Annotated in this window: 46 protein-coding genes, 3 tRNA genes and 3 pseudogenes (1 of these 52 cut by a window edge); 21 read left to right on the forward strand and 31 right to left on the reverse strand. The window is 64.8% G+C overall.

Annotated elements, in window-relative coordinates; translation table 11 throughout:
- Positions 1-40: 40 nt before the first annotated feature.
- Positions 41-235: a hypothetical protein gene (locus tag VXM69_RS29715; protein WP_156810492.1), complete on the reverse strand. Its 195-nt coding sequence runs from the start codon at positions 233-235 to the stop codon at positions 41-43.
- Between the two features lie 417 nt (positions 236-652).
- Here VXM69_RS29715 and VXM69_RS29720 point away from each other — a divergent pair, with 417 nt between their 5' ends.
- Positions 653-2,794, forward strand: coding sequence for a hypothetical protein (locus tag VXM69_RS29720; protein ID WP_367189678.1), 2,142 nt, complete (start codon positions 653-655; stop codon positions 2,792-2,794).
- Positions 2,795-2,865: 71 nt separating this feature from the next.
- Here VXM69_RS29720 and VXM69_RS29725 read toward each other — a convergent pair whose 3' ends face one another.
- The 5 genes from VXM69_RS29725 to VXM69_RS29745 all read right to left on the reverse strand — a co-directional run bounded on the left by VXM69_RS29725 (position 2,866) and on the right by VXM69_RS29745 (position 10,344).
- Positions 2,866-4,266, reverse strand: coding sequence for a GGDEF domain-containing protein (locus VXM69_RS29725; RefSeq protein WP_034188751.1), 1,401 nt, complete (start codon positions 4,264-4,266; stop codon positions 2,866-2,868).
- 261 nt (positions 4,267-4,527) lie between these two features.
- Positions 4,528-5,706, reverse strand: coding sequence for an acetyl-CoA C-acyltransferase (locus tag VXM69_RS29730; RefSeq protein WP_034188752.1), 1,179 nt, complete (start codon positions 5,704-5,706; stop codon positions 4,528-4,530).
- Between the two features lie 43 nt (positions 5,707-5,749).
- Positions 5,750-6,382: a bifunctional nicotinamidase/pyrazinamidase gene (gene pncA, locus VXM69_RS29735; RefSeq protein WP_034188753.1), complete on the reverse strand. Its 633-nt coding sequence runs from the start codon at positions 6,380-6,382 to the stop codon at positions 5,750-5,752.
- 44 nt (positions 6,383-6,426) lie between these two features.
- Positions 6,427-8,511, reverse strand: coding sequence for a 3-hydroxyacyl-CoA dehydrogenase NAD-binding domain-containing protein (locus tag VXM69_RS29740; protein WP_367189679.1), 2,085 nt, complete (start codon positions 8,509-8,511; stop codon positions 6,427-6,429).
- 189 nt (positions 8,512-8,700) lie between these two features.
- The gene (locus VXM69_RS29745) at positions 8,701-10,344 is read right to left on the reverse strand and encodes a 3-(methylthio)propionyl-CoA ligase (RefSeq protein WP_367189681.1); all 1,644 of its coding nucleotides are present in this window, start codon (positions 10,342-10,344) and stop codon (positions 8,701-8,703) included.
- Between the two features lie 151 nt (positions 10,345-10,495).
- Here VXM69_RS29745 and VXM69_RS29750 point away from each other — a divergent pair, with 151 nt between their 5' ends.
- From VXM69_RS29750 to VXM69_RS29770, 5 genes are all read left to right on the forward strand, one after another.
- A complete protein-coding gene (locus VXM69_RS29750) occupies positions 10,496-12,064 on the forward strand; it encodes a YdiU family protein (RefSeq protein ID WP_367189682.1) in 1,569 nt (522 codons plus the stop codon).
- Positions 12,065-12,109: 45 nt separating this feature from the next.
- Positions 12,110-12,541: a peptide-methionine (R)-S-oxide reductase MsrB gene (msrB, locus tag VXM69_RS29755; protein ID WP_034188757.1), complete on the forward strand. Its 432-nt coding sequence runs from the start codon at positions 12,110-12,112 to the stop codon at positions 12,539-12,541.
- Between the two features lie 144 nt (positions 12,542-12,685).
- Positions 12,686-13,216 carry a septation protein A gene (locus tag VXM69_RS29760; RefSeq protein WP_034188758.1) on the forward strand — a complete coding sequence of 177 codons (531 nt, stop codon included), beginning with the start codon at positions 12,686-12,688 and terminating at the stop codon, positions 13,214-13,216.
- 1 nt (position 13,217) lies between these two features.
- Positions 13,218-13,526, forward strand: a complete 309-nt coding sequence (locus VXM69_RS29765; RefSeq protein WP_034188759.1) for a BolA family transcriptional regulator — start codon at positions 13,218-13,220, stop codon at positions 13,524-13,526.
- Between the two features lie 18 nt (positions 13,527-13,544).
- Entirely contained in the window at positions 13,545-14,327 is a 783-nt protein-coding gene (locus VXM69_RS29770) for a peptidylprolyl isomerase (protein WP_034188760.1), read from the forward strand.
- A 132-nt stretch (positions 14,328-14,459) separates the two neighbouring features.
- Here VXM69_RS29770 and VXM69_RS29775 read toward each other — a convergent pair whose 3' ends face one another.
- Positions 14,460-15,005: a GNAT family N-acetyltransferase gene (locus VXM69_RS29775; protein WP_034188980.1), complete on the reverse strand. Its 546-nt coding sequence runs from the start codon at positions 15,003-15,005 to the stop codon at positions 14,460-14,462.
- Positions 15,006-15,010: 5 nt separating this feature from the next.
- Positions 15,011-19,075 (reverse strand): phosphoribosylformylglycinamidine synthase, encoded by a 4,065-nt coding sequence (gene purL / locus VXM69_RS29780; protein WP_124608912.1) that lies wholly within the window; start codon positions 19,073-19,075, stop codon positions 15,011-15,013.
- Positions 19,076-19,405: 330 nt separating this feature from the next.
- Here purL and VXM69_RS29785 point away from each other — a divergent pair, with 330 nt between their 5' ends.
- The 3 genes from VXM69_RS29785 to pgi all read left to right on the forward strand — a co-directional run bounded on the left by VXM69_RS29785 (position 19,406) and on the right by pgi (position 24,041).
- Positions 19,406-20,707, forward strand: coding sequence for an FAD-dependent oxidoreductase (locus VXM69_RS29785; RefSeq protein WP_367189683.1), 1,302 nt, complete (start codon positions 19,406-19,408; stop codon positions 20,705-20,707).
- A 55-nt stretch (positions 20,708-20,762) separates the two neighbouring features.
- A complete protein-coding gene (locus VXM69_RS29790; protein ID WP_034188763.1) occupies positions 20,763-22,307 on the forward strand; it encodes an NAD(P)H-hydrate dehydratase in 1,545 nt (514 codons plus the stop codon).
- A 111-nt stretch (positions 22,308-22,418) separates the two neighbouring features.
- A complete protein-coding gene (gene pgi, locus VXM69_RS29795; RefSeq protein ID WP_059561747.1) occupies positions 22,419-24,041 on the forward strand; it encodes a glucose-6-phosphate isomerase in 1,623 nt (540 codons plus the stop codon).
- Positions 24,042-24,113: 72 nt separating this feature from the next.
- On the opposite strand, the gene VXM69_RS29800 is transcribed toward pgi, so the two are convergent.
- Positions 24,114-24,815: an ABC transporter ATP-binding protein gene (locus VXM69_RS29800; RefSeq protein ID WP_034188765.1), complete on the reverse strand. Its 702-nt coding sequence runs from the start codon at positions 24,813-24,815 to the stop codon at positions 24,114-24,116.
- On the opposite strand from VXM69_RS29800, the gene VXM69_RS29805 reads away from it, so the two are divergent.
- A complete protein-coding gene (locus VXM69_RS29805; RefSeq protein ID WP_069706465.1) occupies positions 24,814-25,482 on the forward strand; it encodes an arylesterase in 669 nt (222 codons plus the stop codon). The genes VXM69_RS29800 and VXM69_RS29805 overlap by 2 nt on opposite strands.
- Positions 25,483-25,552: 70 nt before the next feature.
- Here the strand turns inward: VXM69_RS29805 and VXM69_RS29810 are convergent, their stop codons facing one another.
- The gene (locus VXM69_RS29810) at positions 25,553-27,487 is read right to left on the reverse strand and encodes a SurA N-terminal domain-containing protein (RefSeq protein ID WP_034188767.1); all 1,935 of its coding nucleotides are present in this window, start codon (positions 27,485-27,487) and stop codon (positions 25,553-25,555) included.
- A gap of 610 nt (positions 27,488-28,097) precedes the next feature.
- Here VXM69_RS29810 and VXM69_RS29815 point away from each other — a divergent pair.
- On the forward strand, positions 28,098-29,489 hold the full coding sequence (locus tag VXM69_RS29815) for a DUF1254 domain-containing protein (RefSeq protein WP_367189684.1): 1,392 nt from the start codon (positions 28,098-28,100) through the stop codon (positions 29,487-29,489).
- A gap of 258 nt (positions 29,490-29,747) precedes the next feature.
- On the opposite strand, the gene VXM69_RS29820 is transcribed toward VXM69_RS29815, so the two are convergent.
- The 6 genes from VXM69_RS29820 to tig form a co-directional block, all read right to left on the reverse strand.
- Positions 29,748-29,824 (reverse strand) — tRNA-Asp (locus tag VXM69_RS29820).
- A gap of 23 nt (positions 29,825-29,847) precedes the next feature.
- Positions 29,848-29,923: transfer RNA gene (locus VXM69_RS29825), tRNA-Val, on the reverse strand.
- A gap of 205 nt (positions 29,924-30,128) precedes the next feature.
- Complete coding sequence (gene lon, locus VXM69_RS29830) at positions 30,129-32,552, reverse strand: endopeptidase La (protein ID WP_012328699.1); 2,424 nt, start codon at positions 32,550-32,552, stop codon at positions 30,129-30,131.
- Between the two features lie 197 nt (positions 32,553-32,749).
- Complete coding sequence (clpX, locus tag VXM69_RS29835) at positions 32,750-34,021, reverse strand: ATP-dependent Clp protease ATP-binding subunit ClpX (protein WP_006489345.1); 1,272 nt, start codon at positions 34,019-34,021, stop codon at positions 32,750-32,752.
- 164 nt (positions 34,022-34,185) lie between these two features.
- On the reverse strand, positions 34,186-34,839 hold the full coding sequence (clpP, locus tag VXM69_RS29840) for an ATP-dependent Clp endopeptidase proteolytic subunit ClpP (protein ID WP_010092137.1): 654 nt from the start codon (positions 34,837-34,839) through the stop codon (positions 34,186-34,188).
- A 140-nt stretch (positions 34,840-34,979) separates the two neighbouring features.
- The gene (gene tig / locus VXM69_RS29845; protein ID WP_367190226.1) at positions 34,980-36,326 is read right to left on the reverse strand and encodes a trigger factor; all 1,347 of its coding nucleotides are present in this window, start codon (positions 36,324-36,326) and stop codon (positions 34,980-34,982) included.
- Positions 36,327-36,713: 387 nt separating this feature from the next.
- Between tig and VXM69_RS29850 the strand changes: the two genes are divergently transcribed.
- Positions 36,714-37,859 (forward strand): glycerate kinase, encoded by a 1,146-nt coding sequence (locus VXM69_RS29850; protein WP_367189685.1) that lies wholly within the window; start codon positions 36,714-36,716, stop codon positions 37,857-37,859.
- A gap of 62 nt (positions 37,860-37,921) precedes the next feature.
- Positions 37,922-38,371 carry a MarR family winged helix-turn-helix transcriptional regulator gene (locus tag VXM69_RS29855; RefSeq protein WP_367189686.1) on the forward strand — a complete coding sequence of 150 codons (450 nt, stop codon included), beginning with the start codon at positions 37,922-37,924 and terminating at the stop codon, positions 38,369-38,371.
- Between the two features lie 170 nt (positions 38,372-38,541).
- Here VXM69_RS29855 and VXM69_RS29860 read toward each other — a convergent pair whose 3' ends face one another.
- Both VXM69_RS29860 and VXM69_RS29865 read right to left on the reverse strand, forming a co-directional pair.
- On the reverse strand, positions 38,542-39,540 hold the full coding sequence (locus VXM69_RS29860) for a 2-dehydropantoate 2-reductase (protein WP_059561755.1): 999 nt from the start codon (positions 39,538-39,540) through the stop codon (positions 38,542-38,544).
- Positions 39,541-39,646: 106 nt separating this feature from the next.
- Entirely contained in the window at positions 39,647-40,792 is a 1,146-nt protein-coding gene (locus tag VXM69_RS29865) for a response regulator transcription factor (RefSeq protein WP_367189687.1), read from the reverse strand.
- A 302-nt stretch (positions 40,793-41,094) separates the two neighbouring features.
- On the opposite strand from VXM69_RS29865, the gene VXM69_RS29870 reads away from it, so the two are divergent.
- The 4 genes from VXM69_RS29870 to VXM69_RS29885 all read left to right on the forward strand — a co-directional run bounded on the left by VXM69_RS29870 (position 41,095) and on the right by VXM69_RS29885 (position 44,838).
- Positions 41,095-42,141 carry a porin gene (locus VXM69_RS29870; RefSeq protein ID WP_034188774.1) on the forward strand — a complete coding sequence of 349 codons (1,047 nt, stop codon included), beginning with the start codon at positions 41,095-41,097 and terminating at the stop codon, positions 42,139-42,141.
- 22 nt (positions 42,142-42,163) lie between these two features.
- Positions 42,164-43,372, forward strand: coding sequence for an MFS transporter (locus VXM69_RS29875; protein ID WP_069245659.1), 1,209 nt, complete (start codon positions 42,164-42,166; stop codon positions 43,370-43,372).
- Between the two features lie 14 nt (positions 43,373-43,386).
- Complete coding sequence (locus tag VXM69_RS29880; protein WP_124608921.1) at positions 43,387-44,496, forward strand: class II histone deacetylase; 1,110 nt, start codon at positions 43,387-43,389, stop codon at positions 44,494-44,496.
- 111 nt (positions 44,497-44,607) lie between these two features.
- Positions 44,608-44,838: a hypothetical protein gene (locus VXM69_RS29885; RefSeq protein ID WP_034188777.1), complete on the forward strand. Its 231-nt coding sequence runs from the start codon at positions 44,608-44,610 to the stop codon at positions 44,836-44,838.
- Between the two features lie 64 nt (positions 44,839-44,902).
- Here VXM69_RS29885 and VXM69_RS29890 read toward each other — a convergent pair whose 3' ends face one another.
- The 7 genes and pseudogenes from VXM69_RS29890 to VXM69_RS29920 form a co-directional block, all read right to left on the reverse strand.
- Positions 44,903-45,196 (reverse strand): hypothetical protein, encoded by a 294-nt coding sequence (locus tag VXM69_RS29890; protein WP_124608922.1) that lies wholly within the window; start codon positions 45,194-45,196, stop codon positions 44,903-44,905.
- A gap of 525 nt (positions 45,197-45,721) precedes the next feature.
- Complete coding sequence (locus VXM69_RS29895) at positions 45,722-46,690, reverse strand: hypothetical protein (protein ID WP_124608923.1); 969 nt, start codon at positions 46,688-46,690, stop codon at positions 45,722-45,724.
- A gap of 352 nt (positions 46,691-47,042) precedes the next feature.
- Positions 47,043-47,204, reverse strand: a pseudogene (locus VXM69_RS29900) (DUF159 family protein); the annotation flags it as partial.
- 583 nt (positions 47,205-47,787) lie between these two features.
- Positions 47,788-48,702 (reverse strand): hypothetical protein, encoded by a 915-nt coding sequence (locus VXM69_RS29905; protein WP_141727503.1) that lies wholly within the window; start codon positions 48,700-48,702, stop codon positions 47,788-47,790.
- A 202-nt stretch (positions 48,703-48,904) separates the two neighbouring features.
- A complete protein-coding gene (locus tag VXM69_RS29910; RefSeq protein WP_367189688.1) occupies positions 48,905-49,432 on the reverse strand; it encodes a hypothetical protein in 528 nt (175 codons plus the stop codon).
- A gap of 5 nt (positions 49,433-49,437) precedes the next feature.
- Positions 49,438-49,680, reverse strand: coding sequence for a hypothetical protein (locus tag VXM69_RS29915; protein ID WP_367189689.1), 243 nt, complete (start codon positions 49,678-49,680; stop codon positions 49,438-49,440).
- Positions 49,681-50,116: 436 nt separating this feature from the next.
- A pseudogene (locus VXM69_RS29920) lies at positions 50,117-50,290 on the reverse strand (transposase); the annotation flags it as partial.
- A 67-nt stretch (positions 50,291-50,357) separates the two neighbouring features.
- Between VXM69_RS29920 and VXM69_RS29925 the strand changes: the two are divergent.
- Positions 50,358-51,499, forward strand: a protein-coding gene (locus tag VXM69_RS29925) for an IS3 family transposase (RefSeq protein WP_088578745.1) whose coding sequence is annotated in 2 segments (ribosomal slippage) — positions 50,358-50,610 and positions 50,610-51,499 — 1,143 coding nt in all. Because the reading frame shifts where the segments join, the coding sequence is not laid out codon by codon here.
- A gap of 889 nt (positions 51,500-52,388) precedes the next feature.
- Positions 52,389-53,186, forward strand: coding sequence for a hypothetical protein (locus tag VXM69_RS29930; protein ID WP_141727496.1), 798 nt, complete (start codon positions 52,389-52,391; stop codon positions 53,184-53,186).
- A gap of 122 nt (positions 53,187-53,308) precedes the next feature.
- Here the strand turns inward: VXM69_RS29930 and VXM69_RS29935 are convergent.
- Positions 53,309-53,459 (reverse strand): annotated as a pseudogene (locus tag VXM69_RS29935) (DUF159 family protein); the annotation flags it as partial.
- 146 nt (positions 53,460-53,605) lie between these two features.
- Here VXM69_RS29935 and VXM69_RS29940 point away from each other — a divergent pair.
- Positions 53,606-54,310 carry a sulfotransferase gene (locus VXM69_RS29940; RefSeq protein ID WP_083286596.1) on the forward strand — a complete coding sequence of 235 codons (705 nt, stop codon included), beginning with the start codon at positions 53,606-53,608 and terminating at the stop codon, positions 54,308-54,310.
- A 278-nt stretch (positions 54,311-54,588) separates the two neighbouring features.
- Here VXM69_RS29940 and VXM69_RS29945 read toward each other — a convergent pair whose 3' ends face one another.
- From VXM69_RS29945 to VXM69_RS29965, 5 genes are all read right to left on the reverse strand, one after another.
- Positions 54,589-54,882, reverse strand: a complete 294-nt coding sequence (locus tag VXM69_RS29945; RefSeq protein WP_141727497.1) for a hypothetical protein — start codon at positions 54,880-54,882, stop codon at positions 54,589-54,591.
- Positions 54,879-55,391: an XRE family transcriptional regulator gene (locus tag VXM69_RS29950; protein WP_083286597.1), complete on the reverse strand. Its 513-nt coding sequence runs from the start codon at positions 55,389-55,391 to the stop codon at positions 54,879-54,881. Before VXM69_RS29950 ends, VXM69_RS29945 begins: the two co-directional genes overlap by 4 nt.
- Positions 55,282-55,743 (reverse strand): type II toxin-antitoxin system RelE/ParE family toxin, encoded by a 462-nt coding sequence (locus tag VXM69_RS29955; RefSeq protein WP_367189690.1) that lies wholly within the window; start codon positions 55,741-55,743, stop codon positions 55,282-55,284. Before VXM69_RS29955 ends, VXM69_RS29950 begins: the two co-directional genes overlap by 110 nt.
- A gap of 154 nt (positions 55,744-55,897) precedes the next feature.
- Positions 55,898-57,097, reverse strand: coding sequence for an integrase arm-type DNA-binding domain-containing protein (locus VXM69_RS29960; protein WP_069706295.1), 1,200 nt, complete (start codon positions 57,095-57,097; stop codon positions 55,898-55,900).
- 173 nt (positions 57,098-57,270) lie between these two features.
- Positions 57,271-57,357 (reverse strand) — tRNA-Leu (locus VXM69_RS29965).
- 246 nt (positions 57,358-57,603) lie between these two features.
- On the opposite strand from VXM69_RS29965, the gene hpnD reads away from it, so the two are divergent.
- Positions 57,604-57,671: the 5' end (the start) of a presqualene diphosphate synthase HpnD gene (gene hpnD, locus VXM69_RS29970; protein ID WP_034188778.1), read on the forward strand. It continues 766 nt past the right edge of the window; 68 of the gene's 834 nt are visible here — the first part of the coding sequence; the start codon lies at positions 57,604-57,606; its stop codon lies off the right edge, out of view.

The raw sequence follows: 57,671 nt of genomic DNA on the forward strand, positions 1-57,671 counted from the left end.
GAACACCGACGGCGCCGGCCGCATGAACGGCGACGGGCGCTCAGGACCCGGCGGCCTGAACACGCGAACTGCGGTTTCCCGGCAGGAACGAGAATTGCACGGCTTCGCGCGCCGCTCCGACCACGGCCGGCATGAACGAGACGATTCCCTTGCTTTCCGGCGTCAATCGCCGGTATGAAACGCCATTGCCGATCGTTTCGCCATCGGATATCCGGACCGCGTTATCCAAATCCATTCAATCGCATATTTTACCGACCCAACGCGTAATAATTTCAGTCGGCTTTTCAATTCAGAATTACAAAATCACAAAACATTATTGACTTCGGCTTTCCAGGAAATCTAGAATCCCTACGACGGCTTACGTTTCGTTTTCTTCTGCCGCACGCAATTCGCCACGCACCCGTGCGAAGGCCTGCCGCATTGCTTTCCCTTGCTGCATCAAGGCCGCACCCTCTGCTGCCGCGGTTTTCTGCTTTTACCAATCGCTCGCTTATTTACCGCCTATTTCTCTTTTTCAAAACGGCGCTACACCCCGATCAATTCCAGTCATTCACCAGAAAAGAATGACCGCGACACGAGACCAAACGGACCCAAGATCCGTTGATTAGCACATCCAGATAAAAAATCGCCATTCATCAGGAGGGACATCAACATGCATCGCCTTGCGAAGTCGCTGTGTCTCGGGCTCGTCTGCGCCGGCCTGCTCGCGGCCTGCAACGACGACGACGTTCAGTCGAACACCCCGCCGTCGAACCACGCCGCGCTGTCGTTCCGCATGGACACCGGCGGCCAGATCAACGCGTTCTACCGGCAGGACAAGGTTGCCGCGCACCTGCTGGTGCGTTCGTCGACGAAGCCGCGCCTGCTGGTGGTCTTCCCCGCCGGCAACAGCGGTACGGGGCTGTGGTTCGACGACACCGCGCAACCGGTGAACGGGAGCCTCGACACGCCGCCGTCCGCGCTGTCGGCACCCGACGCGCACGGCCGCCCGCTGTACGGCATCGGCGCCGACGTGTCGGTCGACACCGGCACGCTGACGATCCGCCAGGGCGTGCTCAGCAACGTGCGCTTCCTGCGCGACTTCAACGGCGGCGCGACGATTCCGCAGCAGATCCTCGCCGCGCCGACGGTCCAGGGCGGCACCGCGCAATGGCAACGCGACCGGATCGACGGCGCGCCCGGCTATGCGTTGCGCATCACGCTGCGCGACGGCGGCAGCATCGCGCCGGCAGCGGGCGGCAAGCTCGTGCTGAACGCGCCGGCCGGCTCGCACACGCTGAAATTGCACATCGATGCGCTGTCGGGCGAGACGCCGCTTTCGCCGATCACGCGCGCCGACCTGTTCGCCCCGTCCGTGAACCCCGACCCGGTGAGCCAGAACGTGCTCGAATTCCTGAGCTTCAACGACAAGCTGCTGGCCGGCTCGTGGCAGTACGACACGTACTTCGGCCGCGATACGCTGATCTCGGTCCGCATGCTGATGCCCGTGCTCGCGCCCGCGGCGATCGAGGCCGGCCTGTCGTCGGTGCTGAGTCGCCTGTCGGCCGACGGCAAGGTCGCGCACGAGGAAGGCATCGGCGAATTCGCGCTGGTCGACAACCAGAAGAACGGCAAGCCGAACGATCCGACGCCGACCTACGACTACAAGATGATCGACAGCGACTACCTGCTCGCGCCGATCGCGGCCGCGTGGCTGATCGACGATACGCGCGGCCAGGCGCGTGCGGCGGCGTATCTCGCACAGCGCGGCAGCGACGGGCAGACCAACGGCAGCCGCCTGGTCGTCAACCTGCTGCACGTCGCGACGACCGCGCAGGCGTTCGCGCAACAGCCGTCGGTCGCGAACCTGATTCACCTGCGGCCCGGCGAGATCGTCGGCAACTGGCGCGACAGTACCGACGGGCTCGGCGGCGGCGTCTACCCGTACGACGTGAACGCGGTGCTCGTGCCGGCCGCGCTGCACGCGGCGAACGCATTCCTCGCGCGCGGCCTGCTCGATCCGTATCTCGATGCCGGCCAGCGCGCGACGCTCGCCAACACGGCGAACGAGGCGACCACGTGGGAGACGCAGGCGCCGCCGCTGTTCCAGGTCAGCGTGCCGGCCGCGCAGGCGGCCACCGACGTGTCGGCCTATGCGCCGTCCGCCGGCGTGCCGGCCGGGGCCGCGCCCAGCGCGCCGCTCGCGTTCTACGCGCTGTCGCTCGATCAGCAAGGCAACCCGATTCCGGTGATGAACTCCGACGGCGGCTTCGCGCTGCTGTTCGGCTCGCCGCCGGACGACCAGCTCCAGCGGATCGTCGGCGACGTCACGCGGCCGTTCCCGACGGGGCTCGTGACCGATGCCGGGATGCTGATCGCGAACCCGGCGTATGCGAGCCAGGCACTGTGGCCGAAATTCACGAGCTCCGCGTATCACGGCACGGTGATCTGGTCGTGGCAGCAGGCGATGTGGGTCGCCGGGCTCGATCGTCAGCTCGCGCGCCAGGATCTGTCGGGCGCGACCCGCGCGCTGCTCACGCAGGCACGGCAGACGATCTGGCAGGTGATCTCGAACGGACGCGACATGCGGACGTCCGAGATGTGGACGTGGTCCTACGTAAACGGCACGTACCAGACCGATGCGTTCGGCACGCGCAGCGCGGATGCGACCGAGGCCAACGCGGCCCAGCTGTGGAGTACGACGTATCTCGCGATCCGCGATCCGCAGCAGCGCGCGGGCAAGTACTGGTGGCAGGCATCGCAGCGGATGCAGGACACGCAGCCGAAACAGGCGACGGCGCTGGCGTCACGCTAGCGCCGCGCGGGCCGACCGGCATGCAAAAGCCCCGGGGCGTCGCCGCCTCCGGGGCTTCGATCGACGATGCATCACCGCGACACGACGCGATTCCGCCCTTCCCGCTTCGCCTGATACAGCCGCTCGTCGACCACCCTCAGCAACGCATCGACCGTACTCCCGTCGACGCCATATTGCGCGACGCCGACGCTGACCGTCACCTGCACGCGCTTGAAGTCCAGCCCGAACGGCGAACTCGCGATCGACGAACGCACGCGCTCGGCCGTCATCCGCGCGCCTTCGAGCGGCATGTCCGGCAGCAGCGCCATGAACTCCTCGCCACCGACGCGCGCAAGCCCGCCCGCCGGCCGGATCGCCTCGAGGCACTGGCGCACGACGCCGCGCAGCACTTCGTCGCCGATCTGGTGCCCGTAGGCATCGTTGATGTTCTTGAAATTGTCGAGATCGAGCGCGAGCAGGCAGAACGGCGTGCCGTCGCGTTCCGCCCGCACCATCTCGCGCTCGACCTGCGCGATGAACTGCCGGCGGTTCGACGCGCCCGTCATCGGATCGGTCGCGGCCATGTACTCGAGCTTCTGGTTCGTGCGCCGCAGCTCCTGCAGCGCGCTCTCGGTACGCGCCATCGATTCCGACAGCCGGCTCATCAGGTCTTCCTGGCTGTAGATCGCCGAGAACGAGCGTGTCGTCTGCAACGCCTGCACGACGCCGTAGCTGAGCAGGAAGAAGCCGCCCGCGAAAATCGCGTGCGCCAGCCACCACATGTGATTCCACGGCTTGCCGAGAATGAATGCGAGCGAAGACAGCGCGAAGGCCATGATCGACACGCCGTAGATCACCATCAGCGGCGAGCGGATCCGCCGCGCGAGCAGCACGCAGACGTTCAGCAGCGAGAACACGAGCGCGCCGCCCTCCATCGACAGGCGCGTACCGAGCGCGCCGGCGATCGGCGAATACGCAAGGTAGGCTACGACGACGTCGACGATCACGAAGAACACGATCCACGGCAGCCACGTTCGCGCGCTCATGCGCCTCTCGATCCGGTCGGGCGGACGCGAATACGACAGCAGGCCCGTCAGCAGCAGGATCGACATCACGAGCCGCGACGCGGGCCCGTACAGCAGGAACAGCCAGATATTGTGGTGCGCCATCCCGGTGAACGCACCGTGCAGCGCATAGATCATCGCGAAGCCGAGAAAGCCGAGCGTCAGCCAGCGCAGCAGCGGCTCGCCGGACGACCGGTAGCACACCCACGTCACATAGGTGACGAACGCACCCTCGAGGGTAGCGGCCGCAATCGCGATTTCATGGAATGCGTGGTTCTCGAACCCGACGTGCGGGTCGCTGAAGAACCACAGGTAGGCGATCAGATACGCAGGCAGCAACGCGAATCCGACCAGCAGGCATTTCGCGTAAAGCCTCGCGGCCGCGCTGACGACGCGCGGCGGTTCCCCGGCTGCATAGGTCGTACTCATTCGGTCCCCGGTCGGTCTGCTGCGTTGGTTCGAACCTTCGCGGCACGGATCGCGCCATGCGCGATCCTGCCCATCGTGCCGAAAGGCAAATGTCAGAGCAAGTATAGGTGGGGCAATTCGTTTGACAAGTCAGGGGAAACGGCATTGCCGGGCGCACGCCTTTTGCTTCCCGATTGTTTCGAATCGCGGCGCTGCCGCACCGATTGATGTCGCGGCCGCGGGCGTCGCCGAAGCGAAACCGCGGCCGCGACCGGCCAAAGATCAGAGGATTTCGAACAGACCGGCCGCGCCCTGCCCGCCGCCGATGCACATCGTGACGACCACGTACTTCACGCCGCGCCGCTTGCCTTCGATCAGCGCGTGGCCGGTCAGGCGAGCGCCCGACACGCCGTACGGATGGCCGACCGCGATCGCGCCGCCGTTCACGTTCAGGCGATCCTCAGGAATCCCGAGCGTGTCGCGGCAGTACAGCACCTGTACCGCGAATGCTTCGTTCAACTCCCACAGGCCGATGTCGTCGACCTTCAATCCGGCCTGCTTCAGCAGCTTCGGCACCGCGAACACGGGGCCGATGCCCATCTCGTCCGGCTCGCAGCCGGCCACCGCGAAGCCGCGGAACACGCCCAGCGGCTGCAGCCCTTCGCGCTGCGCGGCATCGGCGCTCATCACGACACACGCCGACGCGCCGTCCGAGAACTGGCTCGCGTTGCCGGCGGTGATCACGCCGCCCGGCACGGCCGAGCGGATCTTCGACACGCCTTCGAGCGTCGTGTCGGGGCGAATGCCTTCGTCGGCCGATACCGTCACTTCCTTCGTGAACAGGCGGCCCGTCGCCTTGTCGGCGATGCCCGCGAGCACCGTGATCGGCACGATCTCGTCGCGGAACCGCCCGGCTTCCTGCGCGGCCGCGGCGCGCAGTTGCGACTGCACGCCATACTCGTCCTGCCGCTCCTTCGAGATGCCGTAGCGCTTCGCGACGTTCTCGGCCGTCTGCAGCATGTTCCAGTAGATTTCCGGCTTGTGCTGGACGAGCCAGCCTTCCTGGATCATGTGCCGGTTCATCTCGTTCTGCACGCACGAGATCGATTCGACGCCGCCGGCGACATAGATCTCGCCTTCGCCCGCGATGATCCGCTGCGCGGCCAGCGCGATGGTCTGCAGCCCCGACGAGCAGAATCGGTTCACCGTCATCCCCGGCACGGTCACGGGCAAACCCGCGCGCAGTGCGATCTGGCGCGCGATGTTCGCGCCGGTCGCGCCTTCGGGGTTCGCGCAGCCCATGATCACGTCCTCGACGCGAGCGGGGTCGAGCTTCGCGCGTTCGAGCGCGGCGGCGACCACGTGGCCGCCGAGCGTCGCGCCGTGCGTCATGTTGAATGCGCCACGCCAGGATTTCGCCAGCGGCGTGCGTGCGGTCGATACGATTACGGCTTCGGTCATGCGAGTCTCCTTCGGTGCTGCCCTGAATCGGATGGGAAATGCGCTACGCCGCCGGGCGCGCGCCCGCGGACGTCACATGCGCGACGCCCGCTGCCTGCATCTGCTGCCATGCGTGCGCGAGCGACCCGTTCAGGTCGATCGCACGGCACGCATCGTTGATCACCGCGGCGTCGAACCCGGCCGCGCGCGCATCGAGCGCCGACCACGCGACGCAATAGTCGGTCGCGAGCCCGCAGCACCACACGCGCTTCGCGCCGAGTTCGCGCAAGTAGCCCGCAAGTCCCGTGCGCGTCGTGCGGTCGGCTTCGACGAACGCGGAATAGCTGTCGACCTGCGCGTCGCCGCCCTTGCGGATTACGAGCCGCGCGTGCGGGATGTCGAGGTCGCGATGCAGCGCCGCGCCGTCGGTGTCCTGCACGCAATGCACGGGCCACAGCACCTGCTCGCCGTACGGCAGCGCGAGCGTGGAAAACGGCTCGCGGCCCGGATGGTTCGCCGCGAACGACACGTGCTCGCGCGGGTGCCAGTCCTGCGTCAGCACGACCTGGTCGAAGCGCTGCGCGAGCGCGTTGATCACCGGCACGACCGCATCGCCGTCCGGCACCGCGAGCGCGCCGCCCGGCATGAAGTCGTATTGCACGTCGATCACGAGCAGGACGTCGTCGGTGCGTTTCATTGCGTGTCTCCAGACAGGATCGGCCGCGCCGCCATGCGGCGGCGTCAGCCGTTGAACCCGCGGCCGGCCTTCGCCAGTTCCGCGATCGACGGCGCGAGCCGCCATGCGTCGCCGTTCGGTGCCGCCGCATAGCGGCGAATCGCGCGCTCGACGTTGTAGAGGCCGACCGTGTCCGCATACAGCATCGGGCCGCCGCGCCACAGCGGGAAGCCATAGCCGGTCAGGTAGACCATGTCGATGTCGGATGCCTTCGACGCGATCTTCTCCTCGAGGATCTTCGCGCCTTCGTTGACGAGCGCGAACACCAGCCGCTCGACGATCTCGTCGTCGCCGATCTTGCGCCGCTCGACGCCGCGCTCCTTCGAATACGCGACGACCATCTCGTCGACGAGCGACGACGGCTTCGCCTTGCGATCGCCCGGCACGTAGTCGTACCAGCCGCCGCCCGTCTTCTGGCCGAAGCGGCCCTGTTCGCACAGGCGGTCGGCGATCTTCGAGTACTGCAGGTCGGGTTGCTCGACGTAGCGGCGCTTGCGGATCGCCCAGCCGATGTCGTTGCCGGCGAGGTCGCTCATCCGGAACGGCCCCATCGCGAACCCGAACTTCTCGATCGCGCGGTCGACCTGCGCGGGCAACGCGCCTTCCTCGAGCATGAACAGCGCCTGGCGGATGTACTGCTCGATCATCCGGTTGCCGATGAAGCCGTCGCACACACCCGACACGACCGCCGTCTTGCGAATCTTCTTCGCGACGGCCATCACGGTCGCGAGCACATCCTTCGCGGTCTGCGCGCCGCGCACGACCTCGAGCAGCTTCATCACGTTCGCCGGGCTGAAGAAGTGCATGCCGACCACGTCCTGCGGACGCTTGGTGAACGCCGCGATCTTGTCGACATCGAGCGTCGACGTGTTCGACGCGAGGATCGCGCCCGGCTTCGCGACTTCGTCGAGCTTCCTGAACACCTGCTCCTTCACGCCGAGCTCCTCGAACACGGCCTCGACGATCAGGTCGGCGTCCTTCAGGTCGTCGTAAGAGAGCGTCGGCGCGATCAGCGCCATGCGCGCGTCGAGCTTCTCCTGCGTGAGCTTGCCCTTCTTCACCTGCGCGTCGTAGTTCTTGCGGATCGTCGCGATGCCGCGCTCGAGCGCTTCCTGCTTCGTCTCGAGCAGCGTGACGGGCAGGCCCGCGTTGATGAAGTTCATCGCGATCCCGCCGCCCATCGTGCCCGCGCCGATCACGCCGACGCGACGAATCTCGCGCAGCGGCGTGTCGGACGGCACGTCGGGAATCTTGCTCGCCGCACGCTCGCCGAAGAACGCATGGCGCAACGCGCGGCTTTCCGGCGTCATCATCAGCGCGACGAAACCTTCGCGCTCGGCGATGCTGCCCTGGTCGAAGCCGTTCAGCACGCCCGCCTCGATCGCATCGATGCACTTGTGCGGCGCGGGGAAATTCGGCGCGGCGGCCTGCGCGGAATTGCGCGCGAACTGAATGAAGCCCGCGGCGTTGTCGTGGACGATCTTGCGATCGCGCACCCGCGGGTGCGGCCCTGGCCGCGCGCCGGCCTTGCGCGCGAACGCGACGGCCGCCTCCAGCAGGTCGCCGTCGGCCATCTCGTCGAACAGCCCGCTGTTCGCCAGTTGCTCCGACGGCACCGGTGCGCCCGACACGATCATGTTCAGCGCGGTCTCGAGCCCGACCGCGCGCGGCAGGCGCTGCGTGCCGCCCGCACCCGGCAGCAGGCCGAGCTTCACTTCGGGCAGCGCGACCTGCGCGCCGGGCGCCGCGACGCGGTAATGCGCGCCGAGCGCGAGTTCGAGGCCGCCGCCCATCACGACGCTGTGCAGCGCCGCGACGACGGGCTTCGCGCTCGCTTCCACCGCGCGGATCACGGTGTGCAGCGTCGGCTCCTGCAGCGCCTTCGGCGTATTGAATTCGGTGATGTCGGCGCCGCCCGAGAACGCGCGGCCCGCGCCGGTCAGCACGATGGCCGTGACCGACGGATCCCGCGCGGCGCGATCGAGCGCGTCCATGACGCCCTGACGGGTCGACAGGCCGAGCCCGTTGACCGGCGGATTGTTGAGCGTGATGACGGCCACGCCGTCGCGAGTCGAGTAATCCACTGCCATCTGCCTGCCTCCATGCATCGCGCGCCGGGTTGGCTGCGCTTCATTGTGCGCGGTCGAACAGCCGCATGTCCGGATGAACTGAGGCAGCATACAACGAAAAAGCACGGTCGTTCAATTTGAATTTTGTTGCCGATCCGGGGACGGATCGGGCGACCGTTTCGCGGGCCGTCGCCGGCCCGGGCGCGATGCTTACGGCGCGCCCACCGCCGTGGGCAGCACGTAGTCGCGGAACGTCTCGCGCAGCTTCAGCTTCTGCAGCTTGCCGGTCGCGGTGTGCGGCAGCGATTCGACGAACACGACGTCGTCGGGGATCCACCATTTCGCGACCTTGCCTTCGTAGAACGCGAGCAGCGTGTCGCGGCTCAGGTTCGCGCCTTCGCGCGGCACCACGACGAGCAGCGGGCGCTCGGTCCATTTCGGGTGCGCGCATGCGATGCACGCGGCTTCGGCCACGCCCGGGTGGGCGACCGCGACGTTCTCGATGTCGATCGAGCTGATCCATTCGCCGCCCGACTTGATCACGTCCTTGCTGCGGTCGGTGATCTGCAGGAAGCCGTCGGGATCGATCGTCGCGACGTCGCCGGTCGGGAACCAGCCGTCCGACAGCGGCGATTCGTCGCCGCGAAAGTAGTGATCGATCACCCACGGCCCGCGCACCTGCAATTCGCCGAACGCGACGCCGTCCCACGGCAGCTCGTGGCCGTCCTCGCCGACGATGCGCATGTCGACGCCGCAGATCACGCGGCCCTGCTTCTCGAGCAGCCGGCGCTGCGCGTCGAGCGGCCGCTGCGACTGCGCCCAGTTGAGCTTCGCGAGCGTGCCGAGCGGCGACAGTTCGGTCATTCCCCATGCATGGATCACGCGCACGCCGTATTCGTCCTCGAACGTGCGCAGCATCGCGGGCGGGCACGCGGAGCCGCCGATCACCGTGCGGTTCAGCGTCGAGAAGCGTACGCCGGCTTCGCGCATGTAGTTGAGCAGCCCGAGCCACACGGTCGGCACGCCCGCGGAAAACGTCACGCGCTCGGCCTCCATCAGCGCGTACAGCGACTTGCCGTCGAGATCCTTGCCGGGCAGCACGAGCTTGCCGCCGGTCAGCGGCACCGCGTACGGCAGCCCCCACGCGTTGACGTGGAACATCGGCACGACGGGCAGCACGGCGTCCATCGCGGACAGGTTCATCGCGTCGGGCAGCGCGGCGCCGTATGCGTGCAGCACCGTCGAGCGGTGCGAATACAGCACGCCCTTCGGGTTGCCGGTCGTGCCCGACGTGTAGCAGAGCCCCGACGCCTGCTGCTCGTCGAGGCGCGGCCAGTCGTAGCGGCCGTCTTCGGCGTCGACGAGCGTTTCGTAGCAGAGGTACGGCGTCGCGCCCGTCGGCAGGTGCGCGGCATCGGTCATCGCGACCCAGCCCTTCACGTGCGGACACTGCGGCGCGATGGCGTCGACGAGCGGCGCGAAATTGATGTCGAAGAAGACGTAGCGGTCTTCCGCGTGATTGACGATGTACGCGATCTGCTCGGGAAACAGGCGCGGGTTGATGGTGTGACAGACGGCGCCCATCCCGCCGATCCCGTAGTACGCCTCCAGATGCCGGTAGCCGTTCCACGCCAGCGTGCCGACGCGGTCGCCGGCGTCGACGCCGAGCCGCACAAGCGCCTGCGCCAGTTGCTTCGCGCGGCGCTGGCAATCGCGGTACGTATAGCGATGCAGGTCGCCTTCCACGCGCTTCGACACGATCTCCGTGTCGCCGGCGTGCCGCGCGGCATGCGAAATCAGCGAGGACACCAGCAGCGGCACGTCCATCATCTGGCCCAGCAACGGCTTACCCATCGTCTTGTTCTCCGTGAGGATGCGAATCGGTGACCAGCCCCTGCAACGCGCCCGTCAGCGGCCCCGGACGGGCGTGGCGCACGGTGCGCGCGCCGCCATGCGGGCGGCGCGGCGCCGCCTTACAATATCGGCTTACCCAGAGGCGCTCAACATGTCGTTTTCCCGAAGCGCAGCCGATGCGGCTGACACTCTCCCCGACCTCGCCGCCACGCTCGGCGCGCCCGCCGCCGGCGCGTTCGTCACGCTCGGCGACGCGTTTCATACGCGGCTGCCGGCCGCGCCGCTCGCCGCGCCGTACGTCGTCGGCTTTTCCGGCGAAGTCGCCCGGTTGCTCGACCTGCCGCCGTCGCTCGCCGCGCAGCCCGGCTTCGCCGAGCTGTTCGCCGGCAATCCGACGCGCGACTGGCCCGCGCACGCGATGCCGTACGCGTCGGTGTATTCCGGCCACCAGTTCGGCGTGTGGGCCGGCCAGCTCGGCGACGGCCGCGCGCTGACGATCGGCGAACGCACCGGCACCGACGGCCGCCGCTACGAGCTGCAGCTGAAAGGCAGCGGCCGCACGCCGTACTCGCGGATGGGCGACGGCCGCGCGGTGCTGCGCTCGTCGATCCGCGAATTCCTGTGCTCGGAAGCGATGCATCACCTCGGCATCCCGACCACGCGCGCGCTGACGGTGATCGGTTCCGACCAGCCGGTGGTGCGCGAGGAAATCGAGACGTCGGCCGTCGTCACGCGCGTGTCGGAGAGCTTCGTGCGCTTCGGCCACTTCGAGCACTTCTTCTCGAACGATCGCCCCGACCTGCTGCGCCAGCTCGCCGATCACGTGATCGACCGCTTCTATCCGGCCTGCCGCGACGCAGACGATCCGTACCTCGCGCTGCTCGAGGCCGTGACGCTGCGCACGGCCGAGCTCGTCGCGCAATGGCAGGCCGTCGGCTTCTGCCACGGCGTGATGAACACCGACAACATGTCGATCCTCGGCGTGACGATCGACTACGGCCCGTTCGGCTTCGTCGACGCGTTCGATGCGAATCACATCTGCAACCACTCGGACAACGGCGGCCGCTACGCGTACCGGATGCAGCCGCGCATCGCGCACTGGAACTGCTACTGCCTCGCACAGGCGCTGCTGCCGCTGATCGGGCTGCAGCACGACATCGCCGACGACGATGCGCGCGCCGAGCGCGCGGTGGACGATGCGCAGGCCGTGCTCGCGACCTTCCCCGAGCGTTTCGGCCCCGCGCTCGAACGCGCGATGCGCGCGAAGCTCGGCCTCGAACTCGAACGCGAGAACGACGCCGACCTCGCCAACAAGCTGCTCGAGACGATGCACGCGAGCCACGCGGATTTCACGCTGACGTTCCGCCGCCTCGCGCAGATCTCGAAGCACGACGCGAGCCGCGACGCACCGGTGCGCGACCTGTTCATCGACCGCGAAGCGTTCGATGCGTGGGCGAACCTCTACCGCGCGCGGCTGTCCGAGGAAACGCGCGACGACGCGGCGCGCGCGGTCGCGATGAACCGCGCGAACCCGAAATACGTGCTTCGCAACCATCTGGCCGAAGTCGCGATCCGGCGCGCAAAGGAAAAGGATTTTTCGGAAGTCGAGCGGCTCGCGCAGATCCTGCGCCGCCCGTTCGACGAACAACCGGAGCATGAAGCGTACGCGGCGTTGCCGCCCGACTGGGCCGGGTCGCTCGAAGTGAGCTGCTCGTCCTGAGCCCGCAACCCGCGCGTATCGACCGACCGATCAGGAGAACCCCACATGTCCCACGATTCCGACGACAAGACCTTCCCGTACCAGAAGGACGACGCCGAGCTGCGCCGCCGCCTCACGCCGATGCAGTATGAGGTCACGCAGCACGCGGCGACCGAGCGCGCCTTCACCGGCGAATACACCGACACCGAGGATGCCGGCATCTACAAATGCATCGTCTGCAGCACGCCGCTGTTCGAGTCCGGCTCCAAGTTCCATTCCGGCTGCGGCTGGCCCAGCTACTTCAAGCCGCTCAACGGCGAGGTGATCGACGAGAAGGTCGACTACTCGCACGGGATGGTGCGCGTCGAGGTGCGCTGCAACCACTGCGGCGCGCATCTGGGCCACGTCTTCGAGGACGGCCCGCGCGACAAGACCGGTTTGCGGTACTGCATCAATTCGGCTGCGTTAAACTTCGAGTCCCGACCCGAAAACGACTGAGCGGCGCCGGGCGGATCGGCGGGGTCGACTCTCGCCGGCCGGCCAGCCCCGGGCTGGCCGCCCCGATCCGCGACGGTGGTGCCTGGCGGGTCCCTACAACGGTGAAAGGCCGCGCGAGCGGCCTTTCACGCAGCTGCGAGCGCCATGAAATTCCTGTTCGATCTGTTTCCGATCATCCTGTTTTTTGTCGCCTTCAAGGTCTGGGGCATCTTTACCGCCACCGCCGTCGCGATCATCGCGACACTGGCCCAGGTCGCATGGGTCGCCTTCCGGCACCGGAAGGTCGACACGATGCTGTGGGTCAGCCTCGGCGTGATCGTCGTCTTCGGCGGCGCCACCCTCGTCCTGCATGACGAGAAATTCATTCAATGGAAACCGACTGTGCTGTACTGGTTGTTTGCGATCGGGTTGCTCGCCGCGCGTTATGCGTTCAGCAAGAACCTGATCGAGAAGATGATGGGCAAGCAGCTCACGCTGCCGACGCCCGTGTGGGACAAGCTGAACGTCGCATGGGCGCTGTTCTTCGCGGTGCTCGGCGTCGCGAACCTGTATGTGGTACACAACTTCACCGAATCGCAATGGGTGAACTTCAAGCTGTTCGGTACGACGGGCGCGATGGTCGTGTTCATCATCCTGCAGAGCCTGTGGCTCACGAAATACCTGAAGGACGAGTGACATGACGGACGCCTTTCTCCACGCCTCGCCCGACGAGCGCATCGCGCTGATCGAGGCGCGCCTCACCGCGTCGCTGGCGCCGCTGGCGCTCACCGTGCGCGACGACAGCGCGCAGCACGCGGGCCACGCCGGCGCGGCCGCCGGCGGTCATTTCACGGTCACGATCGTCTCGGCCGCCTTCACGGGCAAGCCACGCGTCGCGCGGCACCGGCTGGTGTATGATGCGCTCGCTGATGCGATGCAGCGCGGCATTCACGCGCTCGCGATCGTGGCTTATACGCCCGAAGAATTCAACGAATCTTCAATCTAGTCTCATTAGGAATTCCCGATGATCCTGAAATCCCCCCGCCTGTGGGTCGCGGCGGCTGCTTTCGCAGCGGCACCGGCATTCGCCCAGAACATCGCCGTCGTCAACGGCACGCCGATTCCGAAGTCGCGCGCCGATGCGATGGTCGCGCAGCTCGTCCAGCAAGGGCAGACCGACGGCCCGCAACTGCAGCAGGCCGTGCGCCAGGAACTCGTGAACCGCGAAATCCTGATGCAGGAAGCAATCCGCGAAGGCATCCCGAATCGTCCGGACGTGAAGGCGCAGGTCGCCGTCGCGCAGCAGACCGTCGTGCTGCGTTCGATGATCGAGAGCTTCCTGAAGAAGAACCAGCCGACCGACGCCGAAGTGAAGGCGCGCTACGACGACCTCGTCAAGGGCGCGGGCGGCAACCGCGAATACCACCTGCACCACATCCTCGTCAGCGACGAGCAGCAGGCGAAGGACCTGATCGCGAAGATCAAGGCCGGCGCGAAGTTCGAGGATCTCGCGAAGCAATACTCGAAGGATCCGGGTTCGGGCAAGAACGGCGGCGATCTCGACTGGTCCGATCCGAAGGCGTACGTGCCGGAATTCGCGGCAGCGGCGCAGAAGCTGCAGAAAGGCCAGATGACCGACACGCCGGTGAAGACGCAGTTCGGCTGGCACATCATCCGCGTCGACGACATCCGCGACATCGCACCGCCGCCGCTCGAGCAGGTCAAGGCGCAGATCGCGCAGCAGCTCGTGCAGCAGAAGCTGCAGGCGTTCGAGGAAGGCCTGCGCCAGCAGGCGAAGATCCAGTAACGCCGGCGCGCGTCGCCCGCGCAACGAAAGAAAGCCGCTCTCCGGAGCGGCTTTTTCTTTTGATGCGCCGGACCATGCCATGCAAAAGGCCGCTCCTCAGAGCGGCCTTTTCCGTACCGGACGCGACCCGCGCTACGCGGGATAAAACACGTCGTGATAGCGCACGTCGCCCGATGGCGGCGGTGCCGATTCGTCGAACGACAATGCGAGGAAATACTCGGGCGGCACGCCCGGAAACACGATGCCGTCACGCGGTTCGAACCCGAAACGCGCATAGTACGCCGGCTCCCCGAGCACGACGCAGCCGCGCGCGCCGAGCCGGCGCAGCGCGTCGAGCCCCGTGCGCACGAGCCCCGCGCCGATGCTCTGCCGCTGGCAGTCGGGCAGCACCGCGAGCGGCGCGAGTCCATACCATTGCTGGCTGCCGGACGGCGCGCCGCCGATCGCCACCGGCGAGAACGCGACGTGGCCGATGACGCGCCCGTCGCGCTCCGCGACGAGCGACACGCTCAGCGCGCCGTCCGCGCGCAGCGCATCGACGATACGCTGCTCGAACTGCCCGCCCTGCGGCTCGCCCGCGAACGCCGCGCGGATCACGCGGCCGATCGCGTCGGCCTCGCTCGCGCGTGCGTCGCGCAGCGTGACGACCTCGACCGGCGCGTGCGGATCGAACATCATCGGGATCAGCCGATCCAGCGGCGTGCGTTGCGGAACACGCGCATCCACGGGCTCGCTTCACCCCAGCCTTCCGGATGCCAGCTCATCGTCACCGTACGGTGCACGCGCTCCATGTGCGGCATCAGCACCGAGAAGCGGCCGTCGGCCGTCGTGACCGACGTGATGCCGGCCGGCGAGCCGTTCGGGTTGAACGGATAACGCTCGGTCGCCTCGCCGCGGTGGTCGACGTATCGCATCGCAACCGCGACGCGATCGATGTCGCCCTGCTGCGAGAAATCCGCATAACCTTCGCCGTGCGCGACCGCGACCGGAATCCGCGAGCCTTCCATCCCCGCGAAGAAGATCGACGGCGACTTCTCCACTTCGACGAACGAGAAGCGCGCCTCGAACTGCTCGGACTTGTTGCGCGTGAACTTCGGCCACGCTTCCGCGCCCGGGATCATCGACGCGATGCTCGACAGCATCTGGCAGCCGTTGCAGATGCCGAGGGCGAACGTGTCGGGGCGCGCGAAGAACGCCGAGAACATGTCGGCGAGGTTCGCGTTGAAACGAATCGTCTTCGCCCAGCCTTCGCCCGCGCCCAGCACGTCGCCGTACGAGAAGCCGCCGCACGCGACCGCACCCGCGAAATCGGCGAGCGTCGCGCGACCGGCGAGCAGGTCGCTCATGTGCACGTCGTGCGCGTCGAAGCCCGCACGGTCGAACGCGTAGGCCGTTTCCAGGTGCGAGTTCACGCCCTGCTCGCGCAGGATCGCGACGCGCGGCCGCGCGCCCGTCGCGATGAACGGCGCGGCGATGTCGTCGGCCGGATCGAAGCTCAGCACCGGCGAGATGCCCGGATCGGCCGCATCGAGCAGCGCGTCGTATTCGGCGTCCGCGCAGGCGGGGTTGTCGCGCAGGCGCGCGATGCGCCAGCTCACTTCGCTCCACGCGCGATGGAGTTCGGCACGCGGCGCGTCGAAGATCTTCTTCGCGTCGCGGTACACCTCGATCACGTCGCGGTCGTTGACCGAGCCGATCACGTGCGAGCACGCCGACAGGCCGAACTCGCGCAGCGCGCCGAGCACCGCGTCGCGGTCGGCCGCCCGCACCTGCACGACGGCGCCGAGTTCTTCCGAGAACAGCGCGCGCAGCGTGCGGTCGTCACGACGGCCGCTCGTCTGCTTCGCCCAGTCCTTCGCGTCGCCGTAGTCGGATTCGTGGTTCGGGTCGAGCGTCAGCATGTCGACGTTCAGCGACACGCCGGCGTGGCCCGCGAACGCCATTTCGCACACCGTCGCCCACAGGCCGCCGTCCGAGCGGTCGTGGTACGCGAGCAGCTTGTCTTGCGCATTGAGCGACTGGATCGCGGTGAAGAAGCGCTTCAGGTCTTCGGCGTCGTCGACGTCCGGCGTCGTGTCGCCGACCTGCTGCGTGACCTGCGCGAAGATGCTGCCGCCCATCCGGTTCTTGCCGCGGCCGAGATCGATCGCGATCAGCACGCTGTCGCCCGCGTCGGCGATGCGGCGCAGTTGCGGCGTCAGGTGACGGCGCACGTCCTCGACCGGCGCGAACGCGGAGATGATCAGCGACACCGGCGACACCACTTCCTTCGCGACGCCCTGCTCGTCCCACTTCGTCTTCATCGACAGCGAGTCCTTGCCGACCGGGATGCCGATCCCGAGTGCCGGGCACAGCTCCATGCCGATCGCCTTGACCGTGTCGAACAGCGCGGCGTCCTCGCCGGCCGTGCCGCACGCGGCCATCCAGTTCGCCGACAGCTTCAGCTTGTCGAGCGACGCGATCGGCGCGCTCGCGATGTTCGTGATCGCCTCGCCGACGGCCATGCGGCCCGACGCGGGCGCGTCGATCACCGCGAGCGGCGTGCGCTCGGCCATCGTCATCGCCTCGCCCTTGAAGCCCGCGTAGTCGAGCGCGGTCACCGCGCAGTCGGCCACCGGCACCTGCCACGGGCCGACCATCTGGTCGCGCACCGACGTGCCGCCGACCGAACGGTCGCCGATCGTGATCAGGAACGACTTGCTGCCGACCGTCGGGTGCTTCAGCACGTCGATCGCGACTTCCGACAGCGCGATGCCCGTCACGTCGACCGGCGCGCGCTCGGTCGTCACGCGCGTGACGTCGCGATGCATGCGCGGCGGCTTGCCGAGCAGCACTTCCATCGGCATGTCGACCGGGTATTCGTCGGCGCCCGTCGCTTCGTCGTCGACCAGCTTCAGCTGGCGCTCGTCGGTCGCGACGCCGACCACCGCGAACGGGCAGCGCTCACGCGCGCAGATCGCCTCGAAGCGCGGCAGGTCGGCCGGCGCGATCGCCAGCACGTAGCGCTCCTGCGCTTCGTTCGACCAGATTTCGCGCGGCGACAGGCCCGATTCCTCGAGCGCGACCTTGCGCAGTTCGAAGCGCGCGCCCTTGCCCGCGCCGTCGACGATTTCCGGGAACGCGTTGGACAGGCCGCCCGCGCCGACGTCGTGGATGCTCAGGATCGGGTTTTCCGCGCCGAGCTGCCAGCAGCCGTTGATCACTTCCTGCGCGCGCCGCTCGATTTCCGGGTTGCCGCGCTGCACGGAGTCGAAGTCGAGCTCGGCCGTGTTCGCGCCGGTCGCCATCGAGCTCGCCGCGCCGCCGCCCATCCCGATCCGCATGCCGGGGCCGCCGATCTGGATCAGCAGCGAGCCGGCCGGCACGTCATGCTTGTGCGTATGCTGATCCGCGATGTTGCCGAGGCCGCCCGCGATCATGATCGGCTTGTGATAACCATGCACCTTCCCGCCGACGTTCTGCTCGTACACGCGGAAATAGCCGCCAAGGTTCGGGCGGCCGAATTCGTTGTTGAACGCGGCGCCGCCGAGCGGGCCGTCGATCATGATCTGCAGCGGCGACGCGATGCGGTCCGGACGGCCGTACGGGCCGTGCGCGTCGTTCGGGTTGCGCTCGCCGACCGGCTGCGCCGCGTCACGTGCGTTTTCCCACGGCTGGCGGGCGTCCGGCAGGTCGAGGTTGGACACGGTGAAGCCCGTCAGGCCGGCCTTCGGACGCGCGCCGCGGCCCGTCGCGCCTTCGTCGCGGATCTCGCCGCCCGCGCCGGTCGCCGCGCCCGGGAACGGCGAGATCGCCGTCGGGTGGTTGTGCGTCTCGACCTTCATCAGCGTGTGCGTGAGCTCGGTATGGCGGCCGTAGCGCTCGCCCGGCTCGCCGGCCGCGCCCGCGTTGCGCGGGAACCAGCGCTCGGCTTCGGCGCCGACCATGATCGACGAGTTGTCCGAATACGCGACGATCGTGCCCTGCGGGCTCAGTTTTTCGGTGTTGCGGATCATCGCGAACAGCGACATGTCCTGTGCTTCGCCGTCGATCGTCCACTGCGCGTTGAAGATCTTGTGGCGGCAGTGTTCGCTGTTCGCCTGCGCGAACATCATCAGCTCGACGTCGGTCGGGTTGCGTTCGAGCTTGCGGAACGCGTCGACCAGGTAGTCGATCTCGTCGTCGGCGAGCGCGAGGCCCAGCTCGACGTTCGCGCGCTCGAGCGCGCCGCGGCCGATACCCAGCACGTCGACGGTCGACAGCGGCTTGGCCGGCAGTTCGTCGAACAGGTGCTTCGCGTCGTCGCGCGCCGCGACCACGCTTTCGGTCATCCGGTCATGCAGCGCGGCCGCGACGGCCGCGCGCGCGTCGTCCGACAGCGCCTTCTTGCCGCCGAGCAGGCCCGACTTCAGCGTGACCGTGAATTCGACGCCGCGCTCGATGCGGCGCACGTGCGTGAGGCCGCAGTGCTGCGCGATGTCGGTCGCCTTGCTCGCCCACGGCGAGACGGTGCCGAAGCGCGGCAGCACGACGAAGGTCTCGGTGGCGCCCTTCTCGCTCGCCGGCTGGAACGGCGCGCCGTAGTGCATCAGCGCGTCGATGCGCGCGCTGTCGTCGGCCGACAGCGGCTCGGCCGCATTGACGAAGTGCAGGAACTGGCCGCGCACCGCGACGATGTTGGCGTCGATTTGCCTGAGCGTGTCGAGCAGACGGGTTTGACGGAAATCGGAGAGGGCCGAAGCGCCGGGAAAACACGAGAAGTGAGCCATGGGCTGGACTGACGTCGATGAGTCGCGCGAGGTGGCGACGTGGGGCGAAAGGAAGGCCGTAATTATACCCGGAAGTCGGGCGCCCAAGACCGGCGATCGGTCGTCCGCATGCACCGCGACGGTGCCCCGGGTGCGTGCCGCGCGCGGCCGCCCGCCAGGCCGGCCCGCGCGGGTGCGCTGGCAGGCCGCCGTGGTGCGACCGCACGGCGCATGTTCGCCCGCCGCCGGTTCCGGCGCTTTTGGCGCTATCATTCCGGGTTCACCGGGCCGGGGGCCTCAGCGAATTTTCACCGGGCAGCGTGCGCGCCACCCGTCATCGAAGCAATCTCCATGGATGTCATCGTCATCGGCGGCGGAATCAGCGGCGTCGCCACCGCCTACCAGCTGCGCGCGGCCGGCCATCGCGTCTGCGTGGTCGAACGCCACGCGACCGTCGCGCAGGGGGCGACCTACGGCGACGGCGGCGCGCTGCTGCCGAGCCCGCTCGACGTCTGGTTCGGCCCGACCTTCATGCGCCAGCGCCAGCCGCGCGACAGCGGCATCGTCTACAAGCCGGGCCTCAACGGCGGCGTCCGCCGCTTCGTCAAGCAGCTCGGCACGCTGCGCGAGCCCGACGCGTTCGCCGCGCAGTACGCCCGGCTGCGCCCGCTGATCGACGCATCGCGCGACACGCTCGCCGACATCGAGGCGCGCCTCGAACTCGAATTCGAGCAGAAGCCCGGCATCCTGCACGTGGTGCGCGACCCGCGCGACTGGGATGCGCTGCAGCCCGCGCTCGACCTGCTGCGCACGCTCGACCAGCCGTACCGCACGCTCACCGCCGCCGAATGCGCGGCGCTCGAACCGTCGGTACCGGCCGAGCCCGGCTTCGCCGGCGGCGTGCTGCTCGAAACCGAGCGCACCGGCAACTGCCCGCTGTTCGCGAAACTGGTCAAGCAGACGCTCGACGAGCACGGCGTGCAGTTCCGCTTCGGCGCGGACGTCGCCGCGATCCGCGTCGACAGCGGCCGCGCCGCGGTCGAGCTCGCGCCGTCCGGCAACCGGACCGCGGCCCAGGCGCGCGAGGTCGACGTGATTTCCGCCGACGCGATCGTGGTCGCCGCCGGCGCCGGCAGCGTACCGTTGCTCGAACGGCTCGGCTGGCGCCTGCCGCTGCACCCGGTGCGCGTCCACACGCTCACCGCGCCGGTCGCGTACGAGGAACACGCACCGCACCTGAGCGTCGTCGATTCGATCAAGCGGATCTCGATCACGCGCACCCACCAGCGGCTGCGCGTCGGCGGCGGCGCCGTGCTGCAAAGCCTCGCCGACACCGCGAAGCCGCTCGCCGAGCCGCTGTCCGAGGCCGCGCTCGCGCTGCTCGGCCAGGCCGTTCACGACTGGGTGCCGGGCGCCGCGAGGATTTCGGCCGCGCTGTCGTGGCAAGGCATGCAGTTGCTGTCGCCGGACGGCCTGCCCGTCGTGGGTCCGACCCCGCATCCGCGCGTGTTCGTCAACTTCGGCCATGGCCCGACCGGCTGGGGCCTCGCGTGCGGGTCTGCTAAAGTGGTGACCGACTACCTGGGCGGCGACGCCCGGCAGTGGCCCGCCGACACGCTCGCCGCGCTCGGCACCGGCCGCTTCACCCCCTGACCGCCACGCGGGCTCGTCCCGTGGCGGCATCCTTGCCAGCCGCCACGATCCCGCGATGACCGTTACCCGCCCGCTTCCCGATTCCGACCCGATCGCGCTGCTGCGCGTCGCCGACCTGCGCGCGGCCGAAGCCGACGCCGCCGCGGCGCTGCCGCCGCACACGCTGATGGGCCGCGCGGGCGCCGCCGCCGCGCACTGGCTGTCCGAGCGCGTCGCCGGCGACGACCGCCCCGTCTGGTTCGCGGTCGGCCCCGGCAACAACGGCGGCGACGCGCTGGTGGCCGCCGCGCACCTCCAGCAGCTCGGTGTCGCGACGCAGGCGTGGATGCCGGTACCGGTCAAGCCGGACGACGCGCAATGGGCGCTCGGCCTCGCCCGCACGGCCGGCGTGCCGCTGTCGGCCACACCGCCCGCCTCGCTGGACGAATACGCGTGGGTCGTCGACGGGCTGTTCGGCATCGGTCTCGGCCGCGCGCTCGACGGCGCATTCGCCGAGCAGGCCGCGCGGATCGCCGCGCATGCGCGCAACGGCGGCCGGGTGCTCGCCCTCGACGTGCCGAGCGGGCTCGACAGCGATACCGGCCGGATCGTCGGCGCGGGTGTCGCCGTCGCGGCCACCCACACGCTCACCTTCATCGGCGCGAAACCGGGCCTCTACACGGGCGACGGCCGCGACCTCGCCGGCGCGATCGACATCGCATCGCTCGACGTCGCGCCGCCCGCCGCGCCGGCCATCGTGCTGAATGCGCCCGCGCGGTTCGTGGCGGCGCTGCCCGCGCGCGCGCATTCGTCCCACAAGGGTACGTACGGCAGCCTGGCGGTGCTCGGCGGCGATACCGGCATGTGCGGCGCGCCGATCCTGGCCGCGCGCGCCGCGCTGTTCGCCGGCGCCGGCAAGGTGCACGTCGGCTTCCTTGGCGCCGGCGCGCCGCCGTACGACCCGCCGTTCCCCGAACTGATGCTGCACCCGGCCGACGGCCTCGATCTCGATGCGATGACCGCGCTCGCCGCCGGCTGCGGGCTCGGTATGCGCGAGGCCGCGGCGACCCTCGTGCGCGATGTGCTCGCGCACGCCGCCGCGACGCTGCTCGATGCAGACGCGCTGAACCTCGTCGCGACGCACGCGGATCTCGCGGCCGCCGTCGCCGCCCGCGGCGCGCACGGCCATCCGTGCGTGCTGACGCCGCATCCGCTCGAAGCCGCGCGGCTGCTCGGCGGCGACACGGCCGCCGTGCAGCGGGACCGCGTCGCGGCCGCGCAGGCGCTTGCCACGCGTTATGCGGCGATCGTCGTGCTGAAAGGCTCGGGCACGGTGATTGCGGCACCCGACGGCCGCGTGACGATCAACCCGACCGGCAACGCGGCGCTCGCCACGGGCGGCACCGGCGACGTGCTCGGCGGCCTGATCGGCGCGCTGCTCGCGCAGCGCGTCGCGCCGTACGAAGCGGCGCTCGCGGGCGTCTACCTGCACGGGCTCGCCGCCGACACGCTGACCGCGAACGGCATCGGCCCGGCCGGGCTCACCGCGGGCGAACTCGCGCCGATGGTCCGCACGCTGATCAATCGCCTTTTTTATCCGTCGCCGCGCGCCGACACGTAACGCCGCTATACTGACTGCCCCGCCGCACGGCGGGCCCTCTCGTCCGCCGGCCTTCCGATCCCGATGAGCCGGCGCGGCATTCCTCCCGATTCACGCTTCACTCGAACCGCCATGACGCTGAATTCGCTCCCCGCCTGGACTGCCCTTCAATCCCACTTCGAACAGATCCGTCACGCCCGGTTGCGCGACTGGTTCGCGCCGGAAAACGACCGTGCGCCGACCCGCGCCGAACGCTTCACGATTCCGGGCGGCGGTCTCGCGGCCGATTTCTCGAAGAACCGCATCGACGACGAAACCCTGCGCCTGCTCGTGCAGCTCGCACGCGACGCAGGTGTCGAAGCGCGCCGCGACGCGATGTTCGCGGGCGAGATCGTCAACCCGACCGAAGGCCGCGCCGCGCTGCATACCGCGCTGCGCGCGACCGACCCGCAAGCGCCGTTCCACGCGCAGGTGAGCGCCGAGCGCGCGAAGATGGCAACCTTTGCGCGCGCCGTGCGCAGCGGCACCTGGACGGGCTACACGGGCAAGCGCATCCGTCACGTGATCAACATCGGCATCGGCGGTTCCGATCTCGGCCCGAAGATGGTCGTGCATGCGCTGCACCACGTCGCGACGCCGGAAATCTCGACCCACTTCGTGTCGAACGTCGACGGCGCCGATCTCGCGCGCGTGCTCGAACAGGTCGATCCCGAGGAAACGCTCGCGATCATCGTGTCGAAGACCTTCACGACGCTCGAGACGATGACGAACGCCCGCTCGCTGCGCGACTGGTTCGTCGCGCGCGGCTGCCCCGAGGACGCGCTGTCGAAGCACTTCGTCGGCGTGTCGGCGAACCCGGCCGAAGTCGTGAAGTTCGGCATCGCCGCGGACAACGTGTTCGAAATGTGGGACTGGGTCGGCGGTCGCTATTCGCTGTGGTCGGCGGTCGGCCTGTCGATCATGATCGCGATCGGCCCCGAGCAGTTCGACGAACTGCTGGCCGGCGCGAACGACATGGACCGCCATTTCCGCGAAGCGCCGCTGGAACGCAACCTGCCGGTGCTGCTCGGCCTGATCGGCATCTGGTACCGGAATTTCTTCGGTTCGCAGAGTTATCTCGTCGCGCCGTACTCGGAAGCGCTGCACTACCTGCCGTCGTACCTGCAGCAGCTCGAAATGGAGAGCAACGGCAAATCCGCGCGCCTGGACGGCACCTTCGTCGATTACCCGACGTCGGCCGTCACGTGGGGCGAGCCGGGCACCAACGGCCAGCATGCGTTCTTCCAGATGCTGCACCAGGGGCCGACGATCGTGCCGATCGACTTCATCGCGGTGCTGACGCCCGAGCATCCGCTCGCGAGCCATCATCCGAAGCTGCTCGCGAACTGCTTCGCGCAGAGCGAGGCACTGATGCTCGGCCGCACGCTCGACGAAGCGCGCAAGATCGCCGGGCCCGGCAAGGAGGCGCTCGCGCCGCACCTGACGTTCCCCGGCAACCGCCCGACCACGACGCTGCTCGTCGATGCGCTGACGCCGCGCACGCTCGGCGCGCTGATCGCGCTTTACGAACACAAGGTGCTCGTGCAGGCAACGGTGTGGGACATCAATCCGTTCGACCAATGGGGCGTCGAGCTCGGCAAGATTCTCGGCAAGGTGGTCGAGGCCGACCTGTCGGCCGAGTCGGTCGATCCGGCGAAGCACGACTCGTCGACCACTGCGCTGATCGAGCGCGCCCGCGCGGCGCTGAAGCGCTGACGCGACGGCGTCATGCCCGTGGCGGCCGCGCGGCCCACCCTGCGCGGCAGGCAGAACGATTCACGCGTGGCGCTATGCCGTATGCGGTGTGACGATACGGCCGGTGTCGAGCGTCACGGTCGTCTCGCAGCGGCGCGCGAGTTCGGCATCGTGCGTGACGAGCACGAGCGTGGCGCCGTGCGTGCGGTTCAGTTCGAACATCAGGTCGATGACCGCATGGCCCGTCGCCGCGTCGAGACTGCCGGTCGGCTCGTCGGCGAACAGGACCGCCGGGCGCGTGACGAACGCGCGCGCGAGTGCGACGCGTTGCTGCTCACCGCCCGACAACAGCTTCGGGTAATGCGCGGTGCGTTCGCCGAGCCCGACCTGCACGAGCAGCGCGCGGGCCCGGTCGGCTGCCTCGCGCGCGCTGATGCCGCCCCGCAGCTCGAGCGGCAGCATCACGTTCTCGAGCGCCGTCAGGTGCGGCATCAGCTGGAACGACTGGAACACGAACCCGACCGCGCCGTTGCGCAGCGCGGCGCGCTCGTCCTCGTCGAGCTGGTCGAGCACGCGGCCGAGCAGGCGAACCGTGCCGCTCGTCGCGCTGTCCAATCCCGCAAGCAGGCCGAGCAGCGTCGATTTGCCCGACCCGGACGCGCCGACGATCGCGAGGCTGCTGCCCGGCTGCACCGCAAGCGTGATGCCGTCGAGGATCGTCAGCTCGCCCGTCGCATCGGCGACCCGCTTGCATACGTCATGGACTTCGATGATCGGATCGGTAATCTTGAACATGAACACGACATTTCGCTGGAAAAGACGCACGGCGCTCGCCGCGCTGCTGGGCACCCTGTTTGCCACCACGCTACCGGCACACGCCGCGACGACGCCGACATCGGGCCAGCCCGTGATCGCCGTGCTCGGCGACAGCCTGTCGGCCGAATACGGGCTGCCGCGCGACACCGGCTGGGTGGCCTTGCTGCGGCAGCGGCTCACGACCGAGCGAATCGATTATAGCGTCGCGAACGCCAGCGTCAGCGGCGACACCACGAGCGGCGGCCGTGCGCGGCTGCCCGCGGTGCTGCAGCGGCTCAAGCCGTCGATCGTCGTCGTCGAACTCGGTTCGAACGATGCGCTGCGCGGCGTGCCGCTCGCGACGACCGAGCAGAACCTGCGCGACATCATCGCCGACGCGCGACGCGCACAGGCCCGCGTCGTCCTGGTCGGCATGTACGTGCCACCCAACTACGGCCCCGACTACACGCAGAAGTTCCACGCCGTCTATACGCGACTGTCGAAGGATCTCGGCGTGCCGCTCGTGCCGTTCCTGCTGGCCGGTATCGAGAACAAGCCCGAGATGTTCCAGGCCGATCAGATGCATCCGTCGCAGCAGGCGCAGGGCGTGCTGCTCGACAACGTGTGGCCGGCGCTGAAGCCGCTGCTCGGCAAGCCGCGCGGCTGACGCCGCCGCCCGGCCGGAAAACGAAAAGCCCCGCTCGAAGCGGGGCTTTTTGTTGCGTGCGAAACGATGCTCAGTCGTCGCCGTCCTGCTTCTGGCTGGACGGCGAACCGTACAGCTTGACCTTAGAGCGATCGCGCAGCGCGCTCAGATAGGCCTCGCCTTCGCTCTGTGCATCGACTTGCGCCATCTGCTGCTGCGCGGCCGCCAGTTGCTGAGGATCGACCGCCGAACCGGGGATCACCGCGTTCACGCGGTAGATCGCATAGCCATCCGCGCCGAGATCGACCCCGACGTAGGCCGGCAGCGTCTTCGCATCGACCTTGTAGACGGCGCTCAGCGCAGCCGGCGTCAGGCCTTGCGACTGCGTGCGCGACACCTTCTGCGCAGCCGAGAACCCGTCGGCCGATTTCGACTTCTGCAGTTCGGCGAGCTTCGCCGCGCCATCCTTCTTCGCGAGTTCCGCAGCCTGCTCGGCGACGACCTTCTGACGCACGACGTCCTTGATCGCGTCGAGCGCGGGCACGGCCGCCGGCTTGTAGTCGGTCACGCGCGCCGAGATCAGCGTGTTGTTGCCGACGTCGATCGCCTGCGTGTTGTTCCGGTTCTTCACCGAGTCGTTCGCGAACACGGCAGCCAGGAACTTCGGATTGTTCAGCGGGCTCGTCGGCGGCAGCTGCGGATTCGGCGTCGGCGTGACGGTGGCCGTCTGGATCGTCAGCTTGTACTTGTCCGCGGCCGGCTGCAAAGTTTTCGCCTTTTCGTAGACGGTCGACGTGAAGCCTTCCGCGTTGTCCGTGAACGCCTTCGACGCGTACTGCTGCTTCAGGTCGGCCGCGATCTGGTCCTTCACGTCCGCGAACGGCTTCACGGCCGCCGGCTTCACTTCGGTCGCCTTCAGGATGTGAAAGCCGAGATCCGACTGCACGACGCCGCTCACGTCACCCTGCTTGAGCGCGAACGCGGCATCGTCGAACGCCTTGCCGCCGGCCGTCGAGCCGCGCGTGATGAAGCCGAGGTCGCCGCCCTTCGCCGCCGACGGCGCGTCCTGCGAGTTCTTCTGCGCGATCTGCGCGAACTGGTCCGGATGCGCCTTCACGTCGGCGAGCAGTTGCTCGGCCTTCGCCTTGGCCGCTGCCTTGTCGGCCGCGCTCGCGCTGCCCGGTGCGGCGATGAAGATGTGGCTCACGCGCACCTGCGCTTCGGTGCGGAAATGCGTCGGGTTGTCGTCGTAGAACTTCTTGATGTCCGCGTCGGTCGGCTGCGCGCTCGCGGCGGCCGCGGCCGGCGAATAGACGAGGTACTGGATCGTCGCGGTCTCCGGCGTCGCGAAGCTCTGCTTGTGCGCGTCATAGTACGCGGTGAGCTGCGCGTCGGTCGGCTGGACCTTCGCGGCGAAGTCGCTCGTCTTCAGCACGAGCGCCTGCACTTCGCGCTGCTGCGCGGCGAGTTCGGACAGGCGTTGCGCGAGGCTCTTCGGCGTGAACGCGCTCGACACGATGCTGGCCGGAATCTGCTGCAGCGCGAGGCTGTAGCGCACGCGCTCCTGATACTGCTCGGGCGTCATCCCCTGGAACGACAGCAGCTGCGCATAGCGCTCGACGTCGATCGAGCCGTCGGGCTTCTTCAGCGACGCGATCATCGGGTCGCTCATCAGTGCGTCGCGCACGGCATTGTCCGATGCGGTCAGGTGCAGACGTTGCGTCTCGTCGGCCAGCACGCGTTGCTGGATCAGGCCGTCGAGCACCTGCTTGCGATGCTCGGGCGTATCGAACATCTTGATGTCGAACTGCCCGCCGAGTGCCTGGCGCGCCTGGTCGATCTGCTGGCGGAACGCGCCGTCGAATTCGACCCGCGTGATCTTGTGCCCGTTGACTGCCGCGACGTTCGCACTATCGTCGAAGAAGCCGCGGAAGCCTTGGATCCCGACGAAACCCAGCCCCGGCAACACGATCAGGAGCAGGAGCGCCATCATCAGGCGCTGGTGATTACGGAAGAAATCGAGCATGCGTGACGGGAAAATTGGACAAAACGCCCGATATTACAACATACGGGGTGGGACGGGAGAAAAGCGGCGACGCCCGCGGCAGGCACCATCGGAAGTACGAGCAAAAATACCCGCCTTTCGGCACGGGGCGCACGCCATCACCGGCCCCCCCTCCTCGCGCAGCTCCGACAGCCACTCGCCCAATTGTCGCCGTCCCATCGCGGCGGCCCGGGCTCGCGGCACACGATCATTCGTTCGCCGAGCGGGCTTGCCTGATGCGGCGCAGCCGCCATCGGCACCGACGACCGCAAGGCAGGGCCGGGGCCGCGAATCGAGCCAGTCAATGGAAGACGCCGGACACCGGGGCACACGACACAAGCCTGGCATGCGCGTCCGGGTCTTTGGCCGCGAGCAATGCGACGGCCGGAAAAACGACAAGGATCGACCGCACGACGCCGATCGGTCGATACCGCCCTAACGAGTCGTCGGACTTTGCATATCGAAAATAGATCGTTCGTGCCGCATCGCAAGCCGGATACGCTTTCCGCGCCGTGCAGCCCGTGCCACGCTCATCGACGGAACGATGAAAGGGTGCGGCCCATTCGACCATTCGACCATACCGCACCATTCGATGAGTTTTCTTCACCACGCGCGCCTCGTCGCATTCGCTGCCTCCGTCGGCCTGCTGGCCGGCTGCAACGGGGACAGCGTCGACAGCTCGGGCGCTTCGCCCGCCGCGACGGAAAATGCCGCAAACAGCGCCACGCTGTTCACGCTCCCGCTGTACCAGTTCTACGCAACGCGACAGAGCTACATCGCTCAGGGCCTCGCGCCGAATACGTTTCTGCACAATCGCCAGCTGTCCGATGCTTCGTCGACCTCGGTGACGAAGCCCAATCACGACACGCTGTATTCCATCGCCATGCTTCAACTGGACGCGGGCCCTGTTCAGATCGACACGCCCGCCAGCGGCACCCGCTACTTCTCGCTCGCGCTGATGGACGCCTATACGAACAACTTCGCGATTCGCGGCACGAGCGCCGACAACGGCGTCGCGAAAGTCTTCTGGGTCGTGGGGCCGAACTGGCAGGGAACCGCCCCGGCAGGCATCACCGTGCTCCGCTCGTCGACCAACGCGGTGTGGGCATTGGCGCGGACTTACGTGAGCGATGCGAACGATTATCCCGCGGCGTGGGCCGTCCAGAATCAACTGGTCGTGTCGCGACCCGCCGGAACCGGTGTCGCGGCGTGGGACAGCGTGGACACGCAAAAGCCGCCCGGTTATGCCAACTGGCCATCGTATTTTCAGTACGTGAACCGGCTCTTGAAAAAGAGTCCGCCGACGCCGCAGGATACGGCCGTGCTGACGAACGCGCTCGACGTGATAGGCATAGGCCCGACGCAGACCTTCAACCCGTCGTCTGCCGACGCGGCATTGATCGACGCAGGCGCGGCACAGGCGCTGGCGAGTCTGACGGGCGGCGGGACGCAGCAAGCCGCCGCCCAGACGAGTACCGACGCGAATGGCTGGACAGGCGGTCCGGCCGATGTCGGCAACTATGGAACCCAATACACGCTACGGGCGCGCGTTGCGCTGAACGGCCTCGGTGCGCTGCCCGGCAGCGAAGCGATTTACTACACGAGTACGGGAGCGGCGAACGCGTCGGGGGCGAATTACGACGGCAACGGCGTCTATCAGATGACCTTCCCGGCGGGACAGCTTCCTCCGGCGCGCGCCTTCTGGTCATTGACGCTGTACGGCGGCACGAACCAGGCGCAGGCATTCTTTTATCCGAATCCCGATCGAATCTATGCGCTGTCCTATCCGGCGTCGAACTTTCAGTTCGCGAGCGACGGCTCGCTCGTGCTCACCATCAGCCATGTGCGACCCGCGGGCGTACCCGCCAGCAACTGGCTGCCGGCTCCCGCTGGCGCGTTCAATCTGACGCTGCGCACCTACCTGCCGGACACCCCGCTCCTGAACGGAACCTACAAGCTGCCGCCGGTGATACGCGTTCAGTAAGGCCTCCCCGCGCGAGCCGGAAAACCGGCACCTCTGCGCCGAGAACCATGAAAAACCCGCGATCGCGTTCGAGCCGTCGCGGGTTTTTCGTTCCGGCGGCCGCGCGCCGGCGGTTCCTGTCGTATTGTTTGCTGCCACTCCGCTCGCCGGGCATCGCAAGGTCGAGCCTTGCCGGCGATCATCCCCGCAGTCACGCACCGCACACGAATCGAACGCACAAACAACAATGCCCGCACGAGGCGGGCATGGTTGTATGTTTGGCGGAGCGGACGGGACTCGAACCCGCGACCCCCGGCGTGACAGGCCGGTATTCTAACCGACTGAACTACCGCTCCTTGGTCTGGCTGAATCGGGAAACTGGTGGGTGCTGAGGGGTTCGAACCCCCGACCTACGCCTTGTAAGGGCGCCGCTCTACCAGCTGAGCTAAGCACCCGTTTCCGATTCGTTCTGACTGCGATCTGCGTTTCCGCATCAACAATCAGCGAGCCCGCAAGTTTAATTCATCCCCGATCATTTTGCCAAGCCTGAACGCTAATTTTTTTAAGCGCCGACGCATGCGTTTTCGATGCGCATAAAAAAACCCGCGGACACGCCGCGGGTTTCGTGAGCCACCGTCAGCAACGACGGCGCTCAGGGTCTCAGTGCTTGACGACTTCCGTCGAGCCGGCATCCTTCGCCGCCTCGCCGACCGGTGCTGCCGCCTTCGCTTCTTCTTCCGGCGGCAGCGGCGTCGGCGAACGCTCGAGCGCGAGTTCCAGCACCTTGTCGATCCAGCGGACCGGCACGATCTCGATCGCGTTCTTCACGTTGTCCGGAATGTCCGCGAGATCCTTCACGTTCTCTTCCGGAATCAGCACGAGCTTGATGCCGCCGCGATGCGCGGCCAGCAGCTTTTCCTTCAGCCCGCCGATCGGCAGCACTTCGCCACGCAACGTGATTTCGCCCGTCATCGCGACATCGGCACGCACGGGGATACCCGTCAGCACCGACACCAGCGCGGTCGTCATCGCACCGCCTGCGGACGGACCGTCCTTCGGCGTCGCGCCTTCCGGCACGTGAATGTGAATGTCCTGCTTCTCGAACGCTTCGTCCTTGATGCCCAGACGCCGCGAACGCGAGCGCACGACCGAACGCGCAGCCTCGACCGACTCCTTCATCACGTCGCCGAGCGAACCCGTGCGGATCACGTTGCCCTTGCCCGGCATCACCGCGGCTTCGATCGTCAGCAGATCGCCGCCGACTTCCGTCCACGCGAGGCCGGTAACCTGACCGACCTGGTTTTCCTTCGCCGCGAGGCCGAAGTCGTACTTGCGCACGCCGAGGAACGTGTCGAGGTTCTCGCCGTCGACCTTGATCGCGCCCGATGCCTTCTTCAGCAACAGCATCTTCACGACCTTGCGGCAGATCTTCGACACTTCCCGCTCGAGCGAACGCACACCGGCTTCACGCGTGTAGTAGCGGATGATGTCGCGGATCGCCTGCTCGGTGACCTCGATCTCGCCGTCCTTCAGCCCGTTGTTCTTCTTCTGCTTCGGCAGCAGGTAACGCTGGGCGATGCTGACCTTCTCGTCTTCCGTGTAGCCCGACAGACGAATCACTTCCATCCGGTCGAGCAGCGGCGGCGGGATGTTCAGCGAGTTCGACGTCGCGACGAACATCACGTCCGACAGGTCGAAGTCGACTTCGATGTAGTGGTCGGCGAACGTGTGGTTCTGTTCGGGATCGAGCACTTCGAGCAGCGCCGACGACGGATCGCCGCGGAAATCCATGCCCATCTTGTCGACTTCGTCGAGCAGGAAGAGCGGATTGCGCACGCCGACCTTCGCGAGGCTTTGCAGGATCTTGCCCGGCATCGAACCGATGTACGTCCGGCGGTGACCGCGGATCTCGGCCTCGTCACGCACGCCGCCGAGCGCCATCCGGACGAACTTGCGGTTCGTCGCACGGGCGATCGACTGGCCGAGCGAGGTCTTGCCGACGCCCGGAGGCCCGACGAGGCACAGGATCGGCGCCTTGACCTTGTCGACGCGCTGTTGCACCGCGAGGTACTCGAGGATCCGTTCCTTCACCTTCTCGAGGCCGAAGTGATCCTCGTCGAGCACCTGCTCGGCGTTCGACAGGTCGTTGTTGACCTTGCTCTTCTTGCGCCACGGCAGGCCGATCAGCGTGTCGATGTAGTTGCGCACGACGGTCGCTTCCGCCGACATCGGCGACATCAGCTTCAGCTTCTTCAGCTCGGCATCGGCCTTTTTCTTCGCTTCCTTCGGCATGCGCGCGGCGTTGATGCGCTTCTCGAGTTCCTCGAGATCCGCCCCTTCCTCGCCTTCGCCGAGTTCCTTCTGGATCGCCTTGACCTGCTCGTTCAGGTAGTACTCGCGCTGGCTCTTTTCCATCTGGCGCTTCACGCGCCCGCGGATGCGCTTTTCGACCTGCAGGATGTCGATCTCGGCTTCGAGTTGCGCGAGCAGGTGCTCGAGGCGCTCGATGACCGGGAACATTTCGAGGATGTGCTGCTTCTGGTCGAGCTTCAGCGGCAGGCGCTCGGCGATCATGTCCGCGAGGCGGCCTGCTTCGTCGATACCCGACAGCGACGTGAGGATCTCCGGCGGGATCTTCTTGTTCAGCTTCACGTACTGGTCGAACTGCGACACGATCGCGCGACGCAGCGCTTCCGTTTCGGCGCTGTCCGCGTGATCGGGCTCGAGCGGCATCACGTCGCAGGAGAACTGCGTCTCCTGTTCTTCGATCGACAACGCCTTCGCGCGCTGCAGGCCCTCGACGAGCACCTTCACGGTGCCGTCCGGCAGCTTCAGCATCTGCAGGATGTTGGCGATACAACCGACCTCGTACATGTCCTTTTCGGTCGGTTCGTCCTTGGCCGCGGTTTTCTGGGCGACGAGCATGATGTGCTTGCCGCCTTCCATCGCTGCTTCGAGGGCCTTGATCGATTTCGGCCGGCCCACGAAGAGCGGAATCACCATGTGCGGGAAAACGACGACATCCCGCAGCGGCAGCAGCGGGAGCGTGATGCGTTCCGGCGGAAGAAGTTGGGTGCCTGACATTTCATTTCCCCATGAGTGGAATCAATTGTTCGGTAATTGAGGCCGCCACAACGAATTGCAAGCCTTCAAGTGCGGGAAATATTCGGTAAGAAAGTAACCACCGCGTGTCGAGTCAGAGTTACCCACAAGATAAACGAAAAAAAGCCGCCCACGGTCTCATGAACGGCCTTTTTCGCTGAACATCGTCGGCAAGCCGGTCAGTTCGAACCCGCCACCTTCGGCGTGTCCTCGTAGATCAGCAAGGGCTTGCCGTCGCCATCGATGACGTTCTCGTCGATGATGACCTTGCTGACCCCTTTCATCGTCGGCAGCTCGTACATCACGTCGAGCAATGCCTGTTCGATGATCGAACGCAAACCGCGCGCGCCGGTCTTGCGGCGGATCGCCTTGCGGGCGACTGCCTGCAGCGCGCCCGGCCGGATTTCCAGCTCGACGCGCTCCATCGCGAACAGCTTGTGATACTGCTTGACGAGCGCATTCTTCGGCTCGACCAGGATCTTCATCAGCGCGGCTTCATCGAGCTTGCCGAGCGTCGCGACCACCGGCAGGCGGCCGATCAATTCGGGGATCAGACCGAATTTGATCAGGTCTTCCGGTTCCGTTTCACGCAGCACCTCGCCCGCGTCGCGTTCCTGCTTGCTCTTGACCGTCGCGCCGAAGCCGATGCCGGTTTTCTCGGTGCGATCGGTGATCACCTTTTCGAGACCGTCGAACGCGCCGCCGCAGATGAACAGGATGTTGGTCGTGTCGACCTGGATGAAATCCTGGTTCGGGTGCTTGCGGCCGCCCTGCGGCGGCACCGACGCCATCGTGCCCTCGACGAGCTTCAGCAGCGCCTGCTGGACGCCCTCGCCCGACACGTCGCGCGTGATCGACGGGTTGTCCGACTTGCGGCTGATCTTGTCGATTTCGTCGATGTAGACGATCCCGCGCTGGGCCTTGTCGACCTCGTAGTTGCAGTTCTGCAACAGCTTCTGGATGATGTTCTCGACGTCCTCGCCGACGTAGCCGGCTTCGGTGAGCGTCGTCGCGTCGGCAATCACGAACGGCACGTTCAGCAACCGCGCGAGCGTCTGCGCGAGCAGCGTCTTGCCGGAGCCCGTCGGGCCGATCAGCAGGATGTTGCTCTTCGACAGCTCGACGTCGTCCTTCTTGTCGAGGTGCTTCAGGCGCTTGTAGTGGTTGTACACGGCCACGGCGAGGATCTTCTTCGCGCGCTCCTGGCCGATCACGTACTGATCGAGGATGTCGCGAATTTCCTGCGGGCTCGGCAGATCCGACCGCGACAGGCTGGCCTCGACGCCGGCGGCAGCCGCCTCGTCGCGAATGATCTCGTTGCAGAGGTCGATACATTCATCGCAGATGAACACCGACGGGCCCGCGATGAGTTTTTTCACCTCATGCTGGCTCTTCCCGCAAAACGAGCAATACAACAGCTTCTCGCTGTTCGAACCTTTTTTGTCCGCCATGAATGTAGAGCCTCCGGACAGGTAAATGACATGATACGCCGAATGCTCCGGACGCCGCGCCTAGGGCGCGACCGGAGCCGGCCGGATGCGCTTGCCGCAGATGCTCGGCGCGTGCGGAACATCGCCGGGGCGCCGCGCGAATCGGGGCGGCACCCCACTTAAGGTCACGGGCGCTTCAGCAGCACCTGATCGATCAGCCCGTACGCTTTCGCGTCTTCGCTCGACATGAAGTTATCACGGTCGGTGTCGCGCGCGATGCGCTCGACGTCCTGACCCGTGTGTTGCGCGAGCAGCTGGTTCAGCCGCTCCTTCAGGTAGAGGATTTCGCGGGCCTGGATCTCGATGTCGGACGCCTGGCCGCGCGCGCCGCCGAGCGGCTGGTGGATCATCACGCGCGAGTTCGGCAGCGCGAAGCGCTTGCCCTTCGCGCCCGACGCGAGCAGGAACGCGCCCATGCTGGCCGCGAGCCCCATGCACAGCGTCGACACGTCCGGCTTGATGAACTGCATCGTGTCGTAGATCGCCATGCCGGCCGACACCGACCCGCCCGGGCTGTTGATGTAGAGGCTGATGTCCTTGTCGGGATTCTCGCTCTCGAGGAACAGCAATTGCGCGACCACGAGATTGGCGGTCTGGTCGTTCACTTCGCCGACCATGAACACCAGGCGCTCCTTCAGGAGACGCGAGTAGATATCGTACGAACGCTCGCCGCGGCCGCTCGTTTCGACAACGATCGGCACCAGCCCCAGCGCTTGCGCCTCGAAACCCTGCGGCGCGTTCGAAGCAAGCATGTCCAGCAATTCAGCGCGAGTGATCATTCAATGAACCTTGTTCGAATGGAAAATTGAACGGAAGGAAGCCGCCCGCTCAATCGCCATATTAATGGCAACCGTGCGCTTGACGTAAAAACGGCGTGCGGGCCGTCGCTCCGACAGCCGGCACGCCGCTAGAGCAGCACTTACGCTTGCGCCGATGCGCTCGCGAGTGCCTCGAAGCTCACTTCCTTGTCCGTCACCTTCGCCTTGCCCAGCACGAAATCGACGACGTTGCTTTCAACGACGAACGCTTCCATCTCGGCGAGGCGCTGCTGGTTGGAATAATACCAGCGGACCACTTCCTTCGGGTCTTCGTAGCTCTTCGCGAACTCGTCGACTTCCGCGCGGATCTGTTCCGGCTTCGCTTCCAGGCCGTTTGCCTTCACGAGTTCGGCCAGCACGAGGCCCAGCTTCACGCGACGCTCGGCCTGCTCGGCGAACATTTCCGCCGGGATCGGCGCGTCCTTCGCGTTCGGCACGCCGCGCTGCGCCAGATCCTGGCGAGCCATTTCGACGAGGCGTTGCTGGTCCTGCTCGATCAGCGCCTTCGGCACCTCGAGTTCGGAGATCTTCAGCAGCGCGTCCATCACCTGGTTCTTGACGATCGACTGCGTGCGGCGCTTCGCTTCGCGCTCGAGGTTTTCCTTGATCTCGGCGCGCATCTTCGTGAGGTCGCCGTCTTCGATGCCGAGCGACTTCGCGAATTCGGCGTCGATTTCCGGCAGGTGCGGCCACTCGATCTTCTTCATCGTGACCGTGAACTGTGCCGTTTTGCCGGCGACGTCCTTGCCGTGGTAATCCTCAGGGAACTTCAGGTCGAACGTGCGTTGTTCGCCGACCTTCAGGCCCAGCGCCGCCGTTTCGAATTCCGGCAGCATCCGGCCTTCGCCGAGCACGAACGGGAAATCTTCGGCCGTGCCGCCCTGGAACGCGACGTCGTCGATCTTGCCGACGAAGTCGACCGTCACGCGGTCGCCGCTCTTCGCCGCGGTGTCCGCGCCGCCGTCGCCGTGCTCGCCGGCTTCGCCGCGGGCGTGGAAGTGCACGCGCTGCTTGCGCAGGATGTCCAGCGTGCGGTCGATTTCGGCGTCGCCGATCGACGTCGTCGAGCGCTCGACTTCAGCCGTCGCCAGATCGCCGATCTTCACTTCCGGGTAGACCTCGAACGTCGCGTCGAACGCGTATGCGTCCTCGGCCTGTTCCTGCTTCGGCTCGAAGCTCGGCTGGCCGGCGACGCGCAGGTTTTCCGCGCGGCTGATCGTGAAGAATTCCTGGCCGATCTTGTCGCTCAGCACTTCCGCCTCGACCTGACCCGCGTACTGTTGCGCGACCATCTTCAGCGGCACCTTGCCCGGGCGGAAACCCGGCATGCGCACGTTCTTCGCGAGTTTCTGGATACGGGCGTCGATTTCCTTCTGCACCGTGTCTTTCGGCAGGGAAATCGTCACGCGGCGTTCAAGCTTGCCGAGGTTCTCAACAACGTTAGCCATGGCTTCAATCGTCCTAAAATTATTCGAGCGAATCGGGTTTTCCTTGCCGTGCCTGCCTGCGGCCGCGGTGCGTCGCACGCGCTCGCCGCGCCGGAGCGCCACGCCATCCCTGCACGCGCCGGATGGCTAGCGCAAGCGGCTCGGAGCACGGCTTTGGCCGGAAGAATCGACTATTCTAGCAAACAATTTTCCTCGTACCGCCAGATCAGCACGTCGCACCTGCATCCCCGCCGGGCAGACAGCCCCTCGCACCGCAATGCGAGCGGATCGCGGCTATGCCGAACGCCGTATCCTCCCCAGCCCCGCCATCCTGTAAGCTCCAATGGAGCGTGACCCGCCATGACGGTCCCGCCATTCTTCACACCAATCACGCCTTCCGGAGACACCATGCCGCAACACCCGTCCGCGCCTGTCGTCGTCATCGCGCCCGATTCGTTCAAAGGTTCGCTTTCCGCCGAACAGGTCGCGGACGCGATCGCCACCGGCATCCGCCGCGCGCGGCCCGACGCGGTCGTGCGCTGCTGCCCGATGGCCGACGGCGGCGAAGGCACGCTCGACGCGATGCTGGCGGGCGGCGGCACGCGGCGCACGCTGCGGGTGGCCGGCGCGTCGCTCGCGGCACGCGACGCGGCGGTCGGCGTGATCGACGCGCGCACGGCGATCGTCGAGACGGCCGAGATCGTCGGCATTACCGACGCAGTCGGCATGAGCGTGCCGGTCGACGCGCGCAGCACGCGCGGAATGGGCGAGGCGATCCGCGCGCTGCTCGACGACGGCGTGCGCCGCTTCTTCGTCGCGCTCGGCGGCAGCAGCACCAACGACGCGGGCGCCGGCCTGCTCGCCGGCCTCGGCCTGCAGTGCTTCGACGCCGGCGGCCAGCCGGTCGAGCCCGTGCCGTCGCGGCTCGCGGATATCGCGCGCATCGACGCGTCGGCACTCGACCCGCGCCTGAAGGACACGGAATTCGTCGGCATGTCCGACGTCGACAACCCGCTGACGGGCGCGCACGGTGCGACCGCCGTGTTCGGCCCGCAAAAGGGTGTGACGCCCGAGCAGGTTGCGACCCTCGACGCCGCGCTCGCCCGCTTCGCCGACCTGCTCGAAACCGCACTCGACCGCCGCGGCCGCGACCTGCCGGGCGCGGGCGCCGCCGGCGGCCTCGGTTTCGCGCTGCACATGCTCGGCGCGCAGTTCGAAGCGGGCGCCGAAGTCGTCGCGCGCCAGGTCGGACTCGACGCCGCGCTCGCCGGCGCCGACTGGCTGATCACCGGCGAAGGCCGCTCCGACGTGCAGACGCTGCACGGCAAGGCGCCGTTCATCGCGTGTCGTCACGCGCGGGCCGCCGGCGTGCCCGCGTCGCTGCTGTCGGGCGCGGTCGATCCGGCCGCGCTGCCGCGCCTGTCCGAGCATTTTTCCGGCTGCTTCTCGCCGGCTCCCGGGCCGATCACGCTCGACGTCGCGATCCGCGACGCGGCCAATCTGCTCGCGAACGAAGCGGAACAATTGACGCGCCTGAAATACGGTGCACACTGACCGTTGACCCGAGCGTGCGATACAGGAACAATCGGGCCCGCCCTTTTTCTTCAGGATTCGACATGAAAGGCCGTCAAGCCGGGCTCGATCAGTTTCTGACCTATCGCCTCCATGCGCTCACGAAGCGCTCCGACCGCGGGATCGGCGAGGTGTACCGGCACAAGCTCGACATCTCGCTGCCCGAGGCGCGCGTGATCGCCGCCGTCGGTGCGTTCGGTCCGTTCTCGATCATGGATCTCGCGCGTCACACCAATCTCGACAAGAGCCAGGCAAGCCGCGCAGCCGAGGCGCTGTTGCGCCAGGGCCTGCTCGAGCGCAGCGCGAGCGAGGAGGATGGCCGGATCGTGCTGATCGCGCTGACCGCCGACGGCCGCGCGCTGCACCGCAAGATCATGCCGATCGTGCGCAAGTGGAACGACGGCCTGCTGGCCTGCCTGTCCGACGGCGAACGCCAGACGTTCAAACGGCTGCTCGACAAGGTCGTCGCGCACGCCACCGAGCGGGACGACTGAGCCGAATCAGGAGCGCCGCGCCAGCCCTATTGATCCGACGAATTCGACGGGCCGCCCACGTTGCTTGACCGGCAACGCGGGTGGCCCGCTTTGCGTCATGCGGCGGGCGCGGCGAACGTCCCGCGCTTCGCCGCTGCCGTGCGGCGGCGCCTGGCGGCGCCCGGCACGCGCTAGAGCCCGCTGTTCGCCGCGCGCTGGCGCAACAGTCCGAGCACCGCGTCGCAGTACGGGGTCGGCACGCCAAGCTTGCGGCCGAGCTCCGGGAATACGCCGAGGATCGGCCCGATCTCGAGCGACCGTCCTGCCTCGACATCCTGCAGCATCGACGTCTTGAACGCGCCGAGCTTGCGCGTGACCGCGATCCGCTCGGGCCCGCTCATCCCCGTGGACAGGCCGAGCTTCGCGCCGATCGCGGCCGCTTCCTCCATCATCCGCAGCGCGAGTGCCTGCGTGAACGGATCGTCGAGCAACTGCTCGGCCGTCGACCCGGTCAGCGCACTCAGCGGATTCATGTTCATGTTGCCCCACAGCTTCGTCCAGATCTCGGCCCGGATCGCGGGCGTCGACTCGACGTCGAAACCGCCCGCCGCAAGCGCCGCGGCAAACCGCGCCGTGGCCGCGGCGAGCCGCTGATCCGGCGCGCCGACGATCAGCCGGTTGCCGCGCCCGCGGCGCACGACGCCCGGCGCGTCGGTACTCGACGACAGATGCACGACGCAGCCGATCGCCTGCGCGGGCGGCAACGCGGCGGACACCGCGCCGGCCGGGTCGACCGCATCGAGCGGCACGCCGTCGAGCGAGCCCGCGAGCCCGTGCGTGAACCACCACGGCAACCCGTTCATCGCCGCGACGATCACGGTGTCGGGCCCGACCAGCGGCGCAATGCGCGCAGCCAGCGCCGGCAGCGCCTGCGCCTTCAGCGCGATCACCACGTAGTCCTGCACGCCGAGCGCATGCGCATCGTCGCTCGCCCGCACCGGCACCGACGCGGCATCGCCGCCTTCGTCGATCACGCGCACGCCGTGCGTGTTCAGCGCGTCGAGCGTCGCGCCGCGCGCGTATGCGCTCACGGTCATGCCGGCCCGCGACAGCGCGGCCGCGAGCAATCCGCCGATCGCACCGACACCGACCACCGCCGCGCGCACCGACCCTGAATTCGTGTCGTTCATGATGGAATTCCGTCTCCTGGGAGCTGACGAGCATAACGCTCAATAGTTGTGGGCACAACCATTTACACGGGAATGGGCCACACGCCCCCGCTCGCGCTCGTTCGCGTCAGCGCGGCACGCCGCCGGCATCGAGGGGCGCGTCGTCGGCCACGCCGCCCGTGGCGCTCAGCACGCCCGCGATCTGGCTCTTGTCGTGCATGCCGAGCTTGCGGTACGCGCAGCGCAGGTAGTGGCGTACGGTGGTCGGCGAAATGGCCATCTGTTGCGCGACCTCCTTGTGCGACCGCCCCGCGCCGTAATAGCGGATCGCCGCGAGCTCGCGCGGGCTCAGCCGGTCGAGCAGCGAGCGCGGCCGCGCTTCGATCTGGAACAGCCCCGCGACGGGCACGCACTGGATGCGCAGCGCGTCGCCGACGAAAGGCTGGCCCGACTGGCGCCGCAGGTGCGCGACGAGCGGCTCCGGCACCCGCGCGCCGGCCCAGGCCGGCCACTCGGTGCGCAGTACGTCGTCGAAACCGTGATCGGCATGGTGGAGCACCCCGAAGCTGTCGCACAGCGCGCGCGCCGCCGGCGCCGCCGTCTCGGCGCGCTCGCGCGTGAGCTGCGCGGCGCGATTGATCGTCAGCGCGGCCGCGAGGTGCGGAATCACCTCCTCGAAGCGACGCGCATCGTCGTCGCCGAACGGACGATTGAGCCCCTGCCGGTAAATCGACATGAACGTCGTCAGGCCGAAACGGCGATCGAGCGTGGATACGCACATCAGCTGCGCGAGCCCGTACTTCACGCACCAGTCGCGAAACCGCGCATCGAGCCCGGGCTCGACGACCGTGAGCCGCACCGCGCGACCAGGCGCGCCGTGCAGCGTGCGGTGCGCGAGCGGATCGCAATCGCGCACGCGCTTCCAGTCGATGAAGAACGCGTGCGGCAAACGGTACAGGAAGCTGTTGTGCATCACGGGGCCGGTCGGCGCGTGGGTCGCGACGCCGGTCCACGCGGCGTCGAACGGAATGAGCGCCTGCAGCAGCGAAAAAAACCGACATTCGAATTCGCCGATGCCGGATTGCGCGGCCACGGCGTACAGGTCGAGCAGCATGAGGCCGAGTTCGCGCTGTGCCGCGTCGCCGCGCGTGACGCCGTCGAAATCGGCGCGCCGGGACGGCAACGGCGGCCACGCGAATTCGTCGAGCACGATGGCGGCCGGTACGTCGCGCAGCGCGTCGAGATCCTGCCCGATATCCGTCGTGATCCTCACCTTCCGCTCCCCTGCCCGATCGGGCTGCTGATGTGCGCAACGGCACCGGCCGATTATAGCCAGCGGCTTTTTTGGCGGGCCACGGCGCCGGAACGGGCGCCAGCCCCATCCATTTGAACGGTGCACGGCACGTTGCTGCTCCGCAGCACGCCGCTGCGCGGCTTCGCTCCGCGCCGACGCCGTGCACCGCGGGTTTTCCGCACCGTTCATCTGGACGACTGTTCGACGGTTTTCCCGCTGCGGACACTGCGTCGCGACCACACCAACGACACACCGATGCAGCACGGCATGGAGAACCCCACGTGACGAAATCCCGCTTCATCCGCACGGCCGCAGCCACCGCGACGCTTGCCGCGTGCAGTGCCGCCGCGCAGGCGCAGTCGGCCCTCACCCTGTACGGCGCGCTCGACGCCGGCGTGCAATACCTGACGCATGCCGACGGACGCCACTCGGCCGTGCAGTTGCAGAACTACGGCATCCTGCCTTCGCAGGTCGGGATCAAGGGCCACGAGGATCTCGGCGGCGGCTGGCGCGCGCTGTTCAAGCTCGAACAGGGCCTCAACGTCAACGACGGCACCGCGACCGCACCGGGCTACGCGTTCTTCCGCGGCGCGTACGTCGGCATCGCGGGGCCCGTCGGCACCGTCACGCTCGGCCGGCAGTTCAGCGTGCTGTTCGACAAGACGCTGTTCTACGACCCGCTCTGGTACGCGTCTTACAGCGGCCAGGGCGTGCTCGTGCCGATGCAGGCGAACTTCATCGACCATTCGGTGAAGTACCAGTCGCCGACGTTCGCGGGTGTCGACGTCGAGGCGCTCGCCGCGACGTCCGGCGTCGCCGGCAATACCCGCGCCGGACGCGTGCTCGAACTCGGCGGCCAGTACACGAGCAACGGGCTGTCGGTCAGCGCGGTGCTGCATCAGGCGCACGGCGACGTGTCGGCGGCCGACGACGCGTCCGCGCGGCGCCGCGAACTCGGTACGCTCGCCGCGCGTTATGCGTTCGCCACGCTGCCGCTCACCGTCTATGCGGGCGTCGAACGCCTGACCGGCGACCTCGATGCGGCGCGCACGATCGTCTGGGGCGGTGCGCGCTACCAGACGTCGAGCGGGATCGGCCTGAACGCGGGCGTCTACCACACCGATTCGCACACGCCCGCCATCGGCCACCCGACGCTGTTCATCGCGAGCACCACGTACGCGCTGTCGAAACGCACCGTCGCGTACGTGAACCTCGGCTACGCGCGCAACAGCGGCCAGAGCTCGCAAACCGTCTACGAGTACGACCCGACGCCGCTCGCCGGCGCGTCGCAGTTCGGCGCGATGGTCGGCATGTACCACCTGTTCTGACTTCCCCCAACGAGATCCCGCCATGAAAACCCTGTCCCCGGACGCCGCATGCTCGCCCGACGGCCGTGCGCCGGCCTTCGCCCGCTCGACGCTCGCCGCGCTCGTCGTGTTCGCGGCCATCACGCCGCTCCTGCTGCTCGTTGCACCGGCCGTGGCCGGTCAGCTCGCGACGCAACTCGGCTTGTCGGCGTCGCAGATCGGCACCTACTTCTTCGTCGAACTCGGTGCGTTCAGCCTCGCGACCGTGCCGTCGTACCTGTGGCTCGGCCGGGTCGACGCGCGCCGCGTCGCCGCCTTCGCGATCGCGCTGTTCGGCGCGGGCAACCTGCTGACCGCACTGTGGATGCCCGGCTTCGCCGCGCTGCTCGCGCTGCGGGCCGTCACCGCGCTCGGCGGCGGTTCGCTGATGGTGCTCTGCATGACGAGCGCGGCGACGAGCGAGAACAGCGACCGTGTGTACGGCCTGTGGGTCGTCGGCCAGCTGATCGCGGGGGCGATCGGCCTGTTCGTGCTGCCGCACGTGTTCGCCGCGTTCGGGCTGCGCGCGCTGTACGTGGCGCTCGCCGGGCTCGCCCTGCTCGCGGCGCCGTTGTCGCGCGGCTTTCCGTCGTCGCTCGGTACGCGGACGGCAGCCGCGCGCACCGCACGCGGCGATGCGATGCAGACGCCGCGAAGCTGCGTCGTGCTCGCCATCGGCGCGGTGCTGACGTTCTATCTCGCGATCGGCAGCGTGTGGACGTTCGCGAGCCGCGCGGCGGCCGACGCCGGGCTCGATCCGCAGTCGACCGGCAACGTGCTCGCGATCGCGAGCGTGATGGGGATCGCCGGCGCGGCGCTCGCGTCGTGCGCGGGCGGCCGGCTCGCGCGACGCGCGATGCTCGCGGCCGGTTACGCGCTGCTCGCGGCGTCGCTCGTCGCGCTCGCCGCGATGCATGACACCGGCGGCTACAGCGCGGCGATCTTCGCGTTCAAGTTCGCGTGGACGTTCGTGCTGCCGTTCATCCTCGCGACGGTCGCGCAGATCGACACGTCGGGCCGGCTCGTCGCCACGCTCAATTTCGTGATCGGCGCCGGCCTTGCCGCCGGCCCGCTGCTTGCCGGGCTGATGCTCGACGCCGGCAGCACGATGCGCACGTTGTTCATCGCCGCGACAGCCGTCGCGATCGTGTCGTTCGCCGCGCTGCGCCATATCGATCGCCGCGCGCGCGCCTCCGCTTCCCCCCAACCGTGACAGGTCACGCATCCATGAATCGCACTGCCTTCTTCACCGACGAACGCACCTTCTGGCATACCGGCGGCACGCACGCGCTGTTCTTCCCGGTCGGCGGCTGGGTCCAGCCGCCGTCGAGCGCGGGCTACGCGGAATCGCCCGACTCGAAGCGCCGCTTCCTGTCGCTCGTCCAGGCATCGGGCCTGGCCGCGCAACTCGACCTGCGCGGCGCCGAGCCGGCGACGAGCACCGACCTGCTGCGCATTCATCCGGCGCACTATCTCGACGCGTTCCGCGCACTCAGCGACGCGAATGGCGGCGACCTCGGCGATCTCGCGCCGTTCGGCAAGGGCAGCTACGAGATCGCCGCGCTGTCCGCCGGCCTCGCGATCGCGGCCGTCGATGCGGTCGTCGGCGAGCGCGCGGCCAACGCGTTCTCGCTGTCGCGGCCGCCCGGCCACCACTGCCTGCGCGACCGCCCGATGGGCTTCTGCATGCTGGCGAACATTCCGATCGCCATCGAGGCCGCGCGCGCGAAACACGGCATCGAGCGCGTCGCGGTGATCGACTGGGACGTGCATCACGGCAACGGCACGCAGTCGATCTACTACGATGACCCGGACACGCTGACGATCTCGCTGCACCAGGACCGCTGCTTTCCGCCCGGCTACAGCGGCGCGGACGATCGCGGCGAAGGCGCGGGTATCGACGCGAACCTGAACGTGCCGCTGCTCGCCGGCAGCGGCGACGACGCGTATCGCTACGCGTTCGAGCGAATCGTGCTGCCTGCGCTGGAGCGCTTCCGGCCCGAGCTGATCGTCATCGCAAGCGGCCTCGACGCGAGCGCCGTCGATCCGCTCGCGCGCATGCAACTGCATACCGACAGCTACCGGTTCATGACGCGCGCGGTGAAGGAGGCCGCGCAACGCCATTGCGGCGGGCGGCTCGTGATCGTCCACGAAGGCGGCTATTCGGAGGCATACGTGCCATTCTGCGGACTCGCGATCGTCGAGGAACTGGCCGGCATTCGCACCGACGTCGCCGATCCGATGCTCGATCTCGCGATCGCCCAGCAGCCGGGTGAACGGTTCGTCGCGTTCCAGCGCGCGCTGCTGGACGAACTGGCTGCGTCGTTCGGGTTGTAACGCGCGGGAACGGACGTGACGGGGCCGGCCCGCGCCGGCCCTTGCGCGATCCGTGCGGATGGGGTTTCCTGTGCCTTTACCCCTGTTCCGGCTCGAGGCCGCACTCTTCCGATGAAATCGTCCCCGCGCGATGACAACGACAACACCAGAACGCGCCGCCAGCCGTCGAAGCTGGTCCTGAACATCGCCGCCGTCACGGTCGGCCTCATCACGTTCGCGATCGGCGCGGCGTGGGTGATCTACAGTTGGGTCGTCGATCGCGAAGCGCAGTATTTCGCCATTCCGCTGGTGTTCTCGGTGCCGGTGATCGTGGCGGTCGCGATCCGGAGTTTCTGGGAGTAGGCGCGCCTGGTACCGGGCTTGTTGCAGATGAAGCGGCGAACCCCGCGATTCGCTCGCACGCCGGTCACAGGCCGGGACGCGGGCACGGATTGGGCGCCGCGCCCTGATATCCGCCGACGACGGCACCCAGTGCGGCGCCAGCGAGCGACGTGCCGAGCACTTTCAGCACACCCTCGGTCGACAACGGCTCGCCGTTCAACGTCATCCGCCCGGAATACGCGGAGCATGCCGACGGCGATGCAACCGTCTGCACGGGCCTCGCGCTCCATGCGACGTTGTCGGCCGGCGTATTGGCCATGGCCGGCGCGGACAGCATCAGCGCCAGAACGGAAATCGGGATGTGTAGGATGTTCTTCATCGGCGGCCCCTCGGTGTATTTGCGCTTCTTGTATTCGATCGCGATATGACACATTACACGCGACCGAATTTCCGTGTGCGTCCATATGGACCTGCGTCCCGGCAAGAAAAACGGCCATCAAACGAAAAAAGCGCTGCGGTCAGTCGACCGGCAGCGCTTTTTTGGGGAACCGCCCCTTGACGGGTGCGTATCCGACTTCTGGTGCTGAGGCCGGCGACACAGCCGGCATGATCATTTGGCTCGTTTGGATTTGCCCCGCTCTTCCATTTCTTCGAGCCTCAGGCGTTCTGCCAACCTCAACGACCGATTTCCTTCCTGGTAGATGGCTTTCTCTTCGGCGTAGTACGCATTACCCATCTTGATGGGAGGCGTACGGATCATAAAAAAGCCCGCTCGCGTTTGGCACGAGCAGGCAAGGAAGCAAATCAGTATTCAAGGTACAAGGCTGTCCAGAAAGACCTCTAACTTCGACTCAGCAAGCAACGTGTCCGCCATCTGAACGCCCATAAAACAGCGTCACATCCGTCACCAATTTGAATTACTCGTCGCAAATGGGGAAATTTCGCCGATAAGCCCCTGAAGGGTTGAAATATTACCAACAATAATAAATCTTCTTAAAGAATGCCAAGAATTATCAGCTATCGTCGCAGAAGGATCAGCCTTACCAACCATGGTGAAATATGACAACTCATTCGTCGATCCAAATCGATGACTCAAATAAAATGCCGTATCGAAATTTGAATAAATGGCCATACACACACCCTGCCCAGGATTATTCGTGGCGTTTGGTATAGAGCAGAGAATCACCGCCTTCCCGATTCCAGAATAATTTACAAGGGCAGGCCACTGGGTAACGTCGTTAGTGTAGATGCCATTTACAGAAACCGAGTATGGTGATATTCCAGAATTTGTATCTGCATAATATGCGTAACGCATAAATGAGGCAGTCGCAAAAATTGCCGGCAATTCAGACGCGTATTGAATAATATCCTGCCCACCGGCCAATTTTTGAATTGACATATCAACCGCCATCGCCTCCTTTGGAAGAGATACGCCATCTCCAATGGTAACGCCAAAATTAAACTGATACGGCAGCAGGGCACCATTTCCGGCACATCCTTGGTCTCCGCTACTGGGATCATTATAATTCCGAGGCTGCACGCCCAGCAAAATTCCGTTTTGAGCGGGCACCCCAATTGAGGCCCCATTCCAATTCTCCAAAGTTCCGTTCAGGAGCGATGGATTCCCACGACAGTCTCCGCCTTGCGTTGGATTATAGGCGTTACCCTGCGCACTTCTGGCGGTCATCTGAAAATCAGCACCAGCGTTATCGTGCGGCACTGCAGTAGCACCCAATATTTTGAAATTTGTTATCATTGGGTAACCATATCCATCAAGCTCGACATGGATTACGCCATTATCTTTTGTATATGTCTGGCAGATTCCAGAGACATGAATAAAAACCAAAGACAAAAAAATCGCCAGTTTTTTCATTGCCTCTCCCTCGCATGAAGATCACCCGCCCCAAGCGGTCACTCAAAATTTAACTTCTTAACACCGATCAAATCAAGACAAATCGATCAAACGCAAGCCACAAGAAATTCTAGAAGCAATATAAAGTATCGACCTTTGGTAAGACACGACCGCTGCAATGCATTTCTACTCCGCTCCGACCATCTGGTCAAGGTCACTTACACGAATAGCACGATCTGTTGATAATCGCGCGGAATTCGCGCAACTAGGACACGGCCTGCCAATGATCAGTGAAGAGAATAATCTCATCTTGACGTATCTTGTCCGGCATTCGTGAAAATCCTGCTAAGTACGTTTTTGGAGCAATCAAAAGCTACTGTGGCTCCGTAACCATGGCCTCCGCTGGATAGAGCCGGAGCATTGCCCGCGCCGCTTCGACGTTCGACGTCGTCAGCCACTCCTCCCAGTCGTCCGGCCGCAGGATCACGACCGACCGCTTTTCCTCACCTGACCGGTGCATGTGCATCATGATCGGGTGTCATGGACTCAATGTCGTTGTATCGCACGAATTTGTCCGATAGAGCCAACAATCTTCGTCTATAAATCTCCGTAGCACCTTTGGTGCACGCCCCGTAGGGACACCACGAGGTGCGAATAACAATTCCTCATTCACGCACGGAGATCAAGAATGAAAAAAATCCTTCTGGTTGGCCTGCTTCTGTCGACATCGATCTTTGCGATGCAAGCCCACGCGTCCTGTAATCCAACTGGGTCCAAGTATGTGCAGTGCGCGTGCGCCAAAAACCCTCACTCGATCAAGCAAACGATCTGGACCGACGAAAAAGGTCAACAATGCAAGGTGACATCCGAACCCTGTTCATGCGAGTCGGTGACTAGCACACCCAACACCGGGGCGCCGCATACAGGAGCTCCGAATACTGTCATGAGCGGCAGCAACTAGAGGTACAGGGACGGTCGATAAGCCTGCGTGGCCGCCCCATAGATGCAGCGTCACAACGATAGACACGACGACATCGCCGGCGTACAGGGGCAGTTGCGCCGGCTGATGCATCTGCTGCGCGAGGAGATGCGGCGCGCGGGCATGCGGTGATCGTCGCTCAGTTACCGGTCGTTTGCCACCACCACATGTCCGTTTGGTCAATAACCAATCCGGCGCCGAAAAATACCTCGATCATCGGCAGCCAGGTTGAGTTGTTGCCAAATTCATTCCGCAGAAAACCTGCCCCTCCATTGTACTTGTAGCTTGCCGGGGTAGGCTTATAGGTTCCATTCGCACCAAGTGACGCGAAGTGTTGCCAGGTGCCATTGCTCAAACTGGTCCACGGCATCTGATAAACGTCCATTGTCGCCTCATCGTTTATACGATTTGTGACCATATAGACATTTCCGCCATTGTAGTCAAACGCGAAATCGGCTTCGGTGATGAAATTCCCTATCACACCAGACTCTGAGACCTGGAACTTGTATTGCAGGTGCACCCCGTCTGTCGAGTAGTACAAGTGGTAGTGCTGAGGCGACGAGTCGAGCTTCTGCAGGACGAACAACCACACTGCAGACTTCCCATCCGCGCTTATTGCAGACTGCTCGCCAATTCCATACTCCGCCGACGAAGTACGCAATATCGGGAACGGCCACTTCCGCCAAGTGACCCCGTCATTGGAATATGCAACCCCGACACCGTTATCAATTCCCCCATTGGTAGAATTATCAGTCCCGGTGTAGTACATCAAATACGAGTAATGCGCCCCACTACCATCAGGATAGGTAAAATCCCCCATGATCACCGATGGGTCGCACACAAATACAGAATCCCATGACCCACTCACACCTTCCGCAAGAACCTGCGTCGTATCCGTAATAATCTGCTGCGTGTTGGCATTGATTGAGCGGTAAAGAATAACGTCGCTCGATGCCCCGCCCGCACACCACCACATTTTCTGCGTCCCGTCCGCCAGCATGATCATGCTGGGAACATAGTTGTATCGATTGTTTGGTCCCTTCTGAATCAGCATCCCAGACTGATCCGCATAAGCGCTTGTGCCCACCGCCGACGTAAGCAGAAACGTCAACCACACTGCGAACTTTCTAGTCGTCATGACGGGTCCTTGTCATTGCGGTTGCCTGGCAGGTAATTCCCCAGCCCATGCAACTGCGTCATCGTCGCGCAGGTTGCAGATGTGAAAAGCCCCGCTCGGAGCGGGGCAGGAATCACAGTTAGTGACGAATTGGTGTCGCTGTTGATGCAGCGTGAATAAGGCGCCGCATTGGCCATGTTTCTGCATACTGGCCAAGCACCGAAGCCTCTTTATCAGCTTGATCGATCGATCCACGGTCGTCGATCACAACGATGATCGACATGTCAGCCGTTAGCGGCTTGCCACGAAGATCGACCAATTTGTAAAGCTCCGACGCGGCGGCTGCCGGATGAGCTGAAATGGCATCGATCTGAGTTTCGCCTTGCATCAAGTCAAATCCATACTCCTTCCCTGACATCCCACGTGCTCGAACAGTACTTTTCACAGCCGGCGTGTCCGGATGAATCGCCGTCAAATACAACTGAGCCTCTTGCACAAGCCTGGATTGTTTATCCGCTAAATCGGTACCGGCGTTTTCGTCGACCCAATCTGATACGTCCAACAACGCACTCACGTAGCGCGCGAAACCTGCAGGCATCTTCGAGTCCTGCACGTACGATTCAATCTCACCAGACTCGCTGACGAGCACGTCGTACTTCGCAACCAAAGATCTTATCGACTGGTACTTCCGCGATTGAAACGAACGGATGCCTCTTCCCATCGCGGGAAAAGTGTTTCTTGCGAATCGAAAAATCTCACCATGCCATTAAGGTGTTCAGCATAGATAGTGAAGGGCGTTCCGTCCGAGAAGCCGAACGGTGTATCGAGCGCCATGATGCCGCCGTCCTCGGCCGCCAGCGTCTCGCAGCCGAAGCCGAGCTTCCCGCAGATGTCTTGGCAAAGGTTCGTGGTCATAGCAGTTGAAGAACATATGGGTCCGGCAACTCACCGGAGAGAGTCAGGTTAGTCCTTGTGCAGAACTACTTCAAGGCATCCTCGTAACCGTATTGCTGCCAAGCCGCTTCACCAGCGATCCGATCTCGTCCGATGTGTTCGTGGGACACTCGATGTGGATCCACCTTCTTCCGTCCGTTCTAAAGAAGGTCAAGCTGATAGACGCGGCGCCTGGCCTTGAATTCCTGCTTGTAGATGGTGAACAGAAAGTGCGAGGAAGGCGGCCGCTGCCCATACTTCACAAGTAGGTCGGCAGTAACGCCTTGAATTCGCTTCCCATCATGATCCGTCACGCCGAAAGCACAGTTCGCGGTTCCCCAAAGCTCAGGAGACCAGTCCCACTCACCTGGCTCACCAAATTTTATAAGCGCGATAATCGCCCGTGCCTCGTCGCTCGGACCGTCATCCCGCCGAACTTCGCTTTCCAGTTGTAGTAGGTCGCTTCCGAGATGCCGTACTTGCGGCACAGCTCCGCCGGCTTCAAGCCAGCCTCGGCTTCCTTCAAGATGCCGATGATCTGTTCTTCGGTGAATCGCTTTTCATTGCCGTTCCTCTCTTGACCCTGACCCAAGAAATAGTCCGGTGCAAAAGTAGAGAAATTCGGCATGATGTGTCCAAGCGGACACGAAGGCCATGCCATGAAGACGAGCAAGTTTACGGAAGAGCAGATCGCATTTGCCCTGAAGCAAGCCGAGCTGGGTACGAAGGTCGAAGAGATCTGCCGCAAACTCGGAATAAGCGAGGCGACTTTCTACAACTGGAAGAAGAAATTCGGAGGGTTGGGGCCTTCTGAGCTGCGCCGCTTGCGCCAGCTCGAAGAGGAAAACGCGAAGCTGAAGCGGCTCGTGGCGGACCTGAGCCTGGACAAGGCCATGTTGCAGGACGTACTCGCAAAAAAGCTCTGAAGCCTGCCCGTCGGCGCATGTTGATCGATGAATTGCGTGATCGCTATCGAACCAGCCTGACGAAGACTTGCGCGTTGTTTGGCATGTCTCGTTCGCTGTATCGGTATCAGTCGGTTGCGCGCGATTCGTCGGCGCTGCTCATGCGTATCAAGGAAATCACCGCCACGCGCGTGCACTATGGGTATCGGCGCGTTCACGTGGTCCTGCGACGGGAAGGCTGGCGAGATAACTGCAAGCGCGTCTACAGGCTGTATCGGGCGGAGGGCCTTTCACTGCGGCATAAGCGACCACGACGTAACAAATCGGCTCGGCTGCGACAGCCCAAGCATATCGTGACCGCGATCAACGAAATTTGGAGCATGGATTTCGTTGCGGATGCACTGTTCGATGGGCGACGCCTTCGGACTCTGACCGTCGTCGACAACTACACACGGGAATGCCTGGCCATCGAGGTTGGACAAAGCCTGAAGGGAGAGCATGTGGTCGAAGCGCTGACGCGTATCACCGCCATGCGCGGGCACCCTGCCACGATCAAGGTCGACAACGGCAGCGAGTTCATCTCGAAGGCAATGGATCGCTGGGCGTATGAACATGGCGTCGAACTGGATTTCAGCCGGCCGGGCACGCCTACTGACAACGCCAAGGTCGAAAGCTTCAACGGGCGCTTCCGGCAAGAATGTCTGAACGCGCATTGGTTCTTGTCATTGGCCGACGCGCAGAGCAAAATCGACGACTGGCGCACGTACTATAACGAGGTGCGTCCCCACTCTGCATTGCAGTGGATGACGCCCGCCGAATTCGCCCGTCAGGCAAGGGAATCCGCCTCGCCTGACAACTCAACCAAGCCGGAAATCTCCACTTCCGACCGGGACTAATTCTGGTTCAGGGTCACAAGCCGGAAATCTCCACTTCCGACCGGGACTAATTCTGGTTCAGGGTCAACAAGCCGGAAATCTCCACTTCCGACCGGGACTAATTCTGGTTCAGGGTCACCTGGTAGATGACTTTCTCTTCGACGTAGTAGGCGTTACTCGCTCGGCACAAGCGGGTAAGGAAACGGATCAGCATTTGATGCACAAGGGTTGTTCAGGAAAGTTAACGGCATGGCACGCGCGAACCTTAGCGGAAAAGCAGCAGCGCGTGCGAACGGGTGCGGACGTTGTCTGCGCAACGACCGGGAAACGCAAAGTGATTCGAGCGCGGGCCTTCCGAGATATTCCCGATTTACGCCGCCCAGGTGTTGGACGGAATACCGGTCGGGCTGAGCAATATGCAATACGAACGCCAAAAAGCAAAAAGCCCGGCTCATCGAACCGGGATTTTTGCTTGAATTTGTTGGGGTGACTGATGGGACTCGGACCCACGACGACAGGAATCACAATCCTGGACCATTTTCGAAGTAATTCATCACGTTAGAACATAGCAACGCTCCAGCGCCGCGTCCAGCATCGGGCTGGTTACCCCCATCTTCCAGAAAGTGCATGCGGGCTTGTCAAGACCGCGACCGCATCGCCTATCGTCTGCTGAGAACGACTCGGCTCCGGGTGAGTGAACCGTACCGGTCACATTCAAAGTATGCGCTGTCCATCGCATTCATATTGATCATATGAATGCGTGCAAGATTTCACTCCTCGGCGGCACGCCACGAAAAATTTAAGGAAATCTGTTTGCGACCCTTGATTTTGGAGAAATTTTGCATACCCTTTTGTCATCTGTGTGGCCGCTTACATAGATACCAAAACAATACAAGTTAAAGGACCAACAATGACAAAGCATTTTCTCAACGCGCTTCGTGTGACCGTGTTCGCGCTGATTATTGGGCTTGCTGCTTCAGCTCCCCGTACGGCAGTGGCCTGTCCAGATGGCCAATATGAGTCGTGTGTATTTACAACGTGCTGGTGTATGCCATCCGGCGGTACGGTCATTAAGGCTGTTGACCCGCTCCCAGACATCCTAAATATCGCAGGGAATGTTGTTCGGGGTAATATTAATCAAATCTCTCAATCGGTTGGCTCGCTTGTAATCAAAGCGTCATGTCCAGGATGTTCAGTCGCGGCCCATACCTTGATGGAAGCAAACGATCGAGCATTCGCGGAAGCGGTCGTTGGTCGAGGGTGGCTCGTATTTTTAAGCACAGGGTCACCGTCTATTGTTTTAGCGGATGCAGCAACTAGCGTCGCGAAGGAATATAAGCTTACTCACCCACAACCCAATCCGATGACCGTTGCCCCTTCACCAGAACGCGGAGTGAAACACTATACTGTTCGAAATGCATTGTGTAGTGTCCAATCGACAGACGACATGGTTGCGGCCGGATGGGTAGATCCTCCGAGCTTTTCTGATCCTAACGGAAAGGTAAGTATTTTTCCCGGAGTCGATCTGGTCGAAGGAGACTTGCTTGATGTTCAAGCAAAAAATGATACAAAAGATTGTCCTGCTCCACCTAACGGGCAAACCCGCCCCTCATCCTTCAAGATGAAATATTCGTACTCGGCTGTCGCACCCGGCACCCAGGCTACGACAATAAAATATGTTTTGACTGGATCAATCGTAAAACCCTGACGCCCGACCTCAGAAATAAAGCGCCTTACTTGTCGTATTATCGCTAATAATTATTAAACCTGCGCCGCTTTTATGCGGTGCAGGATATAACTTCCACCATCACTTCAAGAAGAAGTGTACATTTATAAGGGTGCTGGAGCGCATGCCATTCCGTCCGCGGGGTAAAGTTGAAGCATCTCCCGCGCCGCCTCGACGTTCGACGTCGTCAGCCATTCTTTCCAGTCGTCCGGCCGCAGGATCACGGTCGGCTGCTTCCTCGCATGGTCGGTGCATGTACGGAGTGACCGGAACAACTGCTGCCATTCACGTGCCGTCGCCGCATGTCTGCGGAGGGGTCGTCGATGCGATTCCGGTAAAATCTGCACGCTCACGAAATGTGAGTTTAGATGATTATTCGAAAGCGACAGCGGACATCCCTTATGTTGAAATTCTTGGGCATTGGTGCACAAAAGTGCGGTACGACGTGGCTATATCACGCCCTATCTCGTCATCCGTCCCTCGCGTTTCCCGGAGGAAAAGAGGTGCATTTTTGGGACGCGCATCGGGCCCGTGGCCTGGCTTGGTACTCTGCCCTTTTTTCAGATGAGACGCGGACGAATGGCGACATTACGCCCGCCTACAGTTTTTTGCCGCTTGATGTCGTTCGCGAGGTTGGAGCGTTCGCGCCGGACTTGCGCTTGATTTACATGATTCGGGATCCGCGGGAACGGGCCTGGTCGTCAGCACGCATGGCGCTTGCCCGCGCAGAGATGACGCATGAGGAAGCATCAGACGAATGGTTCATTGATCATTTCCGGTCGCGTGGCTCATTGGGTCGCGGCGACTACGAGCTATGCATTCGTAACTGGCGATCAGTCTTCGGTGAAGACCGCTTGTTAGTCATTCGTTACGAGAATTTGATCGAGGATGCTGTCGCCGTCGCCAATCGATGCCTAGCTCATCTTGGAGTTTCCGACGGCTGGTTTGGTGAAGAGGATCGAGCAGTTTTGCAAGAGCGGCAATTCGAGGGCGATGGCGTTCCCTTGCGCCCCTCTTTGCGTCCGATTCTGGATGCACTATACGCAGGACGGGTGTCTTCGCTGGCTCGGTATTTGCGTGAAGATTTTTCGGCTTGGCAAAGCTAATCCTGCTTGGCGCTGAAGGCTCAGCGAGCGGTCATGCTCGCCGGCCAAAAACCTCGCCAACAAGGGCGATCTCGCCGGCGCCCAGGGGCAGTTGTATCGGCTGATGCATCTGCTACGCGAGGAGATGCGGCGCGCGGGGATGCGGTGACTTGCACGAAACTCTCCGAGCCACGCAGCAGCATCGTCATCACGCAGCGTCCCGGATGTGAAAAGCCCCGCATGGAGCGGGGCTTTGCCAGGATCGCAGATTTTATAAGCTTAGGCTCACTGATCGACGCCTACGCCTTCATTTCTTTAAGTATGCGATCAAATTCAGCGCGAATTCGGTCAACGCTTTCAACGCTTGTCATCTGACTCACTAGCTGCTTGGCAAAAGTCACAATCGCCGGCGTGGGAATCACCAGTGAGAGGGCGGCTAGCGGAGGTCCGTCGAGTTGTTCGACATGGAACTCGATTCGGCACACCGCCGGTCCAAATCCAAGTCGCGTCACGCCATCGACAAACAGTGTAGGTAGTGGCTGTTTGGCCGCGACTGGTGTCACCGGATCTTGTGTGTCGGGGGTGGATGTCATGCTTGATCTCCAAATATTTCATGCTCATCGCAGAACGGCCTAGCATACATAGATTCATTTGTCAGCCGATCTGCCTCATACGCCAGCTGCGAGTATGGGATTAGTTTCACTGACAATGCACAATCGAAGGCATGCGCCACTTTCATGAGCGTATCTAGTGTATGACCGCCGATTTCTGGGTCTTCAAGGCGACTGATAGCAGATTGCTGGGTATCCAGCATCCGCGCCAAATCTGCTTGACTCCAGTCTCGCCCTCGGCGATTAGCTCGGATTTGCCAAGCGATTCCTTGCTCGACAGCTGCTTCCATGTAGGCTTGTCTGAATTCCTCGTCTACCCATTCTGCACGCCCCGACACGTGTGGGGCGTGCTCCGTGATTGATATGTATTGAGGATAAGCGCTACGTTGTTTTGGCACTACTTCCGAAACAAAGACGTGATCGGTCGTCGCCGGTTTGTTCACAAGCACCCCGAGCATCGTTTGCGGATTGTCGATAAGTAGAAGGCTCATAGACGTTATCTTTCTCGATTCCGGAGTTTGTTAGAACAAATGCATCGTTTTTCGAGCGGAAGTGTCCGAACGCACGATGTTGCGTGGAGTTCTCGTCCTTGAATCTTATCACATAGATGTGATTTCCGAGCGGGCTTGCGTGCGGCCGATCCCACTCATCAGGCGCTTGGTGGCGCAAGTGATCCCGTGTCCGGGAAAAGTTCGCGCGAGCCTTCTTGGATAGTCTTTTGACCCAATCGTCGATCACATCATTGCCGCGGTGGTCCAGATAGCACCGCCACTGCCACCCATCTTTTGGTACCAAGTCAGTCCCCGTTTGCGTGTATTTGTTCGGCTCGCAGGACGTCTCCACTGACCTGTGGATACGCGGCTCCCGTCCTCGCGCAAACGGTAATTATAAGAATCCGCAAGCGAAACCACCACAATGAAAGAACAACCGGGAAAATTTGTCGCCAGAGTCCTGGACCAATGTGCTGGGCAAACTGTAATCGCTCCCCCTGTCCCCGTCATCCGGCGCCTGAAAGTCCCGCGGCTCGCGGGAGACCTTCGATGTAATCCCCCCACCATTGCATCATCTTCCGGCGCTCGGGCAGGTACTCGGCGTGGTTGTAGGCCGCCCGGACGCCGTCGCGCTCGCTGTGCGCCAGTTGACGCTCAATCCAGTCGCGGTTGAAATTGTGCTCGTTCAGGATAGTCGACGCGAGGCCGCGGAAGCCGTGCCCCGTCATCCGCGAGTGGTAGCCCATTCGGTACAGAGCGTAGAGGATCGTGTTCTCGCTCATCGGCTTCTTGGAACTCGACCGACTGGGGAACAGGAACTGGCTCTGGCCGTTCTGTTCGCGAAGCTTGGCAACAACCTCGAGCGCCTGTTTTGACAACGGCACGATGTGCGGCGTACGCATCTTCATCTTCTCGGCCGGTATCTTCCACTCCTTCTTCTTTTCGTCGATCTCTTTCCACTCAGCGAACCGCAGTTCGCTCGTGCGTACGAACGTCAACGCCATGAGTTGCAGCGCCAGCCGGGTCTGATAGTCGCCCTCGTACGTATCGATCTTCTGCATGAGTTCAGGCAGTTCCGCCTCGCTGACGCGCTTCATGTGGACGACAGTACGAGTCTTCAGCGCGCCGCGGAGATCGGGCGCAGGATCGCGCTCCGCCCTGCCGGTGGCAATCGCGTATCGAAAGATCTGGCTCGTTGCCTGAATCGTCTTGTGCGCAAGTTCGATCGCATCGCGAGCCTCGATCTTTCGAACCGCCGCCAGCAACTCGGGCGCCGTGATCTCGGCGATCGGTCGTGCACCGAGTACCGGAAACAGCTCGCGCTCGAGCAACTTCATGATTCGGTCAGCGTGTCGCTCGCTCCAAGCGCCCTTCTTCTGCTCGTGCCACTCCCGCGCGATGGGCTCGAATGAGTTCTCGCGGTCCAGGCTGCGCTGAGCCTTCACGCGCTTTTTCTCGTGTGAGGGATCGAGGCCGCCGCGCAACTGCTCTTTAATCTCGTCACGGGCCTTTCGAGCAGCCAATAAGGTGACAGCCGGATAGACCCCGAGGGCCATCCGTTTCTCCTTGCCGTCGATGCGATACTTCAACCGCCAGTACTTGGACCCGTTCGGCATGACCTCGAGGTACATGCCTTGGCCGTCGGCCAGCTTGTAGGACTTTTCGCGGGGCTTGGCCGCACGGACAGCGACATCGGTAAGGGGCATTTGAGCGAGGGGGCATTTCGATGCCCCAGATCCGGAAAACTGCCCCCTACGATGCCCCCCGGGTTCCGTGGGTGTCAATGAGAAACGCTGGGCAACGCTGGCAACAAAAAGCCCCGTAAGTGCTTGACTGACGGGGCTTTTTGGCCAAACATGGGATTGCTTGGGAGTATATGTGGTGCGTGAGGCCGGACTCGAACCGGCACACCCTTGCGGGCGTCAGGACCTAAACCTGGTGCGTCTACCAATTTCGCCACTCACGCGCATTTCCGTCGCCTGACCGCGCGGCACGCAAGATGCGTGCGCCACGCGCCCGGGACTTCCGGGACTTTCATGCCGGCCCGAAAACCGGCACGCCCGATCAGGCGAGCGCGAGATTCTACCCGATCCGTGCGGCCTTGTCTCGCCCCGCCGGCACCCATCGTGCAGCGATGCTAGAATGCCGCGCTCGACGTTTCGGCACCGCGCCGCCGCGCGTCCCCCGAACCCGCCCCCACCCGATTCCGCCCGTGAACTTCGACGACTACTGTCAGCAAAAGGCCGCCCCCGCGGGCTCCAGCGTCTACTACGCGCTGCG

The sequence above is a fragment of the Burkholderia sp. Ed8 genome, assembly GCF_040761425.1.
GTDB classification, from domain to species: Bacteria; Pseudomonadota; Gammaproteobacteria; order Burkholderiales; family Burkholderiaceae; genus Burkholderia; species Burkholderia seminalis.

Excerpts from the sequence above, each read along its gene's own strand:
- VXM69_RS29720 (WP_367189678.1), top strand. The coding sequence starts at position 653 with ATGCATCGCCTTGCGAAGTCGCTGTGTCTCGGGCTCGTCTGCGCCGGC.
- VXM69_RS29740 (WP_367189679.1), bottom strand. The coding sequence starts at position 8,511 with ATGGCAGTGGATTACTCGACTCGCGACGGCGTGGCCGTCATCACGCTC.
- VXM69_RS29810 (WP_034188767.1), bottom strand. The coding sequence starts at position 27,487 with ATGCTCGATTTCTTCCGTAATCACCAGCGCCTGATGATGGCGCTCCTG.
- purL (WP_124608912.1), bottom strand. The coding sequence starts at position 19,075 with ATGGCTCACTTCTCGTGTTTTCCCGGCGCTTCGGCCCTCTCCGATTTC.
- VXM69_RS29960 (WP_069706295.1), bottom strand. The coding sequence starts at position 57,097 with ATGCCCCTTACCGATGTCGCTGTCCGTGCGGCCAAGCCCCGCGAAAAG.
- VXM69_RS29875 (WP_069245659.1), top strand. The coding sequence starts at position 42,164 with ATGAAAACCCTGTCCCCGGACGCCGCATGCTCGCCCGACGGCCGTGCG.
- msrB (WP_034188757.1), top strand. The coding sequence starts at position 12,110 with ATGTCCCACGATTCCGACGACAAGACCTTCCCGTACCAGAAGGACGAC.
- VXM69_RS29880 (WP_124608921.1), top strand. The coding sequence starts at position 43,387 with ATGAATCGCACTGCCTTCTTCACCGACGAACGCACCTTCTGGCATACC.
- clpP (WP_010092137.1), bottom strand. The coding sequence starts at position 34,839 with ATGATCACTCGCGCTGAATTGCTGGACATGCTTGCTTCGAACGCGCCG.
- tig (WP_367190226.1), bottom strand. The coding sequence starts at position 36,326 with ATGGCTAACGTTGTTGAGAACCTCGGCAAGCTTGAACGCCGCGTGACG.
- VXM69_RS29940 (WP_083286596.1), top strand. The coding sequence starts at position 53,606 with ATGTTGAAATTCTTGGGCATTGGTGCACAAAAGTGCGGTACGACGTGG.
- VXM69_RS29915 (WP_367189689.1), bottom strand. The coding sequence starts at position 49,680 with ATGACCACGAACCTTTGCCAAGACATCTGCGGGAAGCTCGGCTTCGGC.
- pgi (WP_059561747.1), top strand. The coding sequence starts at position 22,419 with ATGACGCTGAATTCGCTCCCCGCCTGGACTGCCCTTCAATCCCACTTC.
- VXM69_RS29890 (WP_124608922.1), bottom strand. The coding sequence starts at position 45,196 with ATGAAGAACATCCTACACATCCCGATTTCCGTTCTGGCGCTGATGCTG.
- VXM69_RS29730 (WP_034188752.1), bottom strand. The coding sequence starts at position 5,706 with ATGACCGAAGCCGTAATCGTATCGACCGCACGCACGCCGCTGGCGAAA.
- VXM69_RS29745 (WP_367189681.1), bottom strand. The coding sequence starts at position 10,344 with ATGGGTAAGCCGTTGCTGGGCCAGATGATGGACGTGCCGCTGCTGGTG.
- VXM69_RS29715 (WP_156810492.1), bottom strand. The coding sequence starts at position 235 with ATGGATTTGGATAACGCGGTCCGGATATCCGATGGCGAAACGATCGGC.
- lon (WP_012328699.1), bottom strand. The coding sequence starts at position 32,552 with ATGTCAGGCACCCAACTTCTTCCGCCGGAACGCATCACGCTCCCGCTG.
- pncA (WP_034188753.1), bottom strand. The coding sequence starts at position 6,382 with ATGAAACGCACCGACGACGTCCTGCTCGTGATCGACGTGCAATACGAC.
- VXM69_RS29860 (WP_059561755.1), bottom strand. The coding sequence starts at position 39,540 with ATGAACGACACGAATTCAGGGTCGGTGCGCGCGGCGGTGGTCGGTGTC.
- VXM69_RS29770 (WP_034188760.1), top strand. The coding sequence starts at position 13,545 with ATGATCCTGAAATCCCCCCGCCTGTGGGTCGCGGCGGCTGCTTTCGCA.
- VXM69_RS29790 (WP_034188763.1), top strand. The coding sequence starts at position 20,763 with ATGACCGTTACCCGCCCGCTTCCCGATTCCGACCCGATCGCGCTGCTG.
- VXM69_RS29850 (WP_367189685.1), top strand. The coding sequence starts at position 36,714 with ATGCCGCAACACCCGTCCGCGCCTGTCGTCGTCATCGCGCCCGATTCG.
- VXM69_RS29885 (WP_034188777.1), top strand. The coding sequence starts at position 44,608 with ATGAAATCGTCCCCGCGCGATGACAACGACAACACCAGAACGCGCCGC.
- VXM69_RS29785 (WP_367189683.1), top strand. The coding sequence starts at position 19,406 with ATGGATGTCATCGTCATCGGCGGCGGAATCAGCGGCGTCGCCACCGCC.
- VXM69_RS29950 (WP_083286597.1), bottom strand. The coding sequence starts at position 55,391 with ATGAGCCTTCTACTTATCGACAATCCGCAAACGATGCTCGGGGTGCTT.
- VXM69_RS29855 (WP_367189686.1), top strand. The coding sequence starts at position 37,922 with ATGAAAGGCCGTCAAGCCGGGCTCGATCAGTTTCTGACCTATCGCCTC.
- VXM69_RS29800 (WP_034188765.1), bottom strand. The coding sequence starts at position 24,815 with ATGTTCAAGATTACCGATCCGATCATCGAAGTCCATGACGTATGCAAG.
- VXM69_RS29945 (WP_141727497.1), bottom strand. The coding sequence starts at position 54,882 with ATGACATCCACCCCCGACACACAAGATCCGGTGACACCAGTCGCGGCC.
- VXM69_RS29725 (WP_034188751.1), bottom strand. The coding sequence starts at position 4,266 with ATGAGTACGACCTATGCAGCCGGGGAACCGCCGCGCGTCGTCAGCGCG.
- VXM69_RS29805 (WP_069706465.1), top strand. The coding sequence starts at position 24,814 with ATGAACACGACATTTCGCTGGAAAAGACGCACGGCGCTCGCCGCGCTG.
- VXM69_RS29750 (WP_367189682.1), top strand. The coding sequence starts at position 10,496 with ATGTCGTTTTCCCGAAGCGCAGCCGATGCGGCTGACACTCTCCCCGAC.
- VXM69_RS29930 (WP_141727496.1), top strand. The coding sequence starts at position 52,389 with ATGACAAAGCATTTTCTCAACGCGCTTCGTGTGACCGTGTTCGCGCTG.
- clpX (WP_006489345.1), bottom strand. The coding sequence starts at position 34,021 with ATGGCGGACAAAAAAGGTTCGAACAGCGAGAAGCTGTTGTATTGCTCG.
- VXM69_RS29815 (WP_367189684.1), top strand. The coding sequence starts at position 28,098 with ATGAGTTTTCTTCACCACGCGCGCCTCGTCGCATTCGCTGCCTCCGTC.
- VXM69_RS29775 (WP_034188980.1), bottom strand. The coding sequence starts at position 15,005 with ATGATGTTCGATCCGCACGCGCCGGTCGAGGTCGTCACGCTGCGCGAC.
- VXM69_RS29765 (WP_034188759.1), top strand. The coding sequence starts at position 13,218 with ATGACGGACGCCTTTCTCCACGCCTCGCCCGACGAGCGCATCGCGCTG.
- VXM69_RS29905 (WP_141727503.1), bottom strand. The coding sequence starts at position 48,702 with ATGCTGATTCAGAAGGGACCAAACAATCGATACAACTATGTTCCCAGC.
- VXM69_RS29895 (WP_124608923.1), bottom strand. The coding sequence starts at position 46,690 with ATGAAAAAACTGGCGATTTTTTTGTCTTTGGTTTTTATTCATGTCTCT.
- VXM69_RS29760 (WP_034188758.1), top strand. The coding sequence starts at position 12,686 with ATGAAATTCCTGTTCGATCTGTTTCCGATCATCCTGTTTTTTGTCGCC.